General features: G+C 34.7%; 70 protein-coding genes (1 of these 70 running past the window's edge). 10 read left to right on the forward strand and 60 right to left on the reverse strand.

Features of this window, described 5'->3' with window-relative positions; translation table 11 throughout:
• The 9 genes from JQX68_RS21155 to JQX68_RS21195 all read left to right on the forward strand — a co-directional run bounded on the left by JQX68_RS21155 (position 1) and on the right by JQX68_RS21195 (position 7,586).
• Positions 1-1,668, forward strand: coding sequence for a hypothetical protein (locus JQX68_RS21155; protein WP_013603357.1), 1,668 nt, complete (start codon positions 1-3; stop codon positions 1,666-1,668).
• An 8-nt stretch (positions 1,669-1,676) separates the two neighbouring features.
• Entirely contained in the window at positions 1,677-2,156 is a 480-nt protein-coding gene (locus tag JQX68_RS21160; protein WP_009968709.1) for a DUF4376 domain-containing protein, read from the forward strand.
• A gap of 38 nt (positions 2,157-2,194) precedes the next feature.
• Positions 2,195-2,401: a hypothetical protein gene (locus JQX68_RS21165; protein ID WP_013603356.1), complete on the forward strand. Its 207-nt coding sequence runs from the start codon at positions 2,195-2,197 to the stop codon at positions 2,399-2,401.
• Positions 2,402-2,442: 41 nt separating this feature from the next.
• On the forward strand, positions 2,443-2,712 hold the full coding sequence (locus tag JQX68_RS21170) for a hypothetical protein (RefSeq protein WP_009968664.1): 270 nt from the start codon (positions 2,443-2,445) through the stop codon (positions 2,710-2,712).
• A 1-nt stretch (position 2,713) separates the two neighbouring features.
• Positions 2,714-3,010, forward strand: coding sequence for a hypothetical protein (locus JQX68_RS21175; RefSeq protein ID WP_009968663.1), 297 nt, complete (start codon positions 2,714-2,716; stop codon positions 3,008-3,010).
• A gap of 13 nt (positions 3,011-3,023) precedes the next feature.
• Positions 3,024-4,337 (forward strand): LysM peptidoglycan-binding domain-containing protein, encoded by a 1,314-nt coding sequence (locus tag JQX68_RS21180; RefSeq protein ID WP_162785456.1) that lies wholly within the window; start codon positions 3,024-3,026, stop codon positions 4,335-4,337.
• A 109-nt stretch (positions 4,338-4,446) separates the two neighbouring features.
• Positions 4,447-5,424, forward strand: a complete 978-nt coding sequence (locus tag JQX68_RS21185) for a tyrosine-type recombinase/integrase (RefSeq protein WP_144499945.1) — start codon at positions 4,447-4,449, stop codon at positions 5,422-5,424.
• 114 nt (positions 5,425-5,538) lie between these two features.
• On the forward strand, positions 5,539-7,158 hold the full coding sequence (locus tag JQX68_RS21190) for a ribonuclease YeeF family protein (protein WP_106074212.1): 1,620 nt from the start codon (positions 5,539-5,541) through the stop codon (positions 7,156-7,158).
• Positions 7,159-7,169: 11 nt separating this feature from the next.
• Positions 7,170-7,586 (forward strand): immunity 70 family protein, encoded by a 417-nt coding sequence (locus JQX68_RS21195; RefSeq protein WP_106074213.1) that lies wholly within the window; start codon positions 7,170-7,172, stop codon positions 7,584-7,586.
• A gap of 25 nt (positions 7,587-7,611) precedes the next feature.
• Here the strand turns inward: JQX68_RS21195 and JQX68_RS21200 are convergent, their stop codons facing one another.
• The 34 genes from JQX68_RS21200 to JQX68_RS21360 form a co-directional block, all read right to left on the reverse strand.
• Entirely contained in the window at positions 7,612-8,823 is a 1,212-nt protein-coding gene (locus JQX68_RS21200) for a PIN domain-containing protein (RefSeq protein ID WP_106074214.1), read from the reverse strand.
• 50 nt (positions 8,824-8,873) lie between these two features.
• Complete coding sequence (locus JQX68_RS21205) at positions 8,874-9,152, reverse strand: hypothetical protein (RefSeq protein ID WP_106074215.1); 279 nt, start codon at positions 9,150-9,152, stop codon at positions 8,874-8,876.
• A gap of 100 nt (positions 9,153-9,252) precedes the next feature.
• Positions 9,253-9,582 carry a type II toxin-antitoxin system PemK/MazF family toxin gene (locus JQX68_RS21210; RefSeq protein WP_009968519.1) on the reverse strand — a complete coding sequence of 110 codons (330 nt, stop codon included), beginning with the start codon at positions 9,580-9,582 and terminating at the stop codon, positions 9,253-9,255.
• On the reverse strand, positions 9,582-9,719 hold the full coding sequence (locus tag JQX68_RS21215; RefSeq protein WP_013603347.1) for a hypothetical protein: 138 nt from the start codon (positions 9,717-9,719) through the stop codon (positions 9,582-9,584). The genes JQX68_RS21210 and JQX68_RS21215 overlap by 1 nt, the downstream gene beginning before the upstream one ends.
• Positions 9,720-9,843: 124 nt before the next feature.
• The gene (locus JQX68_RS21220) at positions 9,844-10,119 is read right to left on the reverse strand and encodes a hypothetical protein (RefSeq protein WP_009968583.1); all 276 of its coding nucleotides are present in this window, start codon (positions 10,117-10,119) and stop codon (positions 9,844-9,846) included.
• The gene (locus tag JQX68_RS21225) at positions 10,109-10,567 is read right to left on the reverse strand and encodes a Rho termination factor N-terminal domain-containing protein (protein ID WP_205440660.1); all 459 of its coding nucleotides are present in this window, start codon (positions 10,565-10,567) and stop codon (positions 10,109-10,111) included. Before JQX68_RS21225 ends, JQX68_RS21220 begins: the two co-directional genes overlap by 11 nt.
• Positions 10,568-11,063: 496 nt before the next feature.
• The gene (locus tag JQX68_RS21230) at positions 11,064-11,357 is read right to left on the reverse strand and encodes a hypothetical protein (protein ID WP_009968711.1); all 294 of its coding nucleotides are present in this window, start codon (positions 11,355-11,357) and stop codon (positions 11,064-11,066) included.
• Positions 11,358-11,409: 52 nt separating this feature from the next.
• A complete protein-coding gene (locus tag JQX68_RS21235; protein WP_074794753.1) occupies positions 11,410-12,306 on the reverse strand; it encodes an ArdC family protein in 897 nt (298 codons plus the stop codon).
• Positions 12,307-12,431: 125 nt separating this feature from the next.
• A complete protein-coding gene (locus tag JQX68_RS21240) occupies positions 12,432-14,426 on the reverse strand; it encodes a DNA gyrase subunit A (RefSeq protein WP_074794756.1) in 1,995 nt (664 codons plus the stop codon).
• A 120-nt stretch (positions 14,427-14,546) separates the two neighbouring features.
• Positions 14,547-16,463 (reverse strand): toprim domain-containing protein, encoded by a 1,917-nt coding sequence (locus JQX68_RS21245; RefSeq protein ID WP_205440661.1) that lies wholly within the window; start codon positions 16,461-16,463, stop codon positions 14,547-14,549.
• 113 nt (positions 16,464-16,576) lie between these two features.
• A complete protein-coding gene (locus JQX68_RS21250; RefSeq protein WP_205440662.1) occupies positions 16,577-17,440 on the reverse strand; it encodes a replication initiator protein A in 864 nt (287 codons plus the stop codon).
• A gap of 358 nt (positions 17,441-17,798) precedes the next feature.
• Positions 17,799-18,164, reverse strand: a complete 366-nt coding sequence (locus JQX68_RS21255; RefSeq protein ID WP_020846156.1) for a hypothetical protein — start codon at positions 18,162-18,164, stop codon at positions 17,799-17,801.
• Between the two features lie 109 nt (positions 18,165-18,273).
• Entirely contained in the window at positions 18,274-18,861 is a 588-nt protein-coding gene (locus JQX68_RS21260) for a thymidine kinase (protein WP_043940325.1), read from the reverse strand.
• A gap of 117 nt (positions 18,862-18,978) precedes the next feature.
• Complete coding sequence (locus JQX68_RS21265; protein ID WP_013603337.1) at positions 18,979-19,194, reverse strand: hypothetical protein; 216 nt, start codon at positions 19,192-19,194, stop codon at positions 18,979-18,981.
• Between the two features lie 139 nt (positions 19,195-19,333).
• Complete coding sequence (locus tag JQX68_RS21270) at positions 19,334-19,489, reverse strand: hypothetical protein (RefSeq protein WP_009968683.1); 156 nt, start codon at positions 19,487-19,489, stop codon at positions 19,334-19,336.
• On the reverse strand, positions 19,486-19,767 hold the full coding sequence (locus JQX68_RS21275; RefSeq protein WP_009968681.1) for a hypothetical protein: 282 nt from the start codon (positions 19,765-19,767) through the stop codon (positions 19,486-19,488). The genes JQX68_RS21270 and JQX68_RS21275 overlap by 4 nt, the downstream gene beginning before the upstream one ends.
• Positions 19,764-20,591 (reverse strand): ParM/StbA family protein, encoded by an 828-nt coding sequence (locus JQX68_RS21280; RefSeq protein WP_013603336.1) that lies wholly within the window; start codon positions 20,589-20,591, stop codon positions 19,764-19,766. The genes JQX68_RS21275 and JQX68_RS21280 overlap by 4 nt, the downstream gene beginning before the upstream one ends.
• A 552-nt stretch (positions 20,592-21,143) precedes the next feature.
• Positions 21,144-21,743, reverse strand: coding sequence for a sigma-70 RNA polymerase sigma factor region 4 domain-containing protein (locus JQX68_RS21285; RefSeq protein ID WP_009968495.1), 600 nt, complete (start codon positions 21,741-21,743; stop codon positions 21,144-21,146).
• Positions 21,744-22,256: 513 nt separating this feature from the next.
• Positions 22,257-22,814 (reverse strand): RusA family crossover junction endodeoxyribonuclease, encoded by a 558-nt coding sequence (locus tag JQX68_RS21290; RefSeq protein ID WP_013603335.1) that lies wholly within the window; start codon positions 22,812-22,814, stop codon positions 22,257-22,259.
• Positions 22,811-23,359, reverse strand: a complete 549-nt coding sequence (locus JQX68_RS21295) for a nucleoside/nucleotide kinase family protein (RefSeq protein WP_205440663.1) — start codon at positions 23,357-23,359, stop codon at positions 22,811-22,813. Before JQX68_RS21295 ends, JQX68_RS21290 begins: the two co-directional genes overlap by 4 nt.
• Positions 23,356-23,652, reverse strand: coding sequence for a thioredoxin family protein (locus JQX68_RS21300; RefSeq protein WP_009968549.1), 297 nt, complete (start codon positions 23,650-23,652; stop codon positions 23,356-23,358). Before JQX68_RS21300 ends, JQX68_RS21295 begins: the two co-directional genes overlap by 4 nt.
• A 159-nt stretch (positions 23,653-23,811) precedes the next feature.
• The gene (locus JQX68_RS21305) at positions 23,812-24,021 is read right to left on the reverse strand and encodes a hypothetical protein (RefSeq protein ID WP_009968550.1); all 210 of its coding nucleotides are present in this window, start codon (positions 24,019-24,021) and stop codon (positions 23,812-23,814) included.
• Positions 24,022-24,194: 173 nt separating this feature from the next.
• Positions 24,195-24,569, reverse strand: a complete 375-nt coding sequence (locus JQX68_RS21310) for a dUTPase (protein ID WP_205440664.1) — start codon at positions 24,567-24,569, stop codon at positions 24,195-24,197.
• 286 nt (positions 24,570-24,855) lie between these two features.
• Positions 24,856-28,698 (reverse strand): PHP domain-containing protein, encoded by a 3,843-nt coding sequence (locus JQX68_RS21315; protein ID WP_205440665.1) that lies wholly within the window; start codon positions 28,696-28,698, stop codon positions 24,856-24,858.
• A 115-nt stretch (positions 28,699-28,813) separates the two neighbouring features.
• Positions 28,814-29,266 (reverse strand): hypothetical protein, encoded by a 453-nt coding sequence (locus JQX68_RS21320; RefSeq protein ID WP_013603329.1) that lies wholly within the window; start codon positions 29,264-29,266, stop codon positions 28,814-28,816.
• Positions 29,266-30,240 carry an FAD-dependent thymidylate synthase gene (locus tag JQX68_RS21325; RefSeq protein WP_205440666.1) on the reverse strand — a complete coding sequence of 325 codons (975 nt, stop codon included), beginning with the start codon at positions 30,238-30,240 and terminating at the stop codon, positions 29,266-29,268. The genes JQX68_RS21320 and JQX68_RS21325 overlap by 1 nt, the downstream gene beginning before the upstream one ends.
• Positions 30,241-30,336: 96 nt before the next feature.
• Complete coding sequence (locus JQX68_RS21330) at positions 30,337-30,573, reverse strand: hypothetical protein (RefSeq protein ID WP_009968562.1); 237 nt, start codon at positions 30,571-30,573, stop codon at positions 30,337-30,339.
• Entirely contained in the window at positions 30,570-31,037 is a 468-nt protein-coding gene (locus JQX68_RS21335) for a ribonuclease H family protein (protein ID WP_020846152.1), read from the reverse strand. Before JQX68_RS21335 ends, JQX68_RS21330 begins: the two co-directional genes overlap by 4 nt.
• On the reverse strand, positions 31,037-31,498 hold the full coding sequence (locus JQX68_RS21340) for a hypothetical protein (RefSeq protein WP_020846151.1): 462 nt from the start codon (positions 31,496-31,498) through the stop codon (positions 31,037-31,039). The genes JQX68_RS21335 and JQX68_RS21340 overlap by 1 nt, the downstream gene beginning before the upstream one ends.
• Positions 31,499-31,690: 192 nt before the next feature.
• A complete protein-coding gene (locus JQX68_RS21345) occupies positions 31,691-32,479 on the reverse strand; it encodes a GIY-YIG nuclease family protein (RefSeq protein ID WP_109789047.1) in 789 nt (262 codons plus the stop codon).
• A 483-nt stretch (positions 32,480-32,962) separates the two neighbouring features.
• A complete protein-coding gene (gene comI, locus JQX68_RS21835) occupies positions 32,963-33,055 on the reverse strand; it encodes a competence inhibitor ComI (RefSeq protein ID WP_020846149.1) in 93 nt (30 codons plus the stop codon).
• 258 nt (positions 33,056-33,313) lie between these two features.
• A complete protein-coding gene (locus JQX68_RS21350; protein ID WP_074794778.1) occupies positions 33,314-33,874 on the reverse strand; it encodes a YfbR-like 5'-deoxynucleotidase in 561 nt (186 codons plus the stop codon).
• Positions 33,875-33,942: 68 nt separating this feature from the next.
• Positions 33,943-34,221 (reverse strand): thioredoxin family protein, encoded by a 279-nt coding sequence (locus JQX68_RS21355; RefSeq protein WP_009968567.1) that lies wholly within the window; start codon positions 34,219-34,221, stop codon positions 33,943-33,945.
• Between the two features lie 104 nt (positions 34,222-34,325).
• Positions 34,326-34,784, reverse strand: a complete 459-nt coding sequence (locus JQX68_RS21360; protein ID WP_013603320.1) for a nucleoside 2-deoxyribosyltransferase — start codon at positions 34,782-34,784, stop codon at positions 34,326-34,328.
• Between the two features lie 159 nt (positions 34,785-34,943).
• Here JQX68_RS21360 and JQX68_RS21365 point away from each other — a divergent pair, with 159 nt between their 5' ends.
• The gene (locus JQX68_RS21365) at positions 34,944-35,468 is read left to right on the forward strand and encodes a DUF3967 domain-containing protein (protein ID WP_013603319.1); all 525 of its coding nucleotides are present in this window, start codon (positions 34,944-34,946) and stop codon (positions 35,466-35,468) included.
• A gap of 72 nt (positions 35,469-35,540) precedes the next feature.
• Here the strand turns inward: JQX68_RS21365 and JQX68_RS21370 are convergent, their stop codons facing one another.
• From JQX68_RS21370 to JQX68_RS21495, 26 genes are all read right to left on the reverse strand, one after another.
• Positions 35,541-37,292 carry a DHH family phosphoesterase gene (locus tag JQX68_RS21370; protein ID WP_205440667.1) on the reverse strand — a complete coding sequence of 584 codons (1,752 nt, stop codon included), beginning with the start codon at positions 37,290-37,292 and terminating at the stop codon, positions 35,541-35,543.
• The gene (locus tag JQX68_RS21375) at positions 37,282-37,485 is read right to left on the reverse strand and encodes a hypothetical protein (protein WP_106074224.1); all 204 of its coding nucleotides are present in this window, start codon (positions 37,483-37,485) and stop codon (positions 37,282-37,284) included. Before JQX68_RS21375 ends, JQX68_RS21370 begins: the two co-directional genes overlap by 11 nt.
• 60 nt (positions 37,486-37,545) lie before the next feature.
• The gene (locus tag JQX68_RS21380) at positions 37,546-38,586 is read right to left on the reverse strand and encodes a hypothetical protein (RefSeq protein WP_205440668.1); all 1,041 of its coding nucleotides are present in this window, start codon (positions 38,584-38,586) and stop codon (positions 37,546-37,548) included.
• 79 nt (positions 38,587-38,665) lie between these two features.
• Positions 38,666-40,258 (reverse strand): DnaB-like helicase C-terminal domain-containing protein, encoded by a 1,593-nt coding sequence (locus JQX68_RS21385; protein ID WP_205440669.1) that lies wholly within the window; start codon positions 40,256-40,258, stop codon positions 38,666-38,668.
• The gene (locus JQX68_RS21390) at positions 40,255-40,743 is read right to left on the reverse strand and encodes a hypothetical protein (protein ID WP_205440670.1); all 489 of its coding nucleotides are present in this window, start codon (positions 40,741-40,743) and stop codon (positions 40,255-40,257) included. The genes JQX68_RS21385 and JQX68_RS21390 overlap by 4 nt, the downstream gene beginning before the upstream one ends.
• Before the next feature lie 91 nt (positions 40,744-40,834).
• Positions 40,835-41,845 (reverse strand): hypothetical protein, encoded by a 1,011-nt coding sequence (locus JQX68_RS21395; RefSeq protein ID WP_205440671.1) that lies wholly within the window; start codon positions 41,843-41,845, stop codon positions 40,835-40,837.
• Positions 41,829-41,984: a hypothetical protein gene (locus tag JQX68_RS21400; RefSeq protein ID WP_205440652.1), complete on the reverse strand. Its 156-nt coding sequence runs from the start codon at positions 41,982-41,984 to the stop codon at positions 41,829-41,831. The genes JQX68_RS21395 and JQX68_RS21400 overlap by 17 nt, the downstream gene beginning before the upstream one ends.
• A gap of 245 nt (positions 41,985-42,229) precedes the next feature.
• Positions 42,230-42,616: a DUF3846 domain-containing protein gene (locus JQX68_RS21405; RefSeq protein WP_043940314.1), complete on the reverse strand. Its 387-nt coding sequence runs from the start codon at positions 42,614-42,616 to the stop codon at positions 42,230-42,232.
• A gap of 98 nt (positions 42,617-42,714) precedes the next feature.
• On the reverse strand, positions 42,715-43,221 hold the full coding sequence (locus tag JQX68_RS21410; protein WP_043940313.1) for a YiiX/YebB-like N1pC/P60 family cysteine hydrolase: 507 nt from the start codon (positions 43,219-43,221) through the stop codon (positions 42,715-42,717).
• 251 nt (positions 43,222-43,472) lie between these two features.
• Positions 43,473-43,943: a flavodoxin domain-containing protein gene (locus JQX68_RS21415; protein ID WP_231573543.1), complete on the reverse strand. Its 471-nt coding sequence runs from the start codon at positions 43,941-43,943 to the stop codon at positions 43,473-43,475.
• On the reverse strand, positions 43,900-44,943 hold the full coding sequence (locus JQX68_RS21420; protein WP_043940311.1) for a ribonucleotide-diphosphate reductase subunit beta: 1,044 nt from the start codon (positions 44,941-44,943) through the stop codon (positions 43,900-43,902). The genes JQX68_RS21415 and JQX68_RS21420 overlap by 44 nt, the downstream gene beginning before the upstream one ends.
• A gap of 103 nt (positions 44,944-45,046) precedes the next feature.
• Positions 45,047-47,416 carry a ribonucleoside-diphosphate reductase subunit alpha gene (locus JQX68_RS21425; RefSeq protein WP_013603309.1) on the reverse strand — a complete coding sequence of 790 codons (2,370 nt, stop codon included), beginning with the start codon at positions 47,414-47,416 and terminating at the stop codon, positions 45,047-45,049.
• Between the two features lie 71 nt (positions 47,417-47,487).
• Positions 47,488-48,522, reverse strand: coding sequence for an AAA family ATPase (locus JQX68_RS21430; protein ID WP_009968592.1), 1,035 nt, complete (start codon positions 48,520-48,522; stop codon positions 47,488-47,490).
• A 68-nt stretch (positions 48,523-48,590) separates the two neighbouring features.
• Entirely contained in the window at positions 48,591-48,827 is a 237-nt protein-coding gene (locus JQX68_RS21435; protein ID WP_043940310.1) for a hypothetical protein, read from the reverse strand.
• Between the two features lie 88 nt (positions 48,828-48,915).
• Positions 48,916-49,278: a PQ-loop domain-containing transporter gene (locus tag JQX68_RS21440; RefSeq protein WP_013603306.1), complete on the reverse strand. Its 363-nt coding sequence runs from the start codon at positions 49,276-49,278 to the stop codon at positions 48,916-48,918.
• Positions 49,275-49,796: a nucleoside 2-deoxyribosyltransferase gene (locus JQX68_RS21445; protein ID WP_043940309.1), complete on the reverse strand. Its 522-nt coding sequence runs from the start codon at positions 49,794-49,796 to the stop codon at positions 49,275-49,277. The genes JQX68_RS21440 and JQX68_RS21445 overlap by 4 nt, the downstream gene beginning before the upstream one ends.
• A gap of 74 nt (positions 49,797-49,870) precedes the next feature.
• The gene (locus JQX68_RS21840) at positions 49,871-50,839 is read right to left on the reverse strand and encodes a hypothetical protein (protein WP_052500197.1); all 969 of its coding nucleotides are present in this window, start codon (positions 50,837-50,839) and stop codon (positions 49,871-49,873) included.
• A 58-nt stretch (positions 50,840-50,897) separates the two neighbouring features.
• A complete protein-coding gene (locus JQX68_RS21455) occupies positions 50,898-51,107 on the reverse strand; it encodes a hypothetical protein (RefSeq protein WP_043940308.1) in 210 nt (69 codons plus the stop codon).
• A 192-nt stretch (positions 51,108-51,299) separates the two neighbouring features.
• Positions 51,300-51,662 (reverse strand): DUF7448 domain-containing protein, encoded by a 363-nt coding sequence (locus JQX68_RS21460; RefSeq protein WP_043940307.1) that lies wholly within the window; start codon positions 51,660-51,662, stop codon positions 51,300-51,302.
• 168 nt (positions 51,663-51,830) lie between these two features.
• Positions 51,831-52,160, reverse strand: coding sequence for a DUF2653 family protein (locus JQX68_RS21465; RefSeq protein ID WP_043940306.1), 330 nt, complete (start codon positions 52,158-52,160; stop codon positions 51,831-51,833).
• A 2-nt stretch (positions 52,161-52,162) separates the two neighbouring features.
• Positions 52,163-52,939 (reverse strand): hypothetical protein, encoded by a 777-nt coding sequence (locus JQX68_RS21470; RefSeq protein WP_205440653.1) that lies wholly within the window; start codon positions 52,937-52,939, stop codon positions 52,163-52,165.
• 39 nt (positions 52,940-52,978) lie between these two features.
• Entirely contained in the window at positions 52,979-53,557 is a 579-nt protein-coding gene (locus JQX68_RS21475) for a hypothetical protein (protein WP_043940304.1), read from the reverse strand.
• A 4-nt stretch (positions 53,558-53,561) separates the two neighbouring features.
• Complete coding sequence (locus JQX68_RS21480) at positions 53,562-54,086, reverse strand: pyrophosphohydrolase domain-containing protein (RefSeq protein WP_043940303.1); 525 nt, start codon at positions 54,084-54,086, stop codon at positions 53,562-53,564.
• A gap of 11 nt (positions 54,087-54,097) precedes the next feature.
• Positions 54,098-54,328 (reverse strand): hypothetical protein, encoded by a 231-nt coding sequence (locus JQX68_RS21485; RefSeq protein WP_043940302.1) that lies wholly within the window; start codon positions 54,326-54,328, stop codon positions 54,098-54,100.
• 29 nt (positions 54,329-54,357) lie between these two features.
• Entirely contained in the window at positions 54,358-55,056 is a 699-nt protein-coding gene (locus tag JQX68_RS21490; RefSeq protein ID WP_043940301.1) for a hypothetical protein, read from the reverse strand.
• A gap of 56 nt (positions 55,057-55,112) precedes the next feature.
• Positions 55,113-55,700, reverse strand: partial view of a helix-turn-helix domain-containing protein gene (locus JQX68_RS21495; protein WP_043940300.1) — the 3' portion only. It continues 447 nt past the right edge of the window; 588 of the gene's 1,035 nt are visible here — the last part of the coding sequence; its start codon lies beyond the right edge, outside the window; its stop codon occupies positions 55,113-55,115.

Raw genomic sequence — 55,700 nt, forward strand, 5'->3', positions numbered from 1 at the left:
ATGGCTATCGTAGCAAGTGGTCAAACAACTATTATGGATATGAATGATGCAATTATTTCAGGTACAGCCCCCACCTCCCCCACTGTCGGTACCCTCTGGATCGATTCCTCTGTCTCTCCAAACGTTTTAAAAAGTTGGAATGGTTCATCTTGGGTAATTCAATCCTTAGCATTATCAGGATTAGATCCAGCTGCCAATACAACTTTGACAAATACAACTAAGACAGCTAATGAGGCAAAATCTACAGCTGATTCTGCCAAATCAACGGCTGATGCAGCCAAAACAGCTGCGACAACAGCTCAAACTACAGCTAATGGGAAAAACAAAGCTTTCCGACAATCTACCCAACCAACTGGAACATTAACTGCAGGCGACTTATGGTTTGACACAGCTAACGGAAATAGAGTTAGCATTTACGATGGTTCGAAGTGGGTTTTATCACAGTTTGGAAATGCTGCAGTTGATAATTTAGATGCTGGTTCAATTACTACAGGTACTCTAAAAGCAATTGATATTTCAGCTTCATTTGTTGATTCAAACGGTCAGGTGAATGGCACTTATTTTGATGGTGATGAATTTAGATTTATGAAATTTAAGTCTGGTGTTAGTAACCCAGATTTAAAGAACCCGAACATCTCAGAAATTGAACAGCTATCAAAAATATTTGTCGATGGATTCGCTTATGCAACAAGTACTTCTGCTTATGGTCTCGGGGCGGCCGGTCTCTTCTATGAAGGAGTTGGAGAAGAGAATATAGGTGCATGGTCGATTGGTTCTAGCGCGGCAGGGACAATGACCGTAGTTTCTGATTCTAATATTGATATTGAAGTTGGATCGGGCCAAACCATTTCTTTATATGGAAATGTCTTTCTCGGTGGTGACTTGAACGCTAGCAATCACAATCTCAATAACGTCAACCATATTACAATCAATGACGCAGGTGGTGGCGAAGGCATTGAATGGCTTGGCGGTAACGGATGGAAAATCGTTGAGTCTGATAACAACCTATCTAATGTTTCAGCCGGAGCTTTACAGATTGCAAGTGGTGGTCAAAGAAGAATGTCTATTTCCACAGCTGGTAATGTGTATCTTTCCGGAACTACCTTCAAAGGAGAGTCGGGTGGGACTACTCATTTCGCTAGTCAAGGTGCAGCAAGACTGGTAAGTGATGGTGGTGCCGAATTCCTAGTCGGATCAGATGGTACAGGTTCACGTGTTTGGTCAATGGATATTTACAATAGAACCTATAGTTCGTCTCCAAACTTATATATCACAGGTGCTGGGACCCTAGGGAGAAGTACATCGGCTCGAAAATATAAATTATTAGAAGAACAGATTTCCGAAGAACTTCCTTACAACATCTTGAAACTTAATCCGAAGACTTGGTTTGATAAATCAGCTGTAGAACAATTAGCTGGGGCCATTGAGAGAAGTGAAGATCTCACTGACTCAGATATTCCTTACCTTGAAAGAATAGGTGGATTAATCGCTGAAGATGTTGAAGATGCTGGATTATCCTTATTTGTTCACTATAGTAATCCGGATGAAAATGGTCACCGTGAAGTTGAGGGCCTAATGTATGACAGACTATGGGTTTTGTTAATTCCATTGGTTAGAGAACTCTTTAATCGAGTCGAAACCCTTGAAGAAAAACTTAAAAGGAGATAAAAGCATACATGATAACAAGAATTGAACAACAAATGCTTGATAAAGGTATCTCTTCTTTTACTCAATATGATATGAACACTTTGATTGTAAGAATTGCCGACAAACTCGGAAAGCTCCCATATGAAATTACGGAAGATGTAATACTTCAACATCATAAAAATCTAAAAAATGATCTTCTCTCAGAAGCTTGTGAAGAAGAAATTATTAAAGGGTTCACAGCATCAAACGGTCATGTGTATAGAACTAATCGGGACGATCAAGTTAATATGATTGGTCAAAAGGACATTTTAGATGACACAGATTCTGCAGAACCAATTAAATGGAGAACAGAAGATGCTGGTTGGATAGATCATACAAAAGATGAATGGCTTCAGATATACAAAGAAGCTTTTGATTTTAAAAAATCCACCCTACTTAAATACGCTTCACTAAAGGATCAAGTAAACAACGCGACGACACATGATGAAATCGTAAAAATAACTGTCTGAAATAAAACTAAACTCTAGAAATATAGGGAGAGAATTCAATGAATGTAAACCCAATTGAATTACACCAGCTGATCATTGAGGATTTGAAGCAACAAAACTCTATTTTATCCGAACAAAGATCAACTCAGGTTGCTATTAATAAGTTGGCTCTAAAAAGAATCGAGGAATTACAAGGAACGGTTGCACAACTTGAGTTGAAAGTAAAAAATCTCGAAGAAGAATTAGGAAAATCAAGCAAAAAGTAAGGCACTCATTATTGAGTGTCTCTTTTTATGGAGGAAAACAGATGGAGCAAAAAGATTATGAAAGAATTGCTACGTTAGAAACACAACTAGAAACTCTATCTAAGGGACTTGAGAGAATTGAAACGAAGTTAGATGCTTACTCAACAAACTTTATTACAAGGCTTGAAGCAGACATCCATTTTAAAAATCTCGAAAAAGAAATTGATGAAATCAAACAAAACAAACGAGCAAATAGCGCACTAATAGTAAGTTGTTTATCAGTAATCCTCTCAACTGTTTTTGCGCTAATAAACTTAATTGGAGGTAAGTAAGATGATGAAGTATCTAAGTGATATTGAATGGTGGAAACACCTTGCAACTAATGTTGGTGGTGTTTTAACAGCGATTCTTGGATTTTTAAGCATTTTAAATCTTCACTTTGATTGGTTTAGTCCAGGATCGATTGATGCGTTTACAGCAATCATCATTGCTATTGGAACCCTATTTGTTGGTTCATTCTCGACAATTGTAAACACTTACCTAACTAAGCACAGCAAAGAGAAAGCAAAACAGGTTGCTGATAAATATGAAGAAGAATTAGTTGAAAAAACAGCTCAAAAATCTAACTAAAGAGGCGATTAAATTGAATAAACTAATTAAAACCGTTAGTGCGCTAGCTCTTTCTTTAGGGCTAGCTTTTTCTTTTGTTGCTCCTAGTTATGCGTCTTCCCTTCCATCTGTTGACTTCATTGATGTATCACACCACAATGCCGAAAATGGGTTACCTCTATCATTTTATCAAACAATCAAAGGATCAGGAGTGCAAGGTGTAGTTGTTAAAGTTTCTGAAGGAAGCTATTACGTTGATCCTGCTGCATCCGTTAATATTGCCAATGCTCGTCAAGCAGGTATGATTGTCAACGCTTATCACTTTGCTCGTTATACAAGCAATTTCGCAGCAAAGAAAGAAGCGATTTGGTTTGATAAAAAGCTTCAGTTGGTTGGATTTGATAAGAAAAAAGATGGCTATGTAACCATTGATGTTGAAGCTTCCGGTCTTGGCACAGCCTCACAAGTAACTGAGTACACCAATACTTTCATCAAACAAATGAAAGCTCTTGGTTATAGTCGTGTAGATTTGTATACCGGGTCTTACTACTACAATGGGCAGCTGATTCCTAGCAAACTCGTAGTAAATAAACCTTGGTTGGCTTCTTACCCAGCAAATCCAGTAAAGAACAAACCTACTGCCAAATTCACAAATGGAAAAGGTGCTTGGCAATGGGCTTCTGATTATAAATTCATCGGTATGTCTAGATACGGTAATTTTGACGTTTCAGAAGATTACGCAGGTAAGTACACAAAGAAAACGTCATCTACCCAAGTAGTTACAAAAGGGGTTGGAACCATTAAGATTGTTTCTTTAGTAGATTACATGAAATCTAAAGGAATGAATTCTTCTTTTTCTAACCGTTCGAAACTAGCTGCAGCTTATGGAATTGCAAATTACTCAGGAACTCAAGCTCAAAATCTTGCTCTTTTAGAGAAGATTAAAACTGGAACCCCAGTAGCAAAATCAAACACTTCTAACAGTAAACTAACAACATCAACTCCTAAATCTTCTTCTTCATCTTCTAAGACAACAACTTATAAAGTTAAGTCTGGAGATACTCTTTCAGAAATCGCTGCGAAGTATAAAACTTCTGTATCTAAACTCGTGTCTCTCAACAAAATCAAGAACCCTAATAAGCTTTATATTAGTCAGAAACTAAAAGTGCCGACTAAAGCTTCCGTGGCTAAGAAAGCTGCATCTAAAACTTACTACACAGTGAAAAAAGGAGATAGTGTTTCTAAGATTGCTGTTAAATACAAAACCACTGTTTCTAAAATCAAAAGTCTAAACAAACTTAAAAACCCGAACAAGATCTATGTTGGCCAAAAACTTCGGGTTAGGTAATCAATCTGGCTCCTACTTTTTGTAGGAGTCCTTTTTTTAAATTATAGTCCCCTCCCCTGGATCATCAAATAGACATAAAATTTCAATTTTATAATAAGGAGTCGGTTAAATGGCTAAAAGAAATGCGATTTATAGCGATGAATTATATGCTCAAGTAAATCGAGAAAATAAGGACCTCCTTGATGATTACATATTGGAAATGAAATCACGGAGAAAAAGTGAAAAGACCATTTATCAGTATACGGCTGATATTAAGATGTTTTATTGTTGGTCCGTAAAGAATCTCGGTAATAAATCGATCTTAAAAATGAAGAAACGCGATTTTCGTAGGTTCTTCCTCGAGCTTCAAGATTCAGGTACATCAGCTGCACGAATAAACCGTGTTCAATGTTCTCTTAGAAATATGCTTGAATTCGCAACGGAAGATGAAGACGAATATGATTATGAGATTAACGCCATGAGAAGCATTAAAGGACTTCAAAAAGAAGAAGTTCGAGAAATCTTCTTCCTTACAGATGAACAAATAAGGCTAGTCGTTGATTATCTATTGGAGAAAGGTAAATATCAGAAGGCTCTTTATTTGACTCTATCCTATGAATCAGCTGGACGGAGAAATGAAGTATACCAAGTTAAAAAGCACGGATTCCTTGAGAACTCTAAAACAAATGAGGTTGTTGGAAAACGAGGTAAGAAATTTAAACTCTTATATTTCTCAAAGTCTAAAGAGATTGCACGACTTTACTTTGATCAACGTGGAGAAGATGATATTGACTCCCTTTGGGTTGTTGGGAAAGGAGAAAGTAAACGACCGGCCACATATGAAACCCTCTATAATTGGACAGTAAGCTTCAGATCAATTCTTGAAGAATTAACTGGAGAGTATATTGCTTTTAATCCCCACAGCTTTAGGCACTCAGCCCTCACTAACTACCATGACGGTAATCATTATGTCCTTAAAGAATTAGGCAAAGACAAATTTGATTTAAAGGTCCTTAAAACTCTAGCAAACCATACGAGCGTTGAAACAACAGAAGGTTACCTTCCTGACCGTGATCAAGAAATTCTTGAAGAAGCTTTCGGAATTTAAGAAATAAGTCGCAGGTCCAAATTATCATTTTAAGGATTAATTCTTCATGACCACCCCTTCTTAATTTTCCCATGGTAATATTTTGATATTAAACTATTAAGAAAGGATATGGTCATGAAGGTATTTGAAGCGAAAACACTTCTTTCAGAATCAGAAAATCGAGCAAAAGAATATAAAGAATTAAAAAGCAAAATGGTCAAATTAAAGAAGGCCTTTAAAGCTGTTGCTGACTTAGATGATAGTGAGTTTTCAGGAAAAGGTGCCGATAATATCAAATCATTTTATGAGGATCAAGCCGGCGTTGCTGATCAATGGATTGATCTGATTGAAATGAAAATTGCTTTTTTAACAAGTATTCCTGGTATCTTGGAAGACGCTAACTTATCTGATGCATACATAGAGGAATCCTTCTTAGAACATGAGTTGGTTAATGCTAATACTAAATCAAAGGCCATCATGTCTGAACAGAAAAAAGCAATCAAAGACATCTTAAATGATATACAAGACATCCTTCCCCTAGATGTTTTTTCAACAGAAGACTTTAAAGATAAATTATCTTCTGCTGATAAAGAACGAAAAAACACAGTCGAGAAAATAAGCGAAGTTGATGAAAACTTAACATCTGAATATGCTCTATCAGAATCCAATGAACAAATGATTCAGGCAGATTACCAGGCCTTGATTGGGGCAACTTCAAAAAGTAAAAGTGCTTCGCCCATCTATTATGATGCTAAAGCATATAGAGACAGTGAAGTCCACAAGATGGCTGAGGATGTTAAAAAACAATCGACTGATTATATCTCCTTTAAAGATCAACAGGCTGAGCAAAGAAGGATTGCAAAAGAACAGGAAGAGCTTGCAAATCGCCCATGGTACGAAAAGACATGGGATGTTGTTTGTAATTTTACAGGAGAAGTCTCTGGATATTATGATTATAAAAGGGCTGCCGATGGAGTTGACCCTGTAACCGGTGAAAAGCTAACTGAGGGACAACGAGTAGCAGCTGGGGCAATGGCTGCTGCAGGTTATGTTCCTATTGTGGGATGGGCCGGTAAATTAGGGAAAGGTGTAAAAGCTGTTTATTCAACAGGCAAAGCTATCTCTAAAGCCGAAAAGGCCCTGGAAGTATATAAAACGCCTAAAACATTCTATGCTCTTCAAAACTCGAGTAAAGGGCTATACGGACTTGCTTCGGCGAATGGCTTTAGTGAAGCTATAACCGGTCGAGATATGTTTGGGAATAAAATATCTGATGAACAACGGCAGAATAGTCTTAATCAGGCTCTCGGCGTTCTTGGTGGATTTGGATTACGTGGAGTGAGCAAAAAGTTAAATGCAACAAATTCTAGTGTTTCTAAAAGACCGTCCTGGCGACAATCTGAAATCGATATTGGCAAAGAGTATCCTGGATATAAAGATCAAGTATCTTTCAAAGATAGAACTGAAGTAAAACATGGGACAAAGAATAGTTCTCGACCAGACTTTTATGATACTGGGCATAGTATTGAAGTGAAAAATTATAAATTGACCACATCATCAGGAAGAAGCAATCTTGTTAGAATAGTCTCCAATCAATTTAACAAAAGATTAAAAGACTTGCCTGAAGGAACCAAACAAACTGTTATAATAGACGTACGTGGTCAAGCTGTATCAAGAGATATTTTAAGAGATGTTAAACGAAAAATAGACGAAAGAACAGATAGTAAAGCTGAAATAATATTTAAAATGGATTAGAGGTGTAAGATATGGCTGTAGGTTTTATGGTTGACTGTTTTTTCTATGAGGCCGGACATGGTGATTTTGTTCATTCATTCTTCTCAACAATCTCATATCACCTAGAAAAAGATGGTTGGGGAACAAAATACCCTCTGTTAATGAATAACTTATATCATGATAAATTAGAGTGGTCAGACGTTCCAGCAGCAAGAGAAAATTTAAAAGAAATCGAAGGAGAACTTTCAAAACTTTCTCCTGAAAAGGTTATTTGGGATATTGAAGACTTAACAAAAAACCCTCCTTGGGGAGATAACATAAGTCCAAAAGTAACCAACTTATCAAATTATTTTGCAACAAACGACGGCCAGACTTTCTTCGAGGTACTCTATAAAGCGATGGATGCTTCAGAAGAGGACAAATGTGATATGACTATCCGAAATGTATAAAGACCCTTTATTAAGGGTCTTTATTTTAATAAATATTTCTTCCAACCTTCTGGGATAGCTCTATCCGGCGGTCTGTTGGTATTAAAGTACTCTCAATATTAGCAGAATCACACTCGAAGTTAGAAATTTTGGAGTCTAAATCAATAAAGAAAGATATAGGTACAGTAAATTCCACCCGATATAAAGAAGCAGGAATAGGAATATCATGATAGATTGCTGATACAATATTTGTTACGCTTAAATCTGCTGAAATTAAAACTAAGTCTTCTACGATTAGTTTTTCTTTAATTATTAAATTACTTATATGGCCTTTAGTCGCGTGAACATCATGAATATCCAATGAAAACGGAGAAGTGGCGACTTTTGAATTGATTTTATTTAATGACTTTTTCATTTCATCTCTAACAATAAGCAAATGATCATATTCATTTAATAAGCTCAAAACGTCTTTATTATTCAATTGATCTTTAAATTTATTTAGTTGAAAATACGTCGTTTCATTTTCCATATTTTCTTTTATGTGATGGAAAATTTCATTATGCATCTCAAGGTGACTTTTAAATCTTTCATCCTGATTGACCAGATCTTTAATACTTCTATATAATACAAAATTATCGCAATCCTTTAATAACTCAGGATGTAGTACAGAACTAGAGTCTATACAAGTTAAGTCAAAAAAGTCATTTACATTATTAGTAATAAAATAACAATTTTCCAGACTATTTTCTTTTACAAAAGTTGAATAGGTTAACCAAAACACAGCATCTCTAAACTCGTTTTTTTTCTTTCCATCAAAGAACGGTGCTTTTCTGTTTATAGCTCTTTCAATCAAATCTTTCATAAGACTATCATAGGGTTCTAAAATTTCTATTATCCCTTCTTGTCGGAGTTCATCATAATATTGGTCAAATTGCTGTTGGCATTGTTCCTTTGTATAAGGAGATTTAACTTCTTTCTCTGTCCCCATGTAATCTTTAATTCCATCATTAAACTGCTCAAAATGAGAAAACAATTCATCGATTTTTTCAAAGTATTTATTTTTGGTTTCTGCGTAAACTACGGATGATATGTATATTTTGGATCTTTCATGTAAAAATTCTGAGTCATATCCAGTTTTCTCTATGAATTCTCTATCCATATGTAAACTCATTCTTACCATATCTATTAATTGTTTATTGTGGTTATTTCTTAGAAATGGATCACTAAATAAAATATTTGTATCTAAAAAGAAGTTCACTTCTGCACCCCCGATAACTGAAATAAACAAAAAGGACCTAAATGGTCCTATTAATTTTTAAATCTGTTTAAAATCATATCGTGTTTTCCAACCTGTTTAGAAAGGTAATCAATGTCTTTTGTAATATCATTGGTTTGTTTATCAATTTTCTTGAGAAGAACAATTACGTCTTCGTTAGTGTTACTTTCTTTCTCTGTCATCATTTCTAGACGCTGTTCGATATTATCAAGGCGTTTTTCAACAGAATCAAATCTCTTATCAATCTGCTCAAATCCCTTGTCGAACTTCTCAGATAGAGATTGCATAAGTTTTAAAAGTTCATCAGTCATGTAGATCACTCCTATAAAACATTATACATTAATTTGTAAGGTATCTCATGAAATAATTTACGGATTTTAATATTGAATATTCCGAAAATTCGAGAGCCACTTAATGTGACTCTCCTATTATGTAATTCACCACGCTATCAGTAATCCATTTCAATTGTTCCCCTTCAATTTTTCCAACTTTGAAGATCAATCGATTGGCATTGATCGTATAAAGTTTATTGGTTCTTACAATTGAAGGTTTGATTAGCTCGATCTCTTTCCAATTTTCTAGGACCAAATCAAATTTGGTTCGTGGTGGTTGGCTTGATAATTTTGCAATCGTAACATCAAATTCATTTGGACCAGAATAACCAACTATTATTCCAGGTCTTCGTTTACCACTGTCAGGATCATGATACATCCAAATATCACCCTTAGAGTGATTACTCATTAATATTCATCTCCTTCATCCAGGATCTGAATACCTTTATTAAAATAAAGATCATACATCAAATCGAGTAATTTCCATCTTTCAGCCGGTTCCATATTTTTAATTTTTTCAAGGAATTCATATGCTGTCTCTTCCATCGTTTTTCTCCTTTCATCTATCTCTTACATTATTAATTATACCATTTATTGGAAGTTTCGTACACTCTTTTTTGTAAGTTCTTGTCGAATTTTGTCAGTATAAGTCAATAAAAAATGGCAAAGCTTATTTGGCTTCACCATTTACGGATTCATATCTCTTAGCTCCCCCGCCAAGAAAGTATTCATCATAAACTTTGTCCAAGACTTTTTTCTTTTCTTCTTCAGGTAACTCCTCAATAAGCTTCAACATTTCATCTGCTGTATATTGTTTCATGATAATCACCTTCAAATTAGACTGATTATCTTTATTATAACAAATGGTTGAACTTTGATTAATTAATTTTAAATTCCCAAAGACCAGGTTACTCTCTTTCTCATTTGTCTCTTGTTTAGTTAGCATACTTGAACAAGTAACCCCCTTCACGATACTTATAACCTGCAGCAGTTTCTTCTCCAGTCTTAAGAGATCGCTTAACCCATCCAACGTTTGTGATTTTATTTTCAGTTACCCAATTAAAGGTTTCCATAAGACCATCAATGGTTTGAATTAGTTTGCCATCTTTGTAAACTTCAATTTTTCTCTTCTTAGCCCCACGTTTCTTATGAGAAGGTTTTTCTTCTACTACCATTATGTTTTTTTCTGCTTCAATCACCTTCTTAATTTGATCGTTGTTAAGCATTGCTGCAGTTTTAATTCCAAGATCTTTGGCTTCAGAAATCAATTGGGATCTTTCAATCGCATAAATCAATTGAGTCCGGTTCATATCCCAACGACCAGTAATGTTCATTTCCTTTGCAATATTACGTAGTTCCTTAACAGATTTAACGGATAATTCAGTAGTTGCCATTTAAGTTACCTCCGATTTTATGTAAAAATTAATTTGATTTATCTCTCTTATATAAATTATTATACCATTTTATGGAAGATTCGTACATATGTTCGCGAAATTTACTTCTATTTTCATGGTCTTAAATTGGATAATTATAAAAAGGTCCGGATAAAAAATCATATTCCGTCGCCAAAAAAAGATGCTTTACAGCATCCTTTCTATATTTATTCAAATAAACATGTTTATAACAATGCAGAACATCCAAGTGAATACACAGAACATAACAAAAATGATCATCCACATAACATCTGATTTTGTAGAGAGCTCGAAATAATCACAAACGGATTCAAAAGCTGATTGAATAAGAAATAGAAACGGAAAAGTTAAGGTTCCGATTTTCTTCCAAACTGTTACACTCTTTTTCTTGGAAATTTGTAAAATAAAGTCCATTATGGTATATTCTCCTTATCGACAAATCCTTATTAGAAGGTCAGGTGTGGGAACACCTGGCTTTTTATTTATTTATTTTAACGACTTTTAACTGGCCATACTTATCTTTGTAATAGAAGTAAGTGTAGGTTCTTCCTTCCTTCAGGTGTTTTCTGTACCATCCATTGTTTGACATTAAGACTTTATACTTCTTTCCAACTTTAATCTCAAAGAAAGTAGGATCGGCATATCCGTTAAACTTACCTTTAACATGGTAGACCTTTCTTTTCTTCGTAGCATCAGCTTTTTCTGGATGAACCCCAGCGACAGTTGTAAAAACAAGTCCAGCAGCGAGTACTCCAGCAATTAATTTTTTCATTTCTCATTTCTCCTTTTGTTATAAAATCAACATTTTATGTCTCTAAAAGCATTTAAATGGCTTCTGTGAGCTTCAAATCATTTTCAATATATTTCCCTTCAATAAAGTTTAAAATGAAATCTGAGGCTTTCTGGGCGTGTTGTGAAGCCGATATTATCAATCCCCTATCTTCTTTTATCCGGCATAACCAGTTATGTAAATAAGAAACGGAATTTTTTTGTTGATTTTGATCTTCAATTCCTAACATTGAGAGAATCATATTTGCTCCGATCTCAGCGACTAATTCTTCTTTGGAATAACTTTCACTTCCGAAAATAGTTTGGCCTGGGGCGTCCTCAAATCTCTTGAGTCGAGTAATATGTCCAGTGCTGTGAATCATTTCATGAAATACTGTTGAGTAATATTCAGTAACATTCTCATACTGGTTAATAGATGGCACAGTTATTGAATCAAGAGTTGGGTTATAATAAGCTCTATCTGAGCCTACTTTTATATTAATTTGGCACTCTCTTTTGTAAGCGCTTACAACTCTTTCAGCAGATTCAATCGGATCGTTTATAAAATCAGCAGTGTCATCTGCTATCCCATCGACATCTGAAGCATGGAAGACGTTATAATACCTGAAGATAAAGTTCGGACGATCTTTATCACTTTCTTCGTCCTCTCCTCTTTCAACAGGCTTCCAAAAATATATTTTATAAGACTTGCTGCCTTTTTTCAGTTTGACTTCAGGATTTTTCCTTTGAAGTTCTTGGATCTGTTTAAAGGTTAAATAGCTGCCTCCTTCCAAGAGTAAAAGGTTTATTCCCTGATAAGGAATTTTCGTGATATAGTTTTTAGGCATTCCTCCTTTCCAGGGTTTTCTCCAAGGTGCTGGACCTCCATTCTCAATGGCTTCCTCCAAAGCCCGGATGATACGATCTTGAACATACTCATAAACCTTCGACACAATATGACCTCCAATAAAGTAGTTGAATTATTTATCTCTTACATAATTAATTATAATCCAACATATGGAAATCGTACATATTTTTTGTAGAGATTTGTCGAATTTCGGCAAGAAAAAAGGGCAGCCTAAGCTACCTCAATTTTCTTAAGTTTCCTTGATGGAGAAGCATAAACACCAGTAGCGTTTCGGCCATTCGTTAAGTTGAAGTTTTTTGTATCAACGGTTAACTTTGATTTATCTGTCAGGAGATTTAGGCTAACATCATCCTCTAAAGTAATCATGTCTAACAGGTCTTGCTTTAAGCAGTATGAGTTTTTAAGGATCGTCCGGTTACCCTGGAATGCTTCTAGATTGATTTTTGCGATCCGGTTATTCGAATATGCTGCAATAATAAACTTATGAGTGCTATCTAAAATAGAATACGAAACAATAGTTATATTTTTATCCCGAATCATATTCGGCAGATACGTCCCAAGAGCATTGGCTCGTGTCTCGTCAATATCCTTAAGTTCGACTTTATGACAAACTCGGTCGGATCCAAAGATAAGGATCTCGGCTTTATTTTCTGTTTCAAAAACTTTTAAAACTTCATCCCCAGGTTTTAGATTAGGTTCCTGATTCCCTTTAAACTTGTAGCAATAACCTTCCTTAGTGAGATAGATTGTTACTGCATAGTTCGGTACTTCTTCTACAAGACGAACTGGTTTAACTTCTGTAAGTTCAACGATTTTTGTTCGTCTCTCCTTGCCGTACTTCTCCTTAGTTTCATTTAAACCCTTAATAATGATTTGATTTATTTTATCCTGACTTTCAACAATTAGTTTATAGTTCTCGATTGTTTCCTCGAATTTATCAATGTCCTCAATTTTCTTAATGATGTACTCTCTATTAATGTTCCTCAACTTCATGTTGGCCACTTCTTTAGCTTGTTCGAAGTCTATTCCAAAATGCTTTTGAAGATTTGGTTCAATCTGATCTTGGCTTGATCTTCTAATGATTTCAATGGCTTCATCAATATCCAACAATACCTTCTCAAGACCTTGGAGTAAGTGTAGTTTACGAGTCATTGTTTCAATATCGTGAGACAATCCACGCTTAATACAAGTTGTTCTCCATTCAAGCCATTTATCAATTGTTTGCCAAACTCCTAAGACTTTGGGAAGATCATCAACAAGCATATTCATGTTCGCTGAATATGTTGATTGCAACGGAGTAAATTTATAAAGCTTTTCAAGCAGCACATTCATATCTGTATTTCGACGGGCAGTTATAGTGATTAGCATTCCCTTCAAGCCTGTCAGATCTTTAACATCAGTTACTTCTTTTAGCTTGCCAGCTTTATTTAATTCAACGATTTTTTCAATAATTGCTTCTCGTGTTGTAGAGTATGGAATTTCAGTAATGTGTATCTCATTCTTTACAATTTCGGCTTTTCCACGAATCTTAACTGTTCCCCGACCTTCCTCGTTCAATTGGCGGAATACATTATCTTCTTTAACAATTAATCCCCCAGTTGCAAAGTCTGGAACTAGAACCGTTTTTTCTTCCGTCTCAATATACTTAACAATGGCTTCAGTTAATTCTTTTAAATTGAATGATGGAATAGACGAACTAAAACCAACACCAATCCCTGAATTTGAGTATGCAAGTATTGAAGGGAATTTAACAGGAAGTACTTCAGGCATCTTCATTGTCCCATCATAGTTATCTATAAAATCAACAACATTCTTATCGAAGTTCTGCATCATATCAATTGAAATTTCAGAGAGCTTAACTTCAGAGTATCGATCAGCTGCCGGCATTAAATCTCTTGAAGTGTATTGTCCAAAGTTTCCTTTTCCTTCGAGCATGGGAATGATATGTCGATCTTTCTGAACCATACCAACCATACTTCCATAAGAACTGCCATGAGGATGTAACTTCATAACCTGTCCAGCAACATTTGCTGATTTCGTGAATTTAAAGGCTTTTTGTAAGTACATAGAATAAAGTATTCTTCGATGAACAGGTTTAAGTCCATCTCGAAGATCAGGTAGAGCTCGATCGAGTAAGATATAGGCAGAATACTCCATCATATTGTTTTCAATGATTTGTTCTATGTTTTTGTTTGTAGTAGTCAAGTTAAAGTTACCTCCTAGTTATTGAAAATTCTCATTACGTAATCTTTATATCTAGTCTTTCTAAAACGTAAATGAGAATAAAAAAGATTGGCAATTTAATTGCCAACCTTAGAAAAGCTATTAAATTGCTTCTTCAACATACTTATAAAGATTTTCTGAAATATATTCTCTTCTGTTATCAACGCTGCTACCCATCCAAGTTTCTAAGGACTCAATCATATTTTCAGCGTCTTCAACTGTTACTTTTATAAGGTTCCGGGTCTCTTCATTCATCGCTGTTTCAGCCATAGTAACTGCATCAAGTTCCCCAAGACCCTTACAACGAGCAATTGTGTATTTACCCTTTAAAGTGTTGATCTTTTGGTCCTTTTCACTTTCTGAATAGAAGTAGATCATTGAATCATCTTCCATTTTGATTTCATAAAGTGGTGTTTGAGCTATATAAACATAACCTTCTTCAATTAGCTTCGGCATTAGTCGATAGATCATTGTAATGATTAAACATGCTATTTGAGCTCCATCAGAATCTTGGTCAGTAGCAATAATAATCTTTCCATAACGAAGGTTATTAATATTAAACGTATCAAGGTCCTTGTTCTTTTTGTCAGTTTGAATACCACAACCGAGAACCTTAATTAGATCAGTGATAATTTGGTTTTTAAAGATAGTCGTATAATCTGCTTTAAGGCAGTTCAGAATTTTTCCGCGAAGTGGATAAGCTGCCTGATAAACTGCATCTCGAGCTAAAACAATTGAACCTAACGCAGACTGGCCTTCAGCAATAAAGATTTCAGAGTCTTTGCCATGCTTCTTACAGTCGACCAAGTTCGCCACTTTATTTCCAATACCATCGACCTTTTCACTCAGCTTCTTTTTGAGCTGCTGTTTAGCCTTTTGAGACTGAGTATTATGTTTTTGAACTTCAAGTAAGTGATTAACGAATTTTTTGAAGCCTTTTTCATTTTCTATTTGGAAAACTTCGAGAAGTTGGGTAGTATGCCTTTGGGCTAATTTTCGATAAAGCTTCTTATCAGTTGAAAGTTTGGTTTGGTTTTTAAATTCAACTTTATTTGATAAAGCCACCAAGACAAAACTAACGCTCGATTCAATGTCTTCTGTTGTAAAAGAATTAATTCCTTTAGGGAATAACTTATTTTCTCTCGCATATTTATTACAAAAGGTTTTTATCCCAGTTATAACGCCGTCATTAAAGGAACCCCCATCAGAAAGGTAGGTTAAGTTCAAATAAGACTCCTGGATTGGATCGGTTGTTGTTGAAAAAGTAAGCTTTATTTGAGTTCGTTCTCCATCTTCTTCGTATAAAGAATCTGGTGCTGTAATCACTGGAGAAGTTGTTGTGCTGCCAATCAGTTCCTCAAAATACTCTTCAACACTTTCATAATGGAAAGTCTCTTCTTCACCGTTATGAATGAAGATTAATTTAATCTTATGTGAGCCAATAGCAAACCTTCTTACAATTTCTCGGACGACATCTTTGTCATAAGTAACCACGGGATAAACTTCAGGATCCAATTTAAAAGTTATAACTGTACCGTGGCGGTCTTCACTTATTTTTTCTTTTGTTAAGTCCTGAACGAGTTCCCCACCATTTTCAAATTTTAAGGTGTGTTTATATCCATCGTAATAAGATTCGATATAAAAAAACAACGAAGTAAAGTTGAGAACTGTCGCCCCTACACCATTAGTACCAGTAGTAGTCTGTTCGCTCGTTTCATATTTTGTAGAGGCAAACAGGGTTCTAAACAATAATTCATAGTTTTTAACACCATCGGTTTCCCCATCAATGGGTATCCCTCGACCGGTATCTGTAACCCGAACAGTTTGAAGGTCATCAAACAATTCAAGGGTAACTATTCCTTCATCAAAATTATTTATAACTTCATCAGTTCCATTAGCAAGGATTTCTTTCAAACCATGATAATAGTTATCTGCTGATCCATACCAAATTGCAATTTTTTCTCTGGACTTCTCTCTATCGTCCAATCTTTTAATCTTGTCTTGATTAGTAGTAGTCAAGTTAAGCTTCCTCCTAAAATCTTTTCCCATATATTGGGACTAAGTTCTATAAACATTATATCCTTCGTTTATGAGTTCGTAAAACGATTTTAGGAGTATTTTTAGGTTAATTTTTAATTATCTAACCAATTATAAAACGGCACTTGCCCATTTATTTTCTTCCCTTTGAAATCAATATTTCCATACTTTAGATTTCTTTTATGAAGAGCATTATCAAGACAAGTTCTTAAATAGGCTCCAAAATTTTTCACATCTGGGGTCTTCTCTACTTCGTCTAAAACCATAATGCAAACTTCTTTAGGCAAACCTTTTTTCATATATTCAGAGATTAAATTATGTATAGTTTCTTCTCTTGTTAACAATTTGTTAACAAGATTATTCTCATTATTATTAAAGTTATTTTTAATAGAGTTATTATTATTAGTGGTTCTTTTTGAACTATCCGGATGGTTCAATTTGACCTCTCTTGATGGGTCAAAATGAACTTTCCCGGAAAGTTCAATTTGACCTATCCGTTCATTACTGGAAAGTTCATTTTGACCCATCCAGTTTTTATCTATGTTTTTGGCTGTTTCCTCTGCTTTAATTAAAAGGTCATCAACTTCATTGTTTAACCGATAAATATCTTCTTCGGTATACTCCAGCATTAGAGGATAGAGGATGTTCGACTTGTTCATCCCTTCCCTTTTTTCTTCTAACAGTTCGTATTTTGCTAATTCTTTCTTTGCTCTTTTGAAAGTTGAATCTGAGAATCCTAGAAGCTCTGAACCTTTTTCGATGCTTAAACGAACGTAATACCTTCCGAGTTCGTCTTTCCAATTGTTCATCATACTGAGCTTGATTCGGTCGATTAAAATTATGTAGAGTTTCATGGCATTCGGATTCATAGTTTTGTACTTGTCTCCGATCAGAAGAACTTTTGGAACCTGGTAAAATACCAGAGAGTCGAGGTTATTAGCTGTGAAATATTTACTCATTTTTGTTGCTCCTTTTTGTTGAAGTCCGAAGCAACACCTGATATAATTGAATTAAAAATAGCCAAAAGCAATGAAAAGGCATATATGTAGCCCTGTTAAACTTTGGTCGGTTTGCTCAGGTGCTGCCAAGCGAAAAATAGTCTAGCGCCAACTAGGCTATTTTTTATTATTATAATACTTTGTTGAACTTTCGTAAATGAGTATAAAAAAATCCTCCTTTATCGTCGAAAGAAGGAAGAAATGGTTGACATATTGGGTATGTATTAGGTAAAATGTGAATCAGTAGTTGAGTTAAAGTTATTTATCTCATAGTCCTACTCTTTTTCTCCGATTAGAGTGGGATTTTTTATGTTCAATTTTAGGATTCATAATCATCATCATCGAAAAATGCTTCTAAATAATCAGTCTTACCACAATTGGTACAAACTTTATCACTATTAGAGGTTTGATTGCAAAGCTCACAGTAGGCTTTTCCTTTTCTAACATCATCAATAACTTCTTCTACATATTCTTCCGGAATTCTAATTCCTTCTTTAGAGACCCCTTTAATCGGTTTAGTATTGAATTCATACTTGAATAAGGTTTCTGTATCAACTTCTAGAGTTTTCCCTGAAATTTTCTGAAGTCTATCTTCCCAAACAGGATCTCCAATGTATACTCCTGACAGATCAGTGTTTTCATTTCTATAAATGTCAGCAGCATTTCTTCTTATTTTGATTTTCATTTTATCCCCCACAGAGTAAAGCTTATTAATCTCTCTATATTTATTATAACATTTTATGTAAGAAAATAAATAAAAAGTGAGCGAAAAAGCCCACTTTTTCAATAAAAAATTAAATAATTTTTTCATCATTGTAATAGTGATCAGAACATAACGCAAGATAATAACTCTTTTCTTCTACAAATGTTTCTCCAGATCGAGAGACTTTTCCATCAACAATTCGAGCATTATACTGAGCTATCTTAGAGCACTTAGAAGCTTCGCAACCTCTTGAGATTCGGTTTATGTTTTCGGAGGGTAGGATGGTTAAAAGGTGACTAGATGAGTCAAATAACTCTCCTGTGAAGGTTAGATCAAGACCATAAAAATGAATAGGTACGTGGTAGCTTTCTGATAATGAAACAAATTCTTCAACGGTTTCTTTAGGAAGAAATTGAGATTCATCAATATAAATTGTTTGGGTATTTGTCATGAATATAATGATTTCTAATAAAGAAATATTTTGTTTGAATTGATCCTTGTTTAAGTTAATTGATCTTAGGCTGCGTCCATCTCTACTTTCAATTTTTCCTCTTGAAAAAGTATCTTCGGTTAAACTAACTGAAAGGGCAACTTTTTCTTTAGGATCAATTAAGTAATCATCTATTAACTTTTTAGACTTTCCAGAACCCATTAAACCAGTATTAAAAGTTATATCCATAGATAAAGTCCTCCATTGTAAGATTTAACTTTGTAATTATATCCGTACAATTGAGAACGTAAATGAAAAGACCAAAAAAGGTCCAGCTTAATAGCTGAACCCTTAATTAAAAACTTATTAGATTAAGATTGAAACTTTACGGAATGCTTCTTTGCTAGCACATGCTACAGGTTTATTCTTGATTTCTTCTTCAGAAAAATCATACTTAATATTTTCTAACATGCTTTCATAATCAATAGAAGAAGGATCAATTTCAACTCCAAAATCTTCTTTAGCCATCTCAATAGCTTTTAGAGTTTCTTCTTTAAGCAATTCGATAGTAAGTTTTTTCATGGTTAATTCCCTCTTTCTTAGTAGTTGATTTGTTATTTATCTCTCTTACATTATTAATTATACCATATATTGGAAGTTCTGTACATAAAAAATACAGAATTTAGGTAAAAATTTAATAAAGACAGCCTTTTGGCTGTCTTTATTCTTCGTTCCTAATTATCCTATCTATCTTGTGAACTGTCTCATACAACTCTTTTTCAAGTTCCGGAACAGGACCATCCTTTATAAAACTATAAGACCTCATAATGAGATCTTGAATCTCGAGTAAGTCTTTTTCTTTAATTTCAATTTTCATAAGAACCCTCCTGAATCATCTGGTAACTCAATTGTTTCAATTTTTGCTTTAGAAGGCTTTGGAGGATCGTTTTGGACTTCTTGATCAACTGTTTCATATACCGGAGTTGAACGAACAACCCCTCCTCGTTTTTCTTCAAGGTCTTTCTGAATCAATTCTCTTAAATACCAAGCAATCCCTCCGGTTCGGTTCTTAGCGTCCTCAAGAGCTTTACAAATTTCAGGGTACTTCTTCTTATTCCAATTGATCTGATACATGAAGTTATCTTCGCGACTCACGCAAACATCTCCTCAAACTTCCTACCGTATTTTAGAAGCAATCCAACTGAATTAACGTAGTAAGATGGTTTATCCTCACCCAGTTCGGCAGAACTTACAGTGGAATATCCAACATTCTCTAAGCATTCTTTCATTTCTTCTGCTTTACCACCTGTACAAACAATAGGGTAGTCATAATCGATATTGCTGCAAGTCTTAGCAAAAGTCTTCGCCAAATCCATTATTGAATTGTCGATCGTCCCACCATTAATAGTATGGCTATCCATTTTACTTATAGACCCATTGATTAAATAAAGGACGTTTAATGTCTTAGAACCAGCATCTACAATGACGCAGTTTAATGAATCTGAGAAGTTTAGGGCTCCTAATCCCTCTGCAGCCATCACGATATTATGTACAGTGAATTTGAATGACTTTCCTTCAACGATAACTTCTCTTTCTCCTTCAAAATGTTGAACGAAATATTTTTTATCTGTAACCATACTTTCATATGGGCAAGTTAGAATTAAGTTAAATTCTTTCTTTCCAGTCTCTTTAAAGATTGTATAGAGAGCATATACTAATCGAATTTGACCTTCCATATGGCCTTTTCTTGTATTGCCGAAATACATTTGTTCTTCACGGCCGAAATAGAAGTTCTTAACGGTTTCTCCAACATAATAATCAAGGCCGTTGTACTCTACTCTTTCCATTCCCTCGTAATCTTCTAAAGGCTTGTAGCTATGGAGAATAGAAGGGAAACTGCCGACCTTAATTTGTTTTTTGTCCTTATAAGCGTACTTCGTACTAAAATTCCCAATATCAATTACAGTAGTTAGTGTCAAGTTAAAGCATCTCCTTAGTTTTCTTTAGTTGGAACTCATTTCAATTATAATGGAAAGTTATTCATACGTAAATAATTTTTTAAATAAACTCTTAAATAAATTATTATCTAATCGCAAAATGAAAAAATGAACAGAAAAAATATTTTTTTTAATTCTTGACTAATTTAAAGAAAACCCTTTTATTTTTATTTCCCTTAACTTATAATGGACTTTGAATAGGATTTGGTCCATTTGTAGGATATTGTAAAAATTCGAAAAGTTGGTAATGTTTCTAAACTTCGTTTTAAAAATTTTACGAGGAAATAACATTAATTTAACGATTTTCGGATGTTTGTGTCCTATTCGTTTGTGTTATATATAATAATAAATAAAGATAATTAGTGAGCTTTAAGCAGAATCACTTTGGTTCTGTGGTAAGTTCTTACAAAAATTATAAATTATCGAAGAAATGCTATTTATTACCACTTCGTGTTATGTTATAATAATTAAAGCAAAATAAAAAGCCCTACCTTGTTGGCAGCAAGGTAAGACTTTGAATAAGATCTTTTTATGTTAAGCGATCTCAAGGTATTCTTTGGCGATAACAGAACGTAATTTTTTCTTAAGCTTTATGACTCTCTGGTTGGCAGCCTGACGAGTCAAACCATGCTTTTTAGCATAAGCATTAACAGGATTATTTTTTACGTCAATAATAATTTTAAGTAAGTCCATTTCGTCTTCTTTGACGTTTTTCAAAATGATTGAAAGAAGTTCGTTAGTGGCAATGTTATCAAAAGATGTGTCGTTGGCAGCGAGCATATCTTCTATCTTGAGATCGTCATCACCTATTGGTGAAGATATTGAAAAGACTCCATTGCTTTGATTCTTTTGAGCATAACGGGAATATGTAGCATTTCTTACCCCTTTTCTTAACTTCGGGTACAGATATGTTGTGAAACAGTATCCTGTGTCTGAATCATACGCTTCGTAGGCCCTCCATAATTCAAGCTCCAACTCTTGCTGAAAATCTTCCTCTTCAACTTGATTAAACATGAACTTTGAATTAGCTTGTTTCATAGTCTTATAGACCATCGGCAAAAATCTTTCCCTCACCTCTTCAAATGTCATTTGAATTGATAATCCATTTGAAAATAAGATTTCTTTCTTCTTCACTAAGTCTCGTCCTCTCTCTATATTGCTATTTCATGTTGGTGGATACAAGTAAAACCAAAATTTCCATATCCATCAGACTTAATGATTATATCTAGAGAAATAGAAACGTAAACGAAAAAAATATTATTTTTTTAACTTTTTGTTTGAGCCTTTTCACAGATTGGAAGTCTTCAGAATAGGTCTTTTTTGGTAGTACTTACAATAATTATTATATTACATAAGTACTAGATCGTACACCTATTTTTTTGATTATTCCCCATAGTCGAAGGATTATGAAAGTTTAGTTTGTTTTGTTGATATGACCTTTATTATGTTGACCGACACGTTAATATAATATCATAATACGGTGATCGAGGGAACATTTGTTCCTATTTTTTAGCGAATAAGAACGGATATATGAACATATAGACATGTAAGGCTCAAATGACCTTATTTAACATAAAATATTCATTTTATGTATATCTTTAACTTAATAAATGATACCCCATCATTTAGCAAAAGAAAAGGAGGTATTTACCTCCTTGCTAAACATTCCTTATTAGAAAGATTGAACTCTTGAACTAACCTATTGTCAATGATTCTCTTAAATATTGTACAATGGTCAGGTTTCTTCTTACATAGAGCACAGTTTTTGTCTTTGAAATCTTCAAGATCTTTTGGGCCATCGAAAACACCAATATTGGAAGCCTCATAAATCTCAAATTCCAGTCTCGGGTTTTGACTATCAATATAAACCCTTTCTGCAACTGGTAGAGCCACATCGTCATCAAGATAAACGCCGGCTTCCGTAAAAACATCGAATGGGACCTTCAAGAAATTGTTTGGGTCTTTTCTCTTGCGATCTAAGAAAAACTTGATTTTTACAAACACTAACTTTCCTTTTTCAGGTTGTTCCCACTCTTGTTCATTCATTTGGTCTTTTACATAATCAGTAAAGAAGGATTTGTATATCTTAGTCTCTTCTGAAGGATATGCCTGAACAAATTTACGCCGGCCATTTGAAGAGACTTTGTAACTTAGATAGTTGTTAACTGATGGTGGTAATGGTGAAACTAACCGTAGGCTCTTCATTTAATGTCACCATTCATAATATTAAGAATGTCCTCGATAACCTGGTCCTTATCCACTGAAACAATAGTGTAATCAACTTCAAGCTCGAATCCTTCAAAATCTCTTTCATCCGCAGCTAATCTTCTTATAAGCTCGTCTGAGTTATCTTTTCTATTCAATCCCCTGGCTAATCGAACATCATAAGGCGCCATTAAATAGATTCCTATAACATTACTTGAACCGTATTTTTGAGTTAAATCACGATACCCAGAAGGCTCTGTAATCACGATTTGGTCTTCAAAGAGTTTTATATCTTGGCTATTGATTGCATAGCTCCAAATGTCTCCGAACGCACTTCTAAAGCTATTCTTTGCAACTAATAAACCTGATTCATCAAGCCACTCAAAATAATCTTGAGTAACGAAATGATAATCGACTCCATCAATCTCGTGAGGTCTTTTTGGACGAGTTGTATAGGATATAACCGTTTGATGTCCTTGACTGATCAATGTCTCTAATGCTGTTGTTTTACCAGAACATGTTGCTCCAAGTAGAACATATATCATAATTCATCACCGTGATAATTGGAAACATAGTCGAAAAACTGAATCACTTTAATTAATTCTTCAAGCTCTTTGCTGTTAAAAGGACCATCATAGTTTGCGATTCTATCGCCTTCCCTATCAAAGAAAACCAATGTATGAGTCTTTTCAATTTCATATTTTTCAATTAGCTCGGGATGTTCGTCAATTGACACTTTCTCAAATTCACTGCCTTGTAAATCTGCTGCGTTTATTTGTCTTTCCAAGAAATCATTGAGTGGATCGTTCACTTTATATATCCAAATAACCTTAACCATAGTGTATTCCTCCGATTAGTAGTTGAGTAAGGGATCCTCCGATCCCTTTATGTGCGTTTCATTAACTTGTAAATGAAGTAACCAATAAGAAAAATGATAAATAGGTTATAAGCTGTGATTAATGTACAAAATAAAGCAATAGCTAATACATACTTCATCTTATTGTTCAGTCACCACGAGGTCTTTATCTTTGTAGTACTCGACGGTAACTAAGACAATATAATATTCCACTTCTTTTTTAGTCTTCTTCGTGATCGTGTGGGATTTAAGGTATTCACCATGTTCCGCCTTCTGTTGGTCTACAATGGCTTCTGCAGCTACTTTAGTATCCGCAAAGTATTTAGTAGTGGTTTGCATAGTAGTTGTCATATTAATTTCCTCCGATTTATTTAATGATTTAAAGTATTAAAATAAAAAGATATGATGAAGGATCATATCTCCAAAATAGCCAAGAATAAAACCAAGACTGATCCATCCTAAACAAATCAGATAACCAATTGAATGAATTAAAAGTGTCTCTAAGATTTTTTTGATCACTAAGTTTACCCCCGGACATAACCGAGTTTTGGATCCTCTTGCCGGCGATAATTCAACCGGTTCTTTTCTTTATACAATTTTAAAATTTCTTCCTCTGTCATTTGTGCAGCAATAAGAATATTTGTAAAGAAATGCAAAGCATCAATGATCTCTTCCTTAAATAGCTGATGCTGTTTTTCAAGATCATAATCTTCTTTTTCATACTTGCTGGACCATTCTTTAGCATAAGGAAGTTCATGAAGAGCTTCACTGAGTTCATCAATCGTCCAAAGCATCATAGTCTTGATGTATGTGGCTTTTTCCTGAAGAGTCATGTTATCAAGGTCATGACCCATACGTTTTTGAAACTCTTTCTGGCTATCAAGAATAAATTGATTCATAGTAGTAGTTGAGTCCTTTCTCCAACTTAAATAATTTTTTATTTATATTATTATTTAAGTTGTTATTTAATTCTTTATATTTATATCTGGTTATTGAAAAACGTAAATCATTTATTACATTATTTTTTAAATAAATTGTTTATGACCGTCATGACTGAGGGTATTATATCGGTTATAACAGAAATGTAAATCATGACTGCGATATTTTGCATTTAGATGGTTGGTTATATTATTAAAGCAAACTAATTTCCTTGTAGAGCCCCGTAGAAGCAACAAAAGCCGCAGATTACTCTGCGACTTTAGCCATTTGAAGGTATAACTTCTCGGAGTCATAACCTTTGATTTTCATTGTGCTGTGCTTAAATTGAGTTCCTGTTGTCCGAAGGACGAATTCTTCTCCACGCCTAAAGCCAACCAGAACAAGTTTACTTCCTCGTTCGAACCAAGATGGATCAAGGACTTCTTTTTCTTTACCATGCACTCGAACGACCTTTTTATCATAGTAAGCAAACTGACCTTTAGAATATCTTACAGTTACAACGCCAGCATCTTGAGTTAGGACATGGACGAGAGACTTCTGCTTGTTTTTTTCAACTACAGTTCCAGCAATAACATCGATCTTGTATTGAGGGACATCATTTCCTCTTCTATTTTTTTTGTATCCAGTTATGACTGGGTTAGACGGCAGATCGTTAAAATTAGCAATATTAAAGTAGTTGTGTAATGGCATGTAATCTAACTCATGCTTTTTAGAGTAGAATAGTAATGTTTCCATTTCCCAAGCTTCAATTGTTCCTTGGCAGTGTTTGGCCCAGAACTCTTTCATTTTAATCTTGTTAAATTGTTCAGCAGCTTCAGGAGAAGTAACCCACATTCTTAATGGCTCGATAATCTCTTTGTAAGCTTTATCGAAGGTTTTCTGATCAACACAAAGTTTTCCGTCTTTAAATTCATAATCAACTTGATAAGGGTACGCCTGTAAGAAATCCATAAATTCTTGTTCGATTTCTCTTGTCATAGGGACTTTATTTCTTCCAAAAAGTTTATTTCTAAACTTATAGACTTCAAGCTCAGTTCCAAATCTTTGCTTATCAGCTAAGTGAATTATGGTTGGTAGTTGGACCATTGTAAGCTTTTCTTTTTTAGGGGTAATTGCCTTAACAAAGTCGATCATTAAGAGTCGCCTGTTTGGATAAAAAGAATCAAAGCAACCAGCTTTTATTAACGAAACAACTTTAGCTTCAGAAATTAGACCAGGATCGACTATCTTTTTAAAGAAGTCCCCAAAGTTCTTATAAGGCCGATGTTCAATGATTTTTTCTATTGCATCTGTTCCTAAACCGGCAATCGGCTTGAGACCGAATAAGATCTTATTCTCTTCCTCTAAAGGTGTGAATTCTTTATTTGAAAGGTTAATGTCCGGGTTTAAAATATCACCTTTCATATCTCCAACAGCTTTAGCAATTGCACCGTATTTTGTGCCTTTCTCAGTTTCACCTATCATCCCCGCGTTAACTGATAAGCAAGCTGTCTTCCAATAAATCGCTCCATATCTATGGCAGATATTCATTTCAATCATTAAGATCATTGTGTACCCAGCAATATGAGGTAATGAGAAAGAGTATCCAAACTGAGGTTTAAGTTCTTTATTCCAAACATAGTCCAGAAATACTTTACGAGCCCCAGTTTTTTCTCCACCTTCATAAAATTTAATTCTTTGATCTTCAATTAATTTTTGGTTTGCCTTTGCAACAGCTTTCCGGAATTTATTAGCTTGAGTTAGGCTGAACCCAGCAATTCTTTCATCCATAGCAAGCAACATTAACCCTTCTTGAGTATCACAAATTCCATACCTATCAAGTAAATGTTCCTCAAGAATCTTAATTTCTTCCTCATTCAAACCGGCTGTTTTCATTTCTTCGTACCAATCTTGAATGTTGTTTTTGAAACGAACATATTTATCAAGTGGCTGCTCTCCATCCGTACTCAATCTCATTAAAGAGTTGCCAGCGCATAACTCATCAAAGGATCGAGGATTAATTTTAGTAAGAGCCTGCTGACCAACAGCTGTCTCAAATTGAAAAGCATTTAAAACATGACCTTCAAATAGTAAATTGAACATTTTTGGTGATTCCATTTCAAGAACGTCTGGATGAAAATATTTATTGTAAGTTGCTCTCAATGACCCTTGCCATTCAATTTTCCCATGTTCCAGAAGAAGATCTAAAGCTGTTCTAATTCTATCAAGGGCATTAATGGACAGATAATCTAATTTGAGCCCACCCATATAGATACTGTCTTCTGCATCAAACTGAGTGATAGGCAGCCCAGAAGTTGTTTTCATCATGGCATTTTGTTTTATATATCCATCAGGGAAAATAATAACTCCTGAAGCATGTTGGCCACGGCCGGAAATTAATCCTTCAATAGAGAGCATTGCTTCTTTTAAACCTTCATACTTTTCAACTTCACGGCAGAATTCTTTAGCCGGTTTAGTTCCTTCTTTTGGGTTTCCGTAAAAGCATTCGTGCAAGCTCCAGATGCCACCCTTACGAGTAGGAATTAGGTTAGCAATATTATGAGCAATGTCTTTATCAATTCCTAATCCACGGCAAGAAGTTAACACAGTTGAACGAGTACCTTCTGTTGTAAAAGTCCCCATGTTCAAGACGTTCTCTTCTCCATAGTGCTCTTTTGTGATTTGAATAATTTCATGGCGCTTTGATCCTTCAGAATCTAGGTCAATATCGGGGAGTTCTGGCCGTTCTTTTGATAAGAATCTCCAATGAGGTAGGTTAAATTTCATTGGATTCAGCTGAACAATGTCTAAAAGGTAATTCAGATAAAAGCAACATGCCGATCCACGGCTCACACCAACTAGTGAGACTTGCCACATCAAATCAACCACATCTTTTGAAAGGACAAAATAAGATGAAAGTGGCTGACCAAGCTTTTCAGTAATATGGTAAAGCTCATCAAGCTCAGTATTTATTCTTGAAAGGTTCTCTTTATTCAGCTCTTGTTTCTTTGCAACCATACCTTCGGCAATTAAATGAAGATAATAACGATCGATGTCGTATCTGCTTTCAGCATATTTTCTAATGTATTCGTATTCCATATAGTGAGGAACAAATAGTTGGTTCATTTCATATTTCGGAATATGAGCTTTCGGAACTTTAGTTTCTTGGGCAAATGTAATTGATCCAAGTTTGGATCTTATCTCATTCGTATTATCAACAAGAACATCTAATAGTTCCTCGTCAAAGTATTCTAGCAATTCTTCATATCCCATAACGTAAGTTGTGGCGTAAAATTCATCAACTTCTCTCTCCCCTTCTGATGCTGTAAGGTATATTTTATGTGCCGGAGCATATTTTTTATTTAGATAGTGTGCATCAGTAGAGACAATACATTTAACGTTGTAAGCTTCCGACACTTTTAGCATCATTTCGTTAGCTACTAATTGGTCACGGTTTTTTGATGGCTGAAGTTCAAAATAAAGGTCTTCTCCAAATACGCCCTTTAACCAAACAATAAGATCATGTACTCGTTTTTTATTCTCGGGAGTAGGGTCGTCATGATATGCAATTAGAGACTGGGGAAGTTCTCCACCAACACAAGCCGTACAAGCGATAATCTCTCCTTGGTACTCCTGCATTAAAGACATTAATTCATCTTTGTACGTAGGAACACGTTCCATTCCACGGTAGAAGAAAGAGTTGTACCAAGCTTTAGAACTAAGTTTTTTCAGACCTTCATATCCTTTTTGTGACTTGGCGATTAATATAAAGTGGTGAAAGCTAATCTTTTGGTTTAATGATTTTTTCTCCATAGTATCTGCTTTATCAACCAGGTAAATTTCATTGCCGAACCCTAGTTTAAAATCTCCAAGACGTTCTTTATTCTCTTCAACATACTTATGAGCTTTTACATGGGATGATAAAGTTTCGTGATCTGTTATGACTACTCCACTCAATCCAATCTCATGACAGTAATCAATCAATTCTTCTGGTTTATTAATCGCATCTCTTAGTCGAAAATTTGATGCATCAGTGTGTGAATGAGTTAAGAAAGGTTTTTTCTTATACTTTTCTATACTTCTATTGATACTTCGTAGTAGTCGAGCCATTGTTAATACCTCATTTCTTTTGTATTACAAAGTATTTATATCTGGACCGGCAAAAACGTAAATTGGATGTCTGAAAAATGTAAAAAAAATAACCACTCAGATGAGTGGCTATTTGTTAATCTTCTATTTTTTTATTTTTGTTTTTAAAGATGTGTGGCTGCGACACAAAGTATGTCAGCTTAATCTTCTTATGCCCTTTTAAGTACTTATCAATGAAGTAATTAAAGAATTGAACGTCATCTTCTAAATTAAACAAGTTAGAAGATCTTTGAAAAACGTTAATTCCAATTACTCGTTTCTCATTGTCGAATATAAAATGAACTGCTGAGATACATTCGTCACTTGATAACATAACTTGTCTTTCACTTGAGATCCACCCTTTATCATACTTGTAAAGTAAGTGTCTTAGTTGCATTTCGAGTGAAGTATAATAAGGTTCATCAGAGTCAGGAAAGGTATTCCTGGTCTGAGGATTAATCATCGTGAAGGATTCATACAAGATCATTTCATCATTTTCTTTTAAATATTCAAGTTCGCCTACAGATGGGATTCGAGGAAATTGTAACATTACTCATCTTCTCCTCGGTCTGCAAGGTGATCCATATACTGTTTTGAGGCAATTTTCCATTCTTCAAGTTGATTTTTATATTCTTGGAACATTTTTTGAAACTTAGTTGGCCCTTCTGGAGGGTTGGTTCCATTAATATTTTCACGGTAGTCTTGATAAATAAAGTCTTTTTCATTCCATTCGAATTTATCTGAGTTTTCTTCTGGGAAGTACAGGTTTGTGGCATGTCCATTTCGAGCATTCTTGATGTAATGGAAACTTGGCATTTCAAAGTCGATCAGATCTAAATGAGCAATAGGATATGCCCGACACAGCTCAAGATACATTTGATATGCAATAATGTTATCTGACTTCGGTTGAATCTGGCGATCAATACGCTGCTTGCAGAATGCCAATAAATCTTTAACATTCATTGAAGCATAATAAAAGTTATCATGGTTTTTATTCAGAATAAGTCGAGCATCCATAATTGAAATCTTCCTAGAATCAATCATTTCAGCATAAAGCTCACGACATTGACGAGTAAGATCTTTGTATCTTTCTAAAAACTCAGGGGAATTTTCAATAGACTCAGGAATAACTGCAGTTGTATGAGATAACCAACGATCCCCTGTACATTGAGCCGAGAACGAAAATGTTCTATGACGAATTAAATGGGTTACGTCTTGGACTGAAATTCCTTCAATTCGGAATGTTAAACGAATCGTTTCAAGTATTGAAGGTAGCGTTTTAAAGGTGAAGGCTTTTTCAATATCATCAACCACCTGTGCCATGCTATATGTTTCTTCAGGTTCATCAGCCCAGGTAGCATTCACATATCCAGGGAGGTAATGAATGATGCTTTCCCAAGGAGTATAATCAACAAGAGTAACTTTAATATTCTCTAAATCATTTTTGAATTCAAAATCAGGCTTTTCACCAAAGCGAATTGGCATAGGCAATTTAACAGGCTCAAGGTTATTGTTTTTAGGCATAGTTTAATTCCTCCGATTTTTCAATATTTTTTTCAATAAAAATTACAATATATTTATATCTAAAAGTATGAAAACGTAAATCGATTTAATAATTTTTTATTGATTTTTTTCAATAAATTTTAATTTCCCCTCAAAAACAACCTCGTACTTTGTAAGTAATCCTTCTTTATTAACTGAGAACGCACTCACCAGTTTTTTATCATCATGTGATGTTGCAAACCCTGCGACGAAAGATAAGGCGGACTCTTGACTTCGGAAAGTTTCCATCCTTGATTCTTTAAATCCGAATTCATCTTCGTGCTCATAAACAATAATGAAGACTGATTCATTCATACGGCAGCACCTCTTGTAAGTTCATCCATTGCCTCATTTGCTAATCTATCAGCAAGTTCATTATCCGGGATTCCTGAATGGCCTTTAACTTTGTTAAAAGTGATAAACGGGAATTGTTCGACCAGTTCAATTAATTCAATCCATAACTGGCGATTCTCCACCGGCTTTTTACCAGCTGTAACCCATCCGTTATTCATCCATTTCTTATACCAACCTTGGTTCATACAGTTGCACAGATATGCAGAATCAGTATTGATTTCTACAGGGATATTAGTTGTTTTTAATTGTTTAAGGGCTTCAATAGCTGCACGAATTTCCATCATGTTATTAGTCACGTTTCTAAAGCCAGCCTTAATGGTTTTAACGTGGTCACCATATCGAAGAACTGCTCCAAAACCTCCGACATTGTTATCTTTTCCGTTATTTCTTGCTGCGCCATCGCAGTAAATTACAACCTTTTTCATTAAAGGACTCCCTCCTTGACAAGATCGTTGGCAATTTCCTCAGGAGTCTTATATGTTGTGTCTACAATGATCTTCTTCATTGGGGACTTATCAAAATAAAATTTATAAAAATGCTTATGCAAAGTATAATCAAGAATTTCGTGGCCGGTCTGAATGCATCGATCTATCAGGACTTTTGTGTCACAATCAAGGTAAATTACGAGTACGTCTTCCATCTTAGCTAGGTGTTTTTCTAAATCATCATAGTTATCCCATAATTGAGGATCCCGACTAAACAGGTCACAGTATGTTTTAAAACCAATCGGTCCCCTATCGACTACAATATGTTTGTAGCAAGTGGCTTTATTTATAGCATGTTGTAAAGTTGATTTTCCCGAACGATCAACACCTTCAAGGATGATGATTTTTGGCTTAACAAATTCAGGAGTCGGCGCGACAACACAAGTAGTTGAGTTAGTCATAATTGTTATATCCTCCGATTTCTTTAATCTCTTTGCTTTACTTTGTATTTATATCTGGTGATTCGAAAACGTAAATTGAAATATAAAAAAGACTACTATAGCAGTCTTTATTGGCATAACTTTTATATCCGACATAACTTTTATATCTGCTTTATAAAAAACAAAAAAGGCTGGAGACAAATCTCCAACCTTTTATATAGCTAACAAATCTATTGATTTCATAAACTTTTCAATTCGAGTGATTACTTCATCAACTTTGTCTTCAGGGAACTCAAACCACTCTGGTTGCTTAGTTTGGCCAGTCTTTGGTGGAAGTCTGTATTCTTCAAATTGAGAGTGAATCAATCTTTCAACTGCTTTACCATCCTTACAAGGGAAAGTAGCGACGACTTCCAAGTCTCTTGAGGTATATGTATTCATGTTTGCTTCAGCATAACGTTCTTGCCAAGGCCGGGTAGTCATACCAATTTTGAGTTCATTTCTAACTTTAGGGTGTCTAAAAATATATATCCATTGGAGACCCCCATAATCATCATTTTCGGGCTCGTCAGAGATAACTTCTGATGAATATATATATTTAATCAAATCGGATCTCTGTAGCTCTATAAGGGCCTTACAAACATAATTTATGCATTGTTCAGCATAGTAGGCTGAGTTAGGTGGTTCGATAGCTGAAACATCAACTTCTGAATCATAATATTTCAAAACAAGTTCATCTATAACTTCCAAGCCTTCTTTGTAGACTATTTTAGCTTGTCCAGCTTTAACTACCGTTGCTTTTACTCCATGCCTAACATGAGAGTGCCAATTAAAGAAGCCTTTCAAGCCAGGACATATAAAAGCAATGTACTTATAATCTCCAGACCTTGCACTCCTTCCAAGTATGTTTGTGGCTGTTAAAGCTTCATATTGGTTCATAGGAATATTGCCGTTTTCATTAAACAACCTGATCATTGAATTTGATAATTTTTCCGTATCCATAGCAGAATAATTTTAACATAAAATAGTGTTTTTATTATAGAGTCACTTTTTCGTTTTATTCTTCATATGCTAATAGCATACAGTGGTGGTAAGAAATTTAAGGACGAGGATGTTTCATTTTTTGTTATGTTTCTGCGACACAAAATTAACGACATAAATAAACACAAAAATATTTACGTGGCTGTACAAATTTTTCATTGCCTCAATGGGGATCCATACTGGACACACTATAACTTTGTTGATACAATCACTATATATTAAGTATATATTACGTAGTAATATTACATGATAATGTTACATGGTAATGTTGCATTGTTGTTTATCGTTTTCGAATGAATAAAATATTCGTAAACGAATAAAATAAAAAAGACCGAAGATGGTGCAACATCTTCGATCTGTAATAGAATAGCTCCTGAGGGAGACGGCTTTGTCTAAAAAGCTAAATTAAATGTAGGAACGCTCTGACCGTCACATCATTCGTTCCTACTTTTTTTTGTTGGAATTGGCAAGCGACAAGATTCCGACAATAAGGAGACCAAATTGAAACATCAATCCAAGTGCGCTTTCTACTGGCATATTCTCACCTCCTTCTTTCTAGACATGGAGGTGTGCCGTCTGCCCTTTTCCAAAAGCCGTATCTATTACGTTACTTATACTTTAAATGAAAATCTTTCAAATTACAATATATAGACTGAGCTTGGAACGCAAATTAGGAGATTTGCGTTTTGTACTTTGTGTAAAAGCGCTTACACATTCTGCGAAAGGAGGATTTCTCTTTCTTACAAAATAAAAAAGAAGCCGAAAAATCGACTTCTCTACAAGAATACTACAGTATCAATTTTCAAATTTACTCTCAATTGCTTTTTCCAATTTCTCAATTAAGTTTAAAACACGCTCTTGTGCCCCCTCATTAATACTCTTCATTTGATTTGTTTTATTCCCAAGCTCGATTTCGCTATTGGAATATTGAAGGACAGAAACCGTATCGGCAAGCTTAACGATTAGATAAGCAATTGTCTCTTCTTTTTCTTCTTTGAGAAATTTTTCATAAGCTTCAGCATACTCAGGCATATTCTTTTTTAAGCTAACCACTTCAGCTCGCTCGAGGATCTCTGTTAAGTCGGGATTGTCCACTTTCGTATCATATGGTACATCGCCTAAGAAAATCTCCGGAATATCATGAACTGCAGCGAACTCTAAAGCTTTGAGCTTAATATAATCATCAATGTTGTACATCTGACAGATCTTCAGGACCGTTGTAATCACGTAAAACGTATGTTCAGCAACATTTTCATGTTTGATTTTCGGACGATTATTGTATCGGATAATCTCTCCAAGTCCTAAGATTTGTGTATCTCCTAAAGTCCGTACTTTTCCACGGTTATAGTAAGTCATAACTGTTGTGTCTCCTTTTTGTGAGTAATTGAGTTAAGTTATATCTGTTATAAAAGTTACGAGGGATGTTATCCCTCGATTTTTCCTGCTTTTAAGAACATATCTCGAATCAGATCTTGCTTACCGTCAAATCCAACGATTCTTTCAATCTCATTTTCATCATCATCAACAAGTACCAAGACTGGGGCTGCCATAATACCAAACTTCATAGCAGCATTTATTGATTCATCATCACCATTTGAAAGGTTATAAGTTATATCTGGCTCGACTCCCAGCTCAAAAGTATGGAAGTTCTCAAGCATCTGACAAGGACGGCAAGCATTTTGTTTAAATTTAATTACTTTCATGTTGGTTCCTCCATATGTACTGATAGATGATTATTGAATAAAACCAATAAAAAATTATTTAATCAGTTATCTTTTGATATTAATTATTGAATTTATTAAATAAATTATTCAATTAAACCTTCATAATAGATTTCTTGACCAAGTATGGCAGCTTCCAATTCCTCAACCGTTTTACACGCAGCTTTTCCGGACTCAGCTAGCATTAAGTTGAACATTCCATCTTTACCGAGTGTGAAGGCCACATAAATTACTGGAACACCTGATGCATAAGCATGTCCGGCTTCAAAAATGGTTCCCATATCTTTATCATCAGTGATGGCAATAACAAGCTCTGATTCTTCAATTCCTCTTACATTCATATCAAAAGACTTTTTGCGAACTTCAGGCGATGATATTGGGCCGATTGCTGATTGTTTTCTTGGTGAAAAGTAAGTTAATCCATGTTTTTCAAGTAATGTCTCGACCAAAGCAACACGAGTGATTTGATCTGGCTTGAAAAATGGCGCAGCAATGTAAACATGTTGTTTCTTGCCTGGAGATAATGATTTAGTAGTTTGAGTCATAATTATTCCTCCGATTTAAATATGGTGTTTTCTCTTTATTTATATCTGGTGATTCGAAAACGTAAATTAATGTCGAAACTTTTATTACGTTTTTTCTAAAAAGCTATTTTGTCTATGATATGATTGTTATGACTACTATAATCGGAGGTTATAACTGTTATGAATGTTTTCGCTGGTGTCGATGATGTAGCCCGAGAACTTGGGTTATCTCCATCAACTATTAAGAAGTACTATCTCTTGATAGAAGAGAACGGATACAGATTTACGAGAAGTCGCACAGGAAAAGTAATCTTCTCAGAGAGAGATTTGGAGATTTTTAAGCGACTGATTCAGATTAAAAACGAAAAAGGAATAAAAGTTGTAGACGCTGTTAAGACAGTTATATCTTCTATAACTGATGTAACTGTGTGGAAAGAGTCGGCTGCCGCCACTGAATTTGAAGAACCACCGGTGGATATAACAGTTATGAAAGAAACAATGGAGCAAATGCATGAAATTATAAAAAACCAACAGAAACAAATAGATCAGCTGTTAGAAAGCCAAAATCAAACTCAAAAGCTTTTAGAAAGTGGCTCTACAGATAGAGACAAGTTATTACTGCAGTCAATTAGAGAAACCCAAGAATTGAAGCAATTGATCTTAGAAAACAACAAGAAGAAAAAATGGTGGCAGTTCGGTAAATAAAGATAGCCATAACAATTACAACTACTGCTGTAACTGTTATGGCTGATGTTGTGACTGTCATAACTGTTGTACCTAAAAAATAATAGTTTCTGCGGTAATTTCGTCAGGTACCTCAATAAAATCATATTGGCCAGATTCATTTCTTTCGCAGTCTACCAATACTAATTGAAGAGTTCGTTTATTACCATAAACGTTCACAGAGGGGGTACCAACGAAATCCATCGTGATTTGCCTGTCGAAATTATTTTTTAGACTCTCATATAATCCTTCAGGTGCGCCGTACATAACAAATTCAACACCATTTTCATAAAAGGTCAACATGGAACCTTTTTGACGGATAAAGTTCTTATTAATTTTAATTCCGACAAAGGCCAGTAGGGGTTCTTGAACTTTCCCACCAAATAAGTGTTTATTATCAGTAACATCTTCAATTAGAGACCGATCAACGTTTTCCTTTACTATGAGGTCAACCTCATAAACAAACTCATTCTGCTCAACTTCATGTGTTCTTTTTTTGAACTCCTCAAAGTTATCTTCAGGGATAGAGATACCAAAAGCATTGGCATGTCCTTGAGCAAACTCAACTAAGCCAGTTTCATTGCACCAGTCTTTAAGAGAAGACAAAACTTTTTCATCTCCACGTCCCGATCCAATATATTTCTTATCTTTATAATAGAGCACTAAAGCCGGCTTCTGATATTTTTTCGCAACTTTATTAGCGACTAAACCGGTAATCGCAGCTTCATCGGAAGAATCAAGTAAAGCAATTGAAATTCCACCTTCATTGTATGTACTGCTTCTAAGTTTTTCTAAAGACTTTTTAATCATTGAGTTCTGACGGCCCTTAACTTTTTTCATCATATCAAAGGCATATTCATATAGATCTTGCTCAACTAATATCTTATCGAATTTACCGGTCTTTTTATTTTTCTTCCGTTTCTCTACATTCCAAACTCGTCCATAACCGATCTTATTTAAGGCTCTGAACAGCAGGTCTTTTTCATCTTCCGTCCCAACACGAACGACAGCATTAATCATTGGAATGATAGAGAAAGAGAGATCTTTTGGTGCAATGCCTTCTAGGCTTCCGAAAACATCCATTACAGCAACTTTAACCAGAGGATTATTGATTGTCTCAAGACCACGGAAGACTAGATTTCTGACCTCATTTTCACTTATATCTGAAGTATCTCCAATTTGACCGATAGCAACTAAGTCGAGTAGATCATCTGCATAATGAGTATCTAAAATCCTATCTAAGGCCTGGCAAAACTTATAGGCCATACCTGCACCAACTAAATTCTTATTAGTGCTTTTATTCTCGTCTAATTGGTTATTAATTAAAATTCCGTGCGTCGGCATCTTATCTACTTCATGGTGATCTAGGACGATAATGTCAATTCCCATGTAATAAAGCCTTTGAAGTTCATCAACATCATTAGACGCTGCATCAGGAATAATAATTAAATCTATTGATGAGTCAGCAATCTTTTGAGAAATTTCATCGGTTAATCCATGAGCTTTTCGATCATGAAGAAAATATGAAACATGCGAATCTGGTTCGATTTTTTTTATATATTGATAGATTATTGATGCAGACGAGAATCCATCAGCGTCAGCATCAACTAAAATACCGATGTGGTCGTTTATAAGCAAATGAGCAAGAAGTACATTCGCTCCTAGTTCAATATTATGAAGATCAAAAGGATTAAGATCCTCGCTGCTGTTAGGATTAAGGAATGTATCAATATCCTTAATATTTCTATTCTTCAATATGGTGTCGATGATGTCTCCATTGTAAGAACTGATTTGTTTAATCTTCATTGGATTCACCAACAATTTTATTAGTGATTCTCAGGAATTGAGGGTGGATGCCTTCTAGCTCTAACATATCTTTGATTGCATAATTCATTCTTTTGATTTGTTCTTCCTTTTTTTCAGCTGATAATTTATTTACATATTCAATTTCCTCACTGTTTAAAGGACGATCGATCTCTATTTTTATAACACTTCTCATAAATTTTTCCTCCTAGTAGTTGAATCTTCGTTATTATATCTGGGGTTTTTAAAACGTAAATCAAGCTACTAGGATTCGGTTATGGAATAATTTCATGAAAGTTTCTGGGCCTTTATCTGAAGGGCTGTCTTTTAAATCGAGAAGACCTTCAACATCCCACATCACACTTGTTTCGAACCTGGAACCAAGCTTATTAATAAAAACACTATTGATTTTCTCTATGTAGTATTTTTCTTCGATACTCCCGACTTCTGTGAATTCTTTATCTAGTGCAATTATGACTCGTTCGATGCCTAAGTCATTTATTATTTCTAACTGAGTATCAGTGAGAGTTGACCCACTTAAAGCTACAGCAATAGACATATCAGGAAACATAGTATCTATCTGCATGACTGACTTTTCAGATTCACACAAGATGATTGCTCCGTAATCTGTTATTTGTTCCAGGTTAAAATTTAATCCATAAAGGCAAGCGCCGGTGGGGTGCTTTAAAAAACGATTTTTATAAAACACGGGCATATATTTTTTTCCGGAGTCCACTAATTCCTGATTTAAGTTCCTGGCTCGGACCCCAATAAGATTTCCTTTAAGATCATAGTGAGGTATGATTATTTGGTTATCTAAAACTGAGTACTTAATATTAAACTTCTTCATTGTCTTTGGAGAAATGTTGTCTTCTATCCAAGACTTATGATAGTAGTCATAATAAGAATCAAGGATTTTCTTATCTAACAGCTTAATTTCTGCTGCCATATCTTTTTGCTCAAACTTTTCAAAAAAAGACATATCCACTTTATCAGAGCCATATTTTGAATTTCCGTATGATAATCCAAATCTCTGACAAACAAATTTAAATGACTCAAAAAAAGTTAACCCTTTTATTTTCCCTATTAATCCGTACAGGTCCATGTGGCCGCATTCCGTAAAGCAATAAAATGAATGAGAGTTAGAATAGTAGGTAAGCTTATGGCTATGACCGTTATGACAGATCGTTTTGCATATAATATTTGAACCTTTTAATTTTGGTTGGGCTCCTAACTCTTGAAGTAAGGTGAATATGTCATTTTCACTCAAGGATTGTTTTACTTCGTTGGCATCCAAACCAATTCACCTCTTAACCCTGTTTAAGTTATTTTATCTGACTAAATAAAAACGTAAAAAAGAGAAGAATTATCTTCTCTTAAAAAACGGGCACTTCTTCAGCCGAATCTTCAGTTGCTTCGATAGCATATTCAATATCCATTGGGTGAACATCTAGCAAATTAAAATCGTAGTCTGTAACGAATAATGGTTCTTCTCTCATAGTTCCTAAATTCATGTAAGTCCAGATAATTACGTTACTGTACTTTCCTCCACGATTTTTATAAACCCAATGAGAGTAGTTTGGTTTTTTGTTAGTAAAACCGGATTGCAAAATATGCTTTAGATTATGGTGATCTGAAGCTCCCGCCCTAAATGTAAGAATGCCAAAGTCGACTTTATCTGCCGTGGCTTGTCCACCACGAAGAGCCGAAGGGTCTCTATTTTCAATCTCCTTCGAACCTCTGTTTAACTGAGTCGAAGAAGCAATAAAAATATCGTACTTCTCAGCAAGAATCTTTAATGATGATGAAAACTGATGAAGAATCTGGTCTTCCCGAAGATGATTCCCAAATGCGCTTGCCATTGTTCTGGAGAGTTTCGGAGTCATTTGAATATAGTCAAAGGCACACTCTTGAATATTGTTTTCAATAATATGTCGTTCAATAATTGTTTCAATATCTGAAATTGAGAAGTCATTTACATATTCGCAGAAGATAGGGGCTCTCTTTAAAATTTCGATTGCTTTTTTGAGCCTTCTTAAAACTACTTCAGAATACTTGCCATCTTTGATTACGTCTTCATCGACTCCAGAAATGAAAGCAAGCATAATTGTTTGAACTTCTCTTTTTACAAGCTCCGTTGATATGAATAGGGTAGGGATTGATGGACCATTGCTTACATATTTGTTTTGGTCAATATCAAAAATTTCGTCACACGAAGCATTACACATATCAGCTAATGCTTGACGAGTTTTCCCCGTCCCTGTACCAGCTGAACGAAGCATAAGCTTTGTTTTCCGTTTTCCACGGAATATTGTGTTATAGAATTTGTTCGTGAATGGGTTTCCGTACTCAGGATCTTCATCTAACTCATCCAGAAGAGTATCCAAGTCATCACCGGCCATAAAGCTTTTTGTCTCTTGGCCGATATTAAATTCATCTTTAATCTTAGTCAACTTAATTGTGTAATGGTCGATTATTTCATTAACAGTCATGTTGTCTATTTTTTTCATTCCATCATTCCGAACCTTTAAGTCAGTAGACTTCCAATCATAAAGGTCTGACACATCAATTCCATTTAATACGTAGTGTCTTAATAAAGAAATCTTTTTCAGTCGATCATAGCTGCTTTTAAAGGTATTTTCATTTGCATGAGCTATTGATTTTCTTATATAAGATAAACCATCATTTTTTTCCCAGATCTTATAGTGCTGAGGAAAAGAAGCTAGGTAATTATCGAGGTCAATTTCATCGATCTTAGTGACTTTATAATTTGAGTAAGCGATATTATATATTGAAGAAAACACAATTTGATGAAATTCATGAGCAAAGTCTTTTTCTGTTATGATAATCTCGGAATCTCTTAAAAGATGAGGGTTCTTACAAAGGGAGCCAATAACAGAATAGACTGCACGAGTAGGGTTTAAAGCTTTCATTACATTATCAGTAGTAGTTGAGTTAACTTCTGTCATTTCAATAAATCCTCCATGTTTATTAATTTCTTCTCTCTATATCTGTTTTGAGACAGGGAGGGTGGCTTTATTTGAACCTTTTGGGTTTCTATTTTTTTAACCACCATATTCTCTCTTCTTCTTTTGAGATTTTTATAGTAGTCAATCATTTCATCATAATAGTGGGGGATAAGAGCTAAACCATACTTTGTTTCCATCTGTATTTTTTTGATCCTTACTATGTAATCAAGAGCGAAGGCTATATTCTTATAAGTGTACCCTCGTTCCTCTTTAAACTGTTTGATTTGTCTAAGCATTAAACCTGTAGGAAAAGAGATACCAAAGACTTCTTTGCATTTGTTATAAAGGTTTTCTCGATCTTCAACCTCTTTAACTTTTTGCTTATAACATACAGGGCAGAAGTTTTTGCTTTTGAATTTTTGCATAATAGATTGGGGATGTTTTTGTTCACATGTTCCGTAGCATTTAACTAATCTGCTGCTCATTTTCAAATGCTCCTTTATTTTTTGTTATTATATCTGGATCACCTGAAACGTAAATTTTTGAAATTAAAAAAGACGACCAATATATGGCCGCCTAAATTTGTTTATACCTGGTTTTAATCTTTTCACCGACACGTGATGATAATGTTTCAGCAAATGAATTGAGTTTGTCTATAATTTCATATAATTCTGTTTTGGAAAGTTTAATACGTTTATACTTATTTATTTCTATTGTTGAATTCTCATCACTCATTACTTCAATTGAATCTGCGTTTGGCAAGCTATAATTTAATGAATCCCTGTCTAAATTCCAATTATGATGTTGAATACAATTCCTAATGATTACATGCTTTATTATTTCGTGCCTTAACTCTTTATCTTGTTTACTCATTTCATAATCTAAAGGTTTTGTTAGTCTGGATAATTTATCTGTAAAACCAGTTCGTCTATAATCATCATAGACATCACTAATAATGTTAGCGATTGTTAGCCAATCATCTCCATCCATTTTATTCAGATCTAATTTAACGTTTTTCTTTGATAACTTCAGTTTGCTTTTATTACCGTTCTCTAATACTTCAATTAACAGTTGTAAGTAGCAGTTGTCCATAAAGTCATTCAAAAGTTGAATTAACATACATTGATTGTATCCGAGTATTTTTTCTTCAATTTCTTCTTTTATTTTTTGGTTTGAGATTTCATCAATTGCTTTTAATTCTTTTTCAATATTATCTTTGTAAGAGAAGAGATCTTTCTTGAAAGAATCCACCTCGTGTTGAATTATGTTGCGTCCTTCGTTATTCACAGGCTCATTTTCGTCATCAGGTATAGATAAATTTTGTTTAGAGGCATTCTGCTTTAGTAATTCCCCAAATGGAAGGAATAATCTTGAAGCGAGAAATGACGTGCCATTATTCTGTTGTTTCACATGATAAACCCAATGTCCATAACTGTTAGCTTTATGTAACACAAAAGGAGGTAGCCATATCTGCCCGATTTCCCCGTCACCCTCCCAACCTTCTTTTTTAAATAATTGCTTTAATTCATCTAAAAGTGCTTCATTACTGTCGGGTTCTAAAAGCTCGATATTATCTAAGCCCGTCACCCTCCCAACCTTCTTTTTTAAATAATTGCTTTAATTCATCTAAAAGTGCTTCATTACTGTCGGGTTCTAAAAGCTCGATATTATCTAAGTAATCTATATGTTCATATTTAAAAACAAACCATTTTTTTGGTGATTCCATAAGTGTTTTCCCCTCTTTAATTTTCACTATCCTTAACATATAAAACCATTTTTTCTCGGTTCTGGTTCATTTAATTATAAAATAAGTATTTTATAATTAAAAACCCCGACATCGGAATAATGTCGAGATTTTTGTCATAACCATATAGCATACATACACTGCTATGATTCTCATAAGATGGGGTCGGTAGAATCATAGCAAGAGATTGCTATTTTCTTAGGTTAAATCAGTCGATTAAAGTTGAATTATGACTGTTTCACTTCATAATTGTGATAAACCCAAACAGGGTTGGTTCCTAACAAAGCCAGTTTAAACTTGCTTAATATCTTTGTGGCTTCCTCGGTAAGACTGATTGTATCTCCGTCTTCATTACTTGAAGCAAACATAATATTCCCACAGATCACTACATCCCAATCGGTGATAGATGGATTTGGGGTGTTTTTTATAATAAGGGATGGCATTGAGGGCTCTTCCTTTAAAAGAAATCCATCGTCGTACCACACGTCTAACTCCTCAATGCTTGTCAAAGCAAGAGTTCCTTGGATTTCTTTCTTTAGAAGATCATAAGTGCTGCCCTCGCCCTCCTTAAAATTAATCAATTCTCCTGGCTTTAAAGTTGCGTAGTTGAGCATTTGTGTCTCTCTCCTTAAAGTTATTTATCTCTTACATTTAAATTATACAATATCTGGAATATAACGTACATATGTTCGTATTTAAAAAGCCAAACTTTTTAGGTTTGGCTCGTTTCAATGCTTTTAGATAAATATTTGAGGAGATCATATAGTTCATTTGGAGTTAGATCAATTCCTCTTACCTCACCGGTGATCCCAAGATCATTAGTAATTCCAAGGTGATCTAGAACATTAAACACTAACTCCGAGCAAATTAAATTGTTGGGATTGTTGAATAAATTCTTTCCTTTGAGGTGGAATAGGTTTTTAATGATATAACCAAAAATTTGTGCATAGTCATATTTCTTGCCTATATACGCTTTGCTAATCTCAACAACTTTTTCCTGTTGTTCTGAACTCAATCCTAAATCAAGAATCTCATAATAAGAATATTCTTTGGAATTAAACTTTTTAACTCTTGAAACAATATTTATATCGGCTTCAAGAATTTCAGTATCAGATACAGTAATGGCCACATGACTAAACTTTCCTCGATGATCAAATAACCTAATCAGTTTAGAAAGGATACCTTTTCTTCTTACAAAGATAATATTTCCTCTAGTCATTCTTTAAACACACTTCTTAAGAAATATAGTGCAATAAAGATAAAGTAAAGACCCCAGAAATCAATCTCGTAATTGAAGATTCGTGATATGCCAAACTGAATCAATACACTAGGAATGGCTAAATAAATAAGTAAAAGTAAAAGGTGAATAATAAACATAATTAGCTCTCCCTTCTGAAAATCTTTATTATTTTATCTGGCCGAATGAAAACGTAAATTACTTCAATAAAAAATTAAATAAAAAAGGAGCCGTTAACGACTCCAATATTTGATGCTGCCTATTAAATTATATAATTCTTGTTCAGTTAATTTTTGTTGATTGAATCGCTGTTCAAATTTAAAAGCAGCTATGACATCAGCGCCACAATCCAAACAAATTTTCTTTATTCCTTCAACTGCCCCACAGAATTTAGGATAAACTGAATTACCACTCCCAAATATAAAAATTTCTTTTCCATAAAGCTGTAAATGGTTTTCAATAAGATATTCTTTGAGTCTCTTAGGTATTTTTCCGTTACCCCAAGTATATGAGCCAATAGCCAAACGGTTGTTATTAGGGAAAGGATTGTTAAAGTCTTCAATGACTTGAAGATCCCTTTTAGTGTGCTCTTGAATAAACGAAATAAAGGTTCTAGTATTACCCGTATTTGAAGCAAGAATAATTGGAAGATACCCCATATCATAGGTCATCCCAATCATTCTTTTGCTCATTCGCTTTGCCATAGTTTACTTCTTTATCCTCAAAGAAATCTCTTTTTGTGTTATTCAAGTTATCGGGATCGAAGGCTGTTATCCAAGGCATAGGATTTTTCTTTGCTGCGAATATTTGGTCGAGTCCGAGGTTGTCTAGAATTAAATTCGCCCGGTACCCGATGTACTCTTTTACTTCTACAATATCAATATCAGGAGTGTTCTTATAAAGATCCTCACAGAACTCTCTTTCAAGTTGTACAAGTTTAGTGAAGAAATCATATACAAACTCAGAAAACTCTTCAGTATTAAGTTCAGGATATTGAGTTAGAATGTCACGTACCAAGATTGTTTGGAAGTAAGAGTGCTTCATTTCATCACGTTGAATATACTGAATAACAGTTCCGGTCCCAAACATTTTTCCGTTTCTATTAAAATGATAGAACGGTGTAAATCCATTTACGAAACATAAACCTTCTAGGCCACTCATTGCAACCAATCCTTTTGCAAAAGTCTCCGGAGTAGGATTTTGGATGAACTCATCAAACAGATCCATCATTAGCTTGTTTCTTCTAATCATGAATTCGTTCTTTTTTGGTCGTTCAAATACATCTAAAGAGACAGCTTTAGAGCTAACCGAACTTAGAATATATGTGTAAGATTCGTTATGAATTGTTTCCATTGCAGCTACAAAAGCCATAAGGGCTTTAATTGCAGAATCTCTAATATAATATGCAGCAACATTATCAAAATATGTAGCAATAGAATCGAGTACAGCCAAAATTCCGATAGCATTTAAAAACAACTCTTGTTCCATTTCGTTCATTTCAGTAGCCCACTGTACTTTATCCTTACTCATGGATACTTCATCCGGAATCCAGAATACTTCTCTCATTTCTTTAATAAGTTCGTAGTAGACTTGATTAATAATGTCATCCCAGAAGAGAATACCACTTACATCATCGAACATTCTCTCGCCTTTGTTAGGTAAATTCTCGTTAAAAACTCTCACTTGTTTCGTCAATTGTTCCATATAAGCGTTCCTCCGTATTCATAAAAATCTCTTAATATTTATATCTGGAGTATTAAAAACGTAAATCAAAAAAGGGAGCTTTCGCCCCCACTTCTTTAATATATTAAGCTGAACATGCCAGGCATGAACTTTCATGTTTTTGATCCCAAGATCGAGTGTAGTAAGAAGTTTTCACACCGGCTTTCCAGTTTTCCATATGAAGCTTATAGAAATTCTTAGCCTTAATGTCCTGAGGAATATAGAAGTTATGAGAAATAGCTTGGTCTACAAACTTTTGACGAGCAGCGTTGTGTTTAATAGCCCAAAGGTGAGCTAATTGTTTTTCATTTTCGTATTCCATTTTCATAGTTGGTTTGTAGAAGAACCATGTTTTTTGATTTAATTCCGGAACCAAAATAGGAAGGTGGAAGTCTTTTTTTCGTTCAAAGTAGATAACATCAAAGATTGGGTCGATTCCTGGAGTTGATCCAGCAATAACTGATGTTCCACCAGTCGGGGCAATAGCTCTTAGGTATCCATTTCTCATGTACTTAGAAGCCAATTCTTTAACTTCCAACCACTCGGGAGAGTTTAAATCACGTTCTTCAAACCATTCTCCAGTTTGCCATTTCGAACCTTCAAAAACAGGATAGCTACCTTTTTCTTTTCCTAATAAAGCTGAAGCTTTAATGCAATTCAACATGATTTTTTCTTCAAGTTTGGAGATATATTCAATAGCCTGTTCTGAATCCCACATGATTCCTTCTTGAGCTAATAAAGCAGCAATACCTTGTTCTCCTGCCCCAACAGCACGATACTTCATATTTGTGTATTGAGCTTGAGGAACAGGGACCTTTAAGAGAGAAATAACGTTATCAAGGGCTCTCATTTGAATTTTGATAACTCTCTCTGTTACTCCATCTTTTTCTGTTCTATTAACAACCAAGGAACTGAGGTTGCATGTTACTAGATCACCAATTTGTTTATGAATGATTACTTCTCCTGTTTCCCAATTAATCGTCTCTTGAGTTACAAACGAAGGTGACATATTTTGAGCGATTTCAGAACACAAGTTAGAAGAATAGATCATTCCTGAATGAGAGTTTGGATTATTACGGTTAACCGTGTCACGATAAAACATATATGGAATTCCAGTTTCTAATTGAGCCTTCATGTATCTCTTTTTCAATTCAATTGCTGGTACACGTCTCTTATCTAAATTGTTATTATCAACGCATAAGTAATAGTGGTAAGTCCAAGCATGATCAATTGGATTTGGTGTTTCTTTTTCACCAAGTTTTTTCTTATCGTAGAAGTCTTCAAGACTGAATCCCATCTTTTGTTTGATCTCATGAGGATCAAAAAGATAGAAGTCACCACGTTTTTCAACTTGTCTCATAAATTCATCCGGAATACAAAGACCAGTGAAAACGTTGTAAGCTCGTTTTGATTTATCACCAGTATTGAGACGAAGATCTATGAAGTCTTCAATATCTTTGTGCCATATATCTAGATACACAGCAACGGCTCCAGGTCTTTGTCCTAACTGATCAACGGAAACGGCCGTGTTATCAAGTTGTTTAATCCATCCTAGTATTCCACTGGCAGCGCCTTTATGTCCTCGAATATCTGATCCAGTTGCTCGTAATTTTCCAAAATAAATACCAATACCGGCACCATTTTTAGAGAACGTAGAAACATCAGTGTTATCATCAAAAATTCCACGAAGTGAGTCTTCAGTTGTTAGAACAAAACAACTTGATAAACCACCGGTAACACGGCCAGCATTCATTAAAGTTGGAGTAGCAAGTGTAAGGTAAAGGTTAGAAAGCGCCCAGTATAGTTCAATTGCTTTCTCCACTCGGTCTTTTTCCTCTGGCATCATCAGGTGAAGGGCAGCAATCATAAATCTTTCTTGTGGCAATTCATAAACTGATTTGTCAAAGTCTTTAACACAATAGCGACCAGATAGTGAATGAAGCCCTGCAAAATCAAATAATTCATCACGTTCGGGAACAATTGAATTTCCGGCCTTAACTAATTCTTCTCGCGTGTAATTAGCAAGAATATCGGGAGTATACAAGCCTTTTTCGGTGAGAGTCACGATAAGACCATAGAAATCACCATACTTCTCTTTTGAATCATAAGATCTATTTTTAGAAGCTCTTTTATATAACTCTTGGAGCTTTACATAACGGGCAAATCTATTCCAGTTAGTGTTTACAAGGTAATCAGGCGACACGTATCCAGAATCATTCTTAATGTCATTTGTAAGAACCAAAGCATTTTGAATGAGAATTTTCGTAATATCTTTTGATTCGATTTCTTCTCTTCTCTCGATTGTCCGGACCACTTTAGAAATGTAACTCTCTTTTGTGGTTGGATTAACCTCAATATTTTCGAATCCACGTTTAATAAATGAAATCAATCTTTCTCTATCAAATTCCATTCGTCGTTCACGTTTTTTATTCTTGTCTTTAATTACAACTGTCATAACCTATTTCCTTTCTTGCAGTAGTTGAGTTAAAGCAAGAGAGGACGACATAATCATCCCCTCGCCAATTATTAAAGAATTTCTTTCATTTTTTGAATTGCAACGAATAACGGCTGAACTTGTTCTTTGGAAGCATCGGTTAACTTATTGCCGGCTCCAAATACTTCATCTACAATTCTATTAACTTCATCCATACGATTTGCTTTATGGAACTGAACACCAAGCTCACGAGCTTCTTGCATCAGAGCATCATAATCCAGCTGTTCTTCTTGTAATCCAACTGATTCTTTTTCTTCTTTCAATTGAGAAGGATCAATTAGATTAATTGCATCAGTAACGGCTTTTTTATATGCTTCAGCATCCAAAGGAATTACTGGAGCAATACCTTCAAATGTTGAACCGGCTTGCCATTGAAGTGTTTCTCGAAGATGTATTACACGATGTTCATTCATGTGTTCATCAGTTGTAACTGTCATGAACAAGATGTTATCAACCATTTTGTTGATTGGAGCCATGACTTTATCTTTTAGATCTGGAACATACTTTTCAAATTGATAGTATTGTTCTTTGGTCTTTTTATCAGTTACAAGAGTCATAGTGTCGTTTACCTGTTCTTGAAGGACACCTGAAACAGGAATCTTAGTTGTGACTTGAGTTGCGTGAGCAATAAACACAGGAGTGTAGCCTAGTCGTTCAATTTGCTGAAGATTTTTCTTCCAATCATTTTTAAGATCAACCCAGTCTTTTCCCCATTCAACCTGGCCGAACTCTGTTTTGTCATACTTTGAAAGGATATATGTTTCAAGCATTGCGTAAAGGTTTTCTACCGTATCAATGCAAACAACATCGTATCGTTCTTTAATTTTTTTGTTCTGCAGCTGAGCTAAAACTTGAAGATATTCAATCCAGTTTGAAACGTACTGAACATTGGCACCAACAAGCACTTTATGCCGTTTTTCTGTGGCGATAAATAAAACTCGATCTCCATAGAGCTTATGAACAAAAGATGTTTTACCGATTTTAGGAACACCATAAATAAATGAAGTGTAGGATGCTAAATCCGTACTTGCCTTAATCGGCTCTAAATTTAATAAGTTAATTGCCATAGTTGAGTTCCTCCGATTTGTTTAATGTGATTACTTTTTATTTATATCTGGTGCTTGGAAAACGTAAATTAATTAATAAATTTTGCCGGTGTTTTTTTATTCTTCCTGTATTTTTTCTTTATCAATTCATATGGATAAAGCTCGTTGATTGAAACGTACCAGGTATTTTTCCCATCACTTGCTTGGAAAAAATCAGAATGACCAGCATCATGTAAGATGGTAACAATCTCACCTATCTCAAATTCATGGCCACAAAATTGTCTGATTATAATTGCTTTATCACCAACTTTATAAGAATTTTTCATCTATTAACCTCCGTCTTCTTTCAAGTCCTTTTGTATTCTATCTGGATAGTGAAAAACGTAAATTAAAGCACAAAAAAGAAACAAGGAATTATCCTTGTCTCTTGTCGTTTTCTTCATTAAACTTTTGCTTTAACCATTCAGCTGTAATTAATGCCTGGGGAACAACATATGAAGAGTTTTTTCTATATTTCAGAACCATGATCAACATAATTAAAGCAAGAGCTTCATTTAAGGCTTCAGTAATCATAGTCCCCCATGTACCGAACTTGATAAAGATCATAATGGCATTAACGAGCATAAAGATCAAAGCGACATTTAGAGAAAGCCAGAATAATACGCTCATACCATTTACGTCTTTTATTACATACGTTTTTCTTATTTGAGGTAGGTAACAAATTGTCAGGAACACCGTTCCTAGTACTGGCAGCCAATTCAATAGAAAGTTTATCATTGGGGAGCCACCTCTTTTTCAACTGATTTTTTTAATTCATCAGTTTTCTTTTTTAAAGCAGCTACTAAATCATCTACAGTAGAGAATATTCCACCATTTGTTTTCTTGATCAAGCCAATAACATAAAGATTACGATATTGGAATTGGTTTTCGGTAATATCATCAACTAATGTTAGAACCTTTTTAGCATTGTCATTTCCTAACTGCCGAACATCAGTATACAAACCAAGGATAGGTCGTCCAGTTGTTGAGAAAATTCCAATCTCTGCAGCAACACCAGAATCAATTTCTACCCCATCTAAAACGGCAACTAAAATATCACTTGATAGGAGGTGTTCTGTATCAGCATCGGCGATTTGTGTACTTGTTGCACTTGCTTTTTTATCATTAACAACAACATTCTCTTGTGGGAGATATACCTCAAGTTCAGGGATTTCTTCTCTGATTTTTGCTGCTAATGTATCGTTAAAATTTCGGTCTGCGATTCCAAATAAACCGTTAGCTAAGTATAGTTTCATTTTTATCAACCTCGTCTCATATTTGTTCAAAGAGAAGCCAACGAGAATTTCTTCTCATTGGCCTGATTAAAATATTAAAAATCTGGCATATCATCTGTATTTGGAGCATCACTAAATGGGTTATCATCTTGTGGTGGTTCCATTCCAGTTGGCAGAGATCCAGGAGGAAGATCATTTCCGTTCGAACCAAAACCACTTGGTGGTGTATCTTCAGCTGGTTGAGAAAGCTCCTGAAGCTTAAGTTTGCGGATTTGAAGAGCTGTTTCAATTTCTTCTTCTGTATAAGCTTTATCACCAAAGTAAGGAATTTCTCCACCGATTACTTCAATATTGTTTACATAGTTCGTTACCTGACGAACTTCTGCTTTTTCAGTAGATCCAAAGCCATGTGAAACTTGGCTTTCTGATTCTTTAACTTCGTCCACAACAGCATAGTTATTAATCTTGAAGTTTAATTGACCAGTAGAACCTGCAGGGTATAAATCCATAAATGCTTCAGCAAGTTCTGGACCAACAATCGTATTTTTAAGTTCAATAACTTCATTTCCCCAACCAACAGTGAAACCTTTAACTTTGTATTCTCCAGTTGGAAGGTCATTCTTAATAACTGGTTCAAATCCTTGAACAACTGTATCAATCGTTGCAATTGCTTTATCTGGTCGATCATTTGTTTCATCTAAACGGTTAAAGAAGATTCCTTTAACTTGGTTAAACTGAACAAGGTTTCCCTGTGCATTGTAGTATTCATTTAATGTAAGTTCTCCATTAACTTCAATTCGATCGGCTGCATCTGCCCCATCATCTTCAATAGTTTTGTATTCATTTTTTACAGTTTCAATGCCTTTAAAGAGTTTTGATGATTCCATCATAAACACTGAAATTTTGATTTCCTGAACATGGTTATCAAATTTTGAAAGAACAACCAGGTTACCAGACATATACTTATTGCCTTTTTTACTTGTTTTGACCTCTAAATCTTTTGATTTAAGGGTGCCGATTACTTGAACATTATTTTGAAGTTGTCTTAATTCTTTATTTTCCATGTAATTTTCCTCCGATTTTATAGTAGTTGAGTTATTTATTTTATAAGACTCCCATGAGTTACGAGAAAATTTCCTTCAATAGATTTTCAATTTCTGATGCTTCAGATTCCTCTGTAACTTCTTCCTGAACTTCATCAAGAATTGATTTAAGTTGATCCATAAGAATAAGAAATTCTAAATCACCGATAGCTTGCATAGCTTCATCTTGATCCATACCAGCTTGGCGAAATTGAAGATAAGCGTAGAGTTTTTCGATTTCATTTAACATAAGAATTTCCTCCGATTTGTGAGTGATTTTTATTACATATCTTTTATATCTTGGATTTTAGAAACGTAAATCAAAAAATAAATAATAAATTATTTATTTTTTAAAATAATATCTAACCCCAGATTTATTTTTTGTATTTATATCTAATCGACCGAATACGTAAACAAAAAAAGAGAACTCTTTCGAGTTCCCTTACAGCTTTCTGAAATCAACTGATTCAGAATAATATCCGTTAGATTCACCTAACCATCTTAGAGTTACATAACCATTGATTGTAGCAAATTTATAGAAGGTCCATGTTGCTGATCCCCAATCAGATTCACCAACTTGAGAAATTTCTTCAGCCATTGTTATTGGAGATCCAATTAAATCATCTAAATCACCAATAATCTCTTCTAAATAGACTGATTCGCAGCAGTCTTGCTCATGATACATTATATAAGATTCTCCATCCGAGGTATGAAAGATTAATTCTCCCACACCCTTTTGTTCAATTTTAGTAAGAGTTTTTCCGATAAGTACTTCAACGTCAGTATAGCTATCCCAATAAGACATATTAATTCCTCCGATTCGTTATCTATAGTAGTTGAGCAACTAAAAAAGAGCTCCTATTGAGCCCTTTAATTAGCATAAAATCTGAATTTTATATCTGAATTTAGCTTTAATCCTCTGATTTTCCGTCTAAATATCCAATACCATAGGATAAAAAGAAGCAAATAAACGTTATAATAAATGAAAGCATTGATCTTCTCCTTCGTTTACCAAGACTTCAGCATGAAATCCTAATTTTTCATCGTATTTCAACTCTACAACCGTCAAATCTGGATTGAAGTTGTGGTATTCCTCTAAGAACTGAATAATGCCTTCCGAGATCTGAGTTGTTCCAAGAAATTGTCTTCTTAAAGGTCCATAACGAACCTCAGCAATAAACCCTTTGTGATTGTTATATGTTAGTTCTTTTATTTCAACATCTTCTGGAGAAGTGGCTGCGTCATTTGAAATAAAAACACAAATTCCATCTACAATTTCTTGCTCATTTAATATTAATCTCATAATCAAAATCTCCTTTTGTAAGTCTTAGATGATTTGTAAGCACGGATGATAGCAATGACAATGATTAAAATAATGATCAAAGCGATGACATCAACGATCCAGGCAATAGGTGAAGCTCCATAGGAAACATAACCTGGTCCTCCGACTGGATGATAGGTGTAACCCCAGGGGTGCATCATGCTTGTCATGAACATTCCCATCGTAAAACCGTTATAATATCCAAACCAACCTGAAGGAGAAAATCCTGCATTGTAGTAATGATTAACAGAAACGGTTCTGCCACCAACATAAGCTTTTGTGGTTCTTCCACTATAGGTTTTTCCTTTTACCTTTGATGTAGCGCCTGAGAACGACCCTGATGATTTTTTAACAGAACTCTTCTTAGATAGTGTTGATTTTGTTTTATTTGAAGATTTTTTTGTTAAAGAAATTGATTTGGATTTTGATTTATCCGACTTTGTAGATTTTTTAGATGATCCACCAAAGAATGATTTAAAGCTAGAACTAAAGCTAGATTTCCTCGAACTTGAGTTTGATCCTGAGCTTGATCCTGAGCTCGAGCTAGAACTTGGTTTAGAATAACCGGATTTATAACTTCCACTATATGATGATCCAGAACTCCGACTACCACTACTGAAGCTGGATTTAGATGAAGAAAATGATGAAGAAACCCTAGCACTTCCACCACTAAAGCCAGCTGCTTCTGATATTGTAGGTGGCAACAGTAAACCGAAAGTAACGACTACTGCCAATAAGGATTTAACATATTTAAGTTTCATTTGTATTCCTCCAAGTAATGAGGCCGCCTAAGCGACCTATTATGCTGATTTTGAATCGTCAACGATAAACGTAAAATTCTTAACAACCGGTGATCTTAACATCGCTGCATCATCAGCCATCGCTTCACTCATGCTTTTCACAACTCTAATTCTTTCATTTTCGAATTCCGGATAAGATGTGAGAATAATATCTCCAATCTCTGGTTCCACAGGATTTTCAACTGTTAAGTACTTTGTAGGAACTTTTTTAGATAAAGCCCGGTATAAAGCGATCGCTTTACCAATATGCTCATTAAAGGTATCTCTCGGATCGCATTTAGCAATACCTTTTGCGTAAATTCTTCCAGACCTATAACCTTTTAATAGAACTGTTACGACACGTTTTTTTCTATTGATGTGGTATTCAGGAACAGTAGCATAAGATCCAACTTCATATCCATCGCACATAGTGGAATCTTTTAAGTTTTCAAGGTCTGACTTAGCATCTTCAATAACTTTCTTTCTAGCAGTAATAACTCTAGGTGACTTATTAGCTCTCTTAGTGAGTTCTTCTGCTGCTTTGGAAATAAATTCGTTTAATTCAGTAGTAGTCAAGTTTTTGAAATTTACCTTCTGCATAATATTAGTGTTCCTCCGATTTTTTGATTTGATTTTCAATTTCTGCTTTGATCTTTGGTTCAGGTTGTTGCCAACCTTCCGGTTTAAGTATCTTTCCACTATTGCCTAAGTCATATCTCGGTTTACCATCCGGAAATAACTTGGCCATGTTTGCGTCTTGAACAATATCAAAGAGTGGTTGTGGTTTAACTCCAGCAACGACAAATGATCCTTGAACAAAGTAATTAACATCAGTTAATGCATCCATTTGGTCAACAAGAATATCCTCAACCGGACCTTTCTTAATCACTTTAGATTCTGCAGCAGTAATTCCCCGGATTAACTCTGTTACCAACCCATAAAATTTTGTTTTGTTTCCACCTGCTGTTGCATATAAGAATTCAACTAACTCTTCAGCCGTCCAGATGGTTCTGGCCAAAGCAACATCTTCAGGAATAGATGTTGGTTTTTCTGAGATTGGGTGATGGAATGCTCGGTGAAACTCTTCAACTTGAGATTTGGCATAGTCTAAACCTTTTTCTTCTTTCATGATCATTCTCCTCAATGTACTAAATGTTCTTTCTTTAATGTAAAGGGGTTTTGATCTATTTCATTGCTGACTATTTCAGCCAGATCAACAATCGTTAAACCAAGGTCTTTAAGGTCTTCTTCACTTAATTCATTTACTGATTCATATAAGAGCCAGGTCTTATCATTTTTAGTTCGAGTCGATAGATTCTCACGAAAACTCTTAACCTTCCTGGTTAAAGCTTCGTAACCTGGTGTGCTCACTTATTATCACCTCACGGTAATTTTTGTTATTATATCTGTGCCTTTGAAAACGTAAATTGATTTTCAGCTTTTTTGGCCATTTCTTTTAATATTTTTGTTTCAAAGGACTGTACCGACGTTTTATCAAGACCTCTGTTTGTAAATAGAACTTTTAGGTCTCCTTCGATCCAATATAATTCTCCATTGACCATATCATCATTAAAGAAATGGACCTCTAGGTATTCAGCTGGTCTACCGTAACACTTAATTTGTTCTTGCTTTTCTTTCTGATCTTTAGAATCCATATGTCTGTGATTTTTAATTTGAAGTGGAATAGAAATGTTGGAGTCTTTTAAATGAAGAACCGTTCCATCAATTTTCGAATTACGATCTTCTTTTGATGAGGGAATTTCAAACCAAAACATTAGGCAGCTGTTGACGAGGTTTCTAACGACAATCTCTTGAAAAATCGGCCGTCCTATTCTTTGAAAGAAATACTTGATGTAATTCCTTTCTACTTCGCCCCTATCTCCATAGTGTTTTGTTGCGTTATTGAGAAATCGGGTAATCTCTCCTGGATAGTAATGCTTCCAAATAAAATTTAGGATTTCAATTGGTTTAATAAATGGATCTCTTTCGATGAGTTTAAATGTAACGTACTTGGCCAAATAAAAATCAATGTGCCCTTTGCCATCTTTGCCTTTTATAACAGCATTATGACATTCTGCTTCAAGTCCATACTTAAACATAGATTCAGTCTCCTGTTCTCAATATTTTCTGATTCAAACGAAAAATACAGAGATCCTTAGACCTCTGTTTCTTCTGAATCGTATTTATCTCCAACTGCAGCGACCTTCTTAACAATACGATCGATTGTTCGAGATATTTTCATTTGATATGTGTTAAAATTCGCAGCTATTTCTTCTTGAGTTAATCCATTTTGGGTTTGTCTTAAGACTTCTTTTTCGAAGTCAGTGAGTTTAGCTTTTTCGATTGTCGATTTTAAGTCTAATAAGATGAAGCTAAAATCATCATTTGGATCAAAATCTGGTTTTAAGAATAATAATCCTTTAGCTGAGATGGTTTTTCCCGATTCCGTTTCAACTACATCACCTTTTAAGTGAAGAGGATTTGTGAAGTCAAACACATCAATATCGTATTCTGTACTCTGGGAGAAGTATTTAAGGTTATAACCGAACACGCCTAACAATGTATCTTTAGAATAAATCATATCGTGCTGCAGCTGACCTTTAATGCGAGATAAAATGAACCGGTTCCCTTCTTTATTCTTCAGTTTTTGTGTTACGAAATCATAGAATGGCTTATAACTTCTTAAAATTTCCCCCAACCAATCATCTCTTTCGAGATCTGAAGCTGTAATCGATTGAGGTCT

Source organism: Bacillus sp. LJBS06, from assembly GCF_016924995.1.
GTDB classification, from domain to species: Bacteria; Bacillota; Bacilli; order Bacillales; family Bacillaceae; genus Bacillus; species Bacillus stercoris.

What these genes read in the sequence shown, in the direction of transcription:
- JQX68_RS21475 (WP_043940304.1), bottom strand. Translation starts at nt 53,557, where the DNA reads ATGCAGAAGGTAAATTTCAAAAACTTGACTACTACTGAATTAAACGAA.
- JQX68_RS21375 (WP_106074224.1), bottom strand. Translation starts at nt 37,485, where the DNA reads ATGAGAAGTGTTATAAAAATAGAGATCGATCGTCCTTTAAACAGTGAG.
- JQX68_RS21310 (WP_205440664.1), bottom strand. Translation starts at nt 24,569, where the DNA reads ATGAATCAATTTATTCTTGATAGCCAGAAAGAGTTTCAAAAACGTATG.
- JQX68_RS21325 (WP_205440666.1), bottom strand. Translation starts at nt 30,240, where the DNA reads ATGCCTAAAAACAATAACCTTGAGCCTGTTAAATTGCCTATGCCAATT.
- JQX68_RS21400 (WP_205440652.1), bottom strand. Translation starts at nt 41,984, where the DNA reads ATGGAATCACCAAAAAAATGGTTTGTTTTTAAATATGAACATATAGAT.
- JQX68_RS21300 (WP_009968549.1), bottom strand. Translation starts at nt 23,652, where the DNA reads ATGGTTAAGGTTATTTGGATATATAAAGTGAACGATCCACTCAATGAT.
- JQX68_RS21160 (WP_009968709.1), top strand. Translation starts at nt 1,677, where the DNA reads ATGATAACAAGAATTGAACAACAAATGCTTGATAAAGGTATCTCTTCT.
- JQX68_RS21360 (WP_013603320.1), bottom strand. Translation starts at nt 34,784, where the DNA reads ATGACTCAAACTACTAAATCATTATCTCCAGGCAAGAAACAACATGTT.
- JQX68_RS21295 (WP_205440663.1), bottom strand. Translation starts at nt 23,359, where the DNA reads ATGATATATGTTCTACTTGGAGCAACATGTTCTGGTAAAACAACAGCA.
- JQX68_RS21195 (WP_106074213.1), top strand. Translation starts at nt 7,170, where the DNA reads ATGGCTGTAGGTTTTATGGTTGACTGTTTTTTCTATGAGGCCGGACAT.
- JQX68_RS21405 (WP_043940314.1), bottom strand. Translation starts at nt 42,616, where the DNA reads ATGCTCAACTACGCAACTTTAAAGCCAGGAGAATTGATTAATTTTAAG.
- JQX68_RS21185 (WP_144499945.1), top strand. Translation starts at nt 4,447, where the DNA reads ATGGCTAAAAGAAATGCGATTTATAGCGATGAATTATATGCTCAAGTA.
- JQX68_RS21210 (WP_009968519.1), bottom strand. Translation starts at nt 9,582, where the DNA reads ATGAGTAATCACTCTAAGGGTGATATTTGGATGTATCATGATCCTGAC.
- JQX68_RS21340 (WP_020846151.1), bottom strand. Translation starts at nt 31,498, where the DNA reads ATGACTAACTCAACTACTTGTGTTGTCGCGCCGACTCCTGAATTTGTT.
- JQX68_RS21215 (WP_013603347.1), bottom strand. Translation starts at nt 9,719, where the DNA reads ATGGAAGAGACAGCATATGAATTCCTTGAAAAAATTAAAAATATGGAA.
- JQX68_RS21350 (WP_074794778.1), bottom strand. Translation starts at nt 33,874, where the DNA reads ATGACTTACTATAACCGTGGAAAAGTACGGACTTTAGGAGATACACAA.
- JQX68_RS21260 (WP_043940325.1), bottom strand. Translation starts at nt 18,861, where the DNA reads ATGGATATAACTTTTAATACTGGTTTAATGGGTTCTGGAAAGTCTAAA.
- JQX68_RS21315 (WP_205440665.1), bottom strand. Translation starts at nt 28,698, where the DNA reads ATGGCTCGACTACTACGAAGTATCAATAGAAGTATAGAAAAGTATAAG.
- JQX68_RS21190 (WP_106074212.1), top strand. Translation starts at nt 5,539, where the DNA reads ATGAAGGTATTTGAAGCGAAAACACTTCTTTCAGAATCAGAAAATCGA.
- JQX68_RS21480 (WP_043940303.1), bottom strand. Translation starts at nt 54,086, where the DNA reads ATGAAAGAAGAAAAAGGTTTAGACTATGCCAAATCTCAAGTTGAAGAG.
- JQX68_RS21355 (WP_009968567.1), bottom strand. Translation starts at nt 34,221, where the DNA reads ATGAAAGTAATTAAATTTAAACAAAATGCTTGCCGTCCTTGTCAGATG.
- JQX68_RS21385 (WP_205440669.1), bottom strand. Translation starts at nt 40,258, where the DNA reads ATGACAGAAGTTAACTCAACTACTACTGATAATGTAATGAAAGCTTTA.
- JQX68_RS21430 (WP_009968592.1), bottom strand. Translation starts at nt 48,522, where the DNA reads ATGGCAATTAACTTATTAAATTTAGAGCCGATTAAGGCAAGTACGGAT.
- JQX68_RS21170 (WP_009968664.1), top strand. Translation starts at nt 2,443, where the DNA reads ATGGAGCAAAAAGATTATGAAAGAATTGCTACGTTAGAAACACAACTA.
- JQX68_RS21370 (WP_205440667.1), bottom strand. Translation starts at nt 37,292, where the DNA reads ATGAAGATTAAACAAATCAGTTCTTACAATGGAGACATCATCGACACC.
- JQX68_RS21330 (WP_009968562.1), bottom strand. Translation starts at nt 30,573, where the DNA reads ATGAATGAATCAGTCTTCATTATTGTTTATGAGCACGAAGATGAATTC.
- JQX68_RS21840 (WP_052500197.1), bottom strand. Translation starts at nt 50,839, where the DNA reads ATGGAAAATAAAGAATTAAGACAACTTCAAAATAATGTTCAAGTAATC.
- JQX68_RS21440 (WP_013603306.1), bottom strand. Translation starts at nt 49,278, where the DNA reads ATGATAAACTTTCTATTGAATTGGCTGCCAGTACTAGGAACGGTGTTC.
- JQX68_RS21470 (WP_205440653.1), bottom strand. Translation starts at nt 52,939, where the DNA reads ATGAAACTTAAATATGTTAAATCCTTATTGGCAGTAGTCGTTACTTTC.
- JQX68_RS21165 (WP_013603356.1), top strand. Translation starts at nt 2,195, where the DNA reads ATGAATGTAAACCCAATTGAATTACACCAGCTGATCATTGAGGATTTG.
- JQX68_RS21445 (WP_043940309.1), bottom strand. Translation starts at nt 49,796, where the DNA reads ATGAAACTATACTTAGCTAACGGTTTATTTGGAATCGCAGACCGAAAT.
- JQX68_RS21410 (WP_043940313.1), bottom strand. Translation starts at nt 43,221, where the DNA reads ATGACTAGAGGAAATATTATCTTTGTAAGAAGAAAAGGTATCCTTTCT.
- JQX68_RS21455 (WP_043940308.1), bottom strand. Translation starts at nt 51,107, where the DNA reads ATGTTAAATGAAATCGAAAAACTCTACGCTTATCTTCAATTTCGCCAA.
- JQX68_RS21205 (WP_106074215.1), bottom strand. Translation starts at nt 9,152, where the DNA reads ATGACTGATGAACTTTTAAAACTTATGCAATCTCTATCTGAGAAGTTC.
- JQX68_RS21425 (WP_013603309.1), bottom strand. Translation starts at nt 47,416, where the DNA reads ATGACAGTTGTAATTAAAGACAAGAATAAAAAACGTGAACGACGAATG.
- JQX68_RS21335 (WP_020846152.1), bottom strand. Translation starts at nt 31,037, where the DNA reads ATGAAAAAGGTTGTAATTTACTGCGATGGCGCAGCAAGAAATAACGGA.
- JQX68_RS21220 (WP_009968583.1), bottom strand. Translation starts at nt 10,119, where the DNA reads ATGCTAACTAAACAAGAGACAAATGAGAAAGAGAGTAACCTGGTCTTT.
- JQX68_RS21255 (WP_020846156.1), bottom strand. Translation starts at nt 18,164, where the DNA reads ATGAAAATCAAAATAAGAAGAAATGCTGCTGACATTTATAGAAATGAA.
- JQX68_RS21435 (WP_043940310.1), bottom strand. Translation starts at nt 48,827, where the DNA reads ATGAAAAATTCTTATAAAGTTGGTGATAAAGCAATTATAATCAGACAA.
- JQX68_RS21320 (WP_013603329.1), bottom strand. Translation starts at nt 29,266, where the DNA reads ATGTTACAATTTCCTCGAATCCCATCTGTAGGCGAACTTGAATATTTA.
- JQX68_RS21305 (WP_009968550.1), bottom strand. Translation starts at nt 24,021, where the DNA reads ATGACAACTACTATGCAAACCACTACTAAATACTTTGCGGATACTAAA.
- comI (WP_020846149.1), bottom strand. Translation starts at nt 33,055, where the DNA reads ATGCCAGTAGAAAGCGCACTTGGATTGATGTTTCAATTTGGTCTCCTT.
- JQX68_RS21460 (WP_043940307.1), bottom strand. Translation starts at nt 51,662, where the DNA reads ATGTCTTATTGGGATAGCTATACTGACGTTGAAGTACTTATCGGAAAA.
- JQX68_RS21225 (WP_205440660.1), bottom strand. Translation starts at nt 10,567, where the DNA reads ATGGCAACTACTGAATTATCCGTTAAATCTGTTAAGGAACTACGTAAT.
- JQX68_RS21490 (WP_043940301.1), bottom strand. Translation starts at nt 55,056, where the DNA reads ATGTTTAAGTATGGACTTGAAGCAGAATGTCATAATGCTGTTATAAAA.
- JQX68_RS21420 (WP_043940311.1), bottom strand. Translation starts at nt 44,943, where the DNA reads ATGGAACAATTGACGAAACAAGTGAGAGTTTTTAACGAGAATTTACCT.
- JQX68_RS21365 (WP_013603319.1), top strand. Translation starts at nt 34,944, where the DNA reads ATGAATGTTTTCGCTGGTGTCGATGATGTAGCCCGAGAACTTGGGTTA.
- JQX68_RS21415 (WP_231573543.1), bottom strand. Translation starts at nt 43,943, where the DNA reads ATGGCAAAGCGAATGAGCAAAAGAATGATTGGGATGACCTATGATATG.
- JQX68_RS21175 (WP_009968663.1), top strand. Translation starts at nt 2,714, where the DNA reads ATGATGAAGTATCTAAGTGATATTGAATGGTGGAAACACCTTGCAACT.
- JQX68_RS21265 (WP_013603337.1), bottom strand. Translation starts at nt 19,194, where the DNA reads ATGAAAAAACTTACTATCGAATTGCTTAAAGAAGAAACTCTAAAAGCT.
- JQX68_RS21290 (WP_013603335.1), bottom strand. Translation starts at nt 22,814, where the DNA reads ATGAAGAGCCTACGGTTAGTTTCACCATTACCACCATCAGTTAACAAC.
- JQX68_RS21270 (WP_009968683.1), bottom strand. Translation starts at nt 19,489, where the DNA reads ATGAAAATTGAAATTAAAGAAAAAGACTTACTCGAGATTCAAGATCTC.
- JQX68_RS21155 (WP_013603357.1), top strand. Translation starts at nt 1, where the DNA reads ATGGCTATCGTAGCAAGTGGTCAAACAACTATTATGGATATGAATGAT.
- JQX68_RS21465 (WP_043940306.1), bottom strand. Translation starts at nt 52,160, where the DNA reads ATGAGATTAATATTAAATGAGCAAGAAATTGTAGATGGAATTTGTGTT.
- JQX68_RS21230 (WP_009968711.1), bottom strand. Translation starts at nt 11,357, where the DNA reads ATGAAAAAATTAATTGCTGGAGTACTCGCTGCTGGACTTGTTTTTACA.
- JQX68_RS21250 (WP_205440662.1), bottom strand. Translation starts at nt 17,440, where the DNA reads ATGAGTAAATATTTCACAGCTAATAACCTCGACTCTCTGGTATTTTAC.
- JQX68_RS21390 (WP_205440670.1), bottom strand. Translation starts at nt 40,743, where the DNA reads ATGAGCAGCAGATTAGTTAAATGCTACGGAACATGTGAACAAAAACAT.
- JQX68_RS21345 (WP_109789047.1), bottom strand. Translation starts at nt 32,479, where the DNA reads ATGGATACGGAAAAATTATCAAATTCAATGATCAGGTTGTTTAATGAA.